Annotated in this window: 44 protein-coding genes and 1 other RNA gene; 34 read left to right on the top strand and 11 right to left on the bottom strand. The window is 59.3% G+C overall.

The window, feature by feature from the left end; translation table 11 throughout:
- The coding region (locus HMPREF2527_RS07880; protein WP_141744464.1) for an S-layer homology domain-containing protein at window positions 1–1,109 on the top strand (1,109 nt) is incomplete at its 5' end.
- A gap of 120 nt (window positions 1,110–1,229) precedes the next feature.
- Here the strand turns inward: HMPREF2527_RS07880 and HMPREF2527_RS07875 are convergent.
- The 4 genes from HMPREF2527_RS07875 to HMPREF2527_RS09795 all read right to left on the bottom strand — a co-directional run bounded on the left by HMPREF2527_RS07875 (window position 1,230) and on the right by HMPREF2527_RS09795 (window position 7,553).
- The gene (locus HMPREF2527_RS07875) at window positions 1,230–1,994 is read right to left on the bottom strand and encodes a PspA/IM30 family protein (RefSeq protein WP_070507597.1); all 765 of its coding nucleotides are present in this window, start codon (window positions 1,992–1,994) and stop codon (window positions 1,230–1,232) included.
- A 264-nt stretch (window positions 1,995–2,258) separates the two neighbouring features.
- Entirely contained in the window at window positions 2,259–4,328 is a 2,070-nt protein-coding gene (locus HMPREF2527_RS07870; protein WP_070507594.1) for a TPM domain-containing protein, read from the bottom strand.
- Between the two features lie 253 nt (window positions 4,329–4,581).
- Window positions 4,582–7,083 carry an atrophin-1 family protein gene (locus tag HMPREF2527_RS07865; protein WP_070507592.1) on the bottom strand — a complete coding sequence of 834 codons (2,502 nt, stop codon included), beginning with the start codon at window positions 7,081–7,083 and terminating at the stop codon, window positions 4,582–4,584.
- Between the two features lie 302 nt (window positions 7,084–7,385).
- Window positions 7,386–7,553, bottom strand: coding sequence for a hypothetical protein (locus HMPREF2527_RS09795; RefSeq protein ID WP_168160863.1), 168 nt, complete (start codon window positions 7,551–7,553; stop codon window positions 7,386–7,388).
- Between the two features lie 376 nt (window positions 7,554–7,929).
- Here HMPREF2527_RS09795 and HMPREF2527_RS07860 point away from each other — a divergent pair, with 376 nt between their 5' ends.
- On the top strand, window positions 7,930–9,258 hold the full coding sequence (locus HMPREF2527_RS07860) for a S1C family serine protease (RefSeq protein WP_070507590.1): 1,329 nt from the start codon (window positions 7,930–7,932) through the stop codon (window positions 9,256–9,258).
- 173 nt (window positions 9,259–9,431) lie between these two features.
- Here HMPREF2527_RS07860 and HMPREF2527_RS07855 read toward each other — a convergent pair whose 3' ends face one another.
- Together HMPREF2527_RS07855 and HMPREF2527_RS07850 are read right to left on the bottom strand one after the other, a co-directional pair.
- Window positions 9,432–10,079, bottom strand: coding sequence for a uracil-DNA glycosylase family protein (locus tag HMPREF2527_RS07855; RefSeq protein ID WP_070507587.1), 648 nt, complete (start codon window positions 10,077–10,079; stop codon window positions 9,432–9,434).
- A gap of 1 nt (window position 10,080) precedes the next feature.
- Entirely contained in the window at window positions 10,081–10,548 is a 468-nt protein-coding gene (locus HMPREF2527_RS07850) for a tRNA (cytidine(34)-2'-O)-methyltransferase (RefSeq protein ID WP_070507585.1), read from the bottom strand.
- Window positions 10,549–10,726: 178 nt separating this feature from the next.
- Here HMPREF2527_RS07850 and HMPREF2527_RS07845 point away from each other — a divergent pair, with 178 nt between their 5' ends.
- From HMPREF2527_RS07845 to secA, 10 genes are all read left to right on the top strand, one after another.
- On the top strand, window positions 10,727–11,974 hold the full coding sequence (locus HMPREF2527_RS07845; protein ID WP_049358408.1) for a cysteine desulfurase family protein: 1,248 nt from the start codon (window positions 10,727–10,729) through the stop codon (window positions 11,972–11,974).
- A 188-nt stretch (window positions 11,975–12,162) separates the two neighbouring features.
- On the top strand, window positions 12,163–13,386 hold the full coding sequence (mnmA, locus tag HMPREF2527_RS07840) for a tRNA 2-thiouridine(34) synthase MnmA (RefSeq protein ID WP_070507583.1): 1,224 nt from the start codon (window positions 12,163–12,165) through the stop codon (window positions 13,384–13,386).
- Between the two features lie 101 nt (window positions 13,387–13,487).
- On the top strand, window positions 13,488–13,877 hold the full coding sequence (locus HMPREF2527_RS07835; RefSeq protein WP_044150288.1) for a chorismate mutase: 390 nt from the start codon (window positions 13,488–13,490) through the stop codon (window positions 13,875–13,877).
- Window positions 13,878–14,027: 150 nt separating this feature from the next.
- Window positions 14,028–15,335: a uroporphyrinogen decarboxylase/cobalamine-independent methonine synthase family protein gene (locus HMPREF2527_RS07830; RefSeq protein ID WP_049349470.1), complete on the top strand. Its 1,308-nt coding sequence runs from the start codon at window positions 14,028–14,030 to the stop codon at window positions 15,333–15,335.
- 55 nt (window positions 15,336–15,390) lie between these two features.
- On the top strand, window positions 15,391–16,092 hold the full coding sequence (gene mtrA, locus HMPREF2527_RS07825; protein WP_080976694.1) for an MtrAB system response regulator MtrA: 702 nt from the start codon (window positions 15,391–15,393) through the stop codon (window positions 16,090–16,092).
- Window positions 16,093–16,126: 34 nt separating this feature from the next.
- On the top strand, window positions 16,127–17,881 hold the full coding sequence (gene mtrB, locus HMPREF2527_RS07820; protein WP_049358412.1) for an MtrAB system histidine kinase MtrB: 1,755 nt from the start codon (window positions 16,127–16,129) through the stop codon (window positions 17,879–17,881).
- Window positions 17,882–18,116: 235 nt separating this feature from the next.
- Entirely contained in the window at window positions 18,117–19,823 is a 1,707-nt protein-coding gene (locus tag HMPREF2527_RS07815; protein WP_070507581.1) for an LpqB family beta-propeller domain-containing protein, read from the top strand.
- A 42-nt stretch (window positions 19,824–19,865) separates the two neighbouring features.
- On the top strand, window positions 19,866–20,792 hold the full coding sequence (locus HMPREF2527_RS07810; protein WP_070507579.1) for a ComF family protein: 927 nt from the start codon (window positions 19,866–19,868) through the stop codon (window positions 20,790–20,792).
- 209 nt (window positions 20,793–21,001) lie between these two features.
- Window positions 21,002–21,643, top strand: coding sequence for a ribosome hibernation-promoting factor, HPF/YfiA family (gene hpf / locus HMPREF2527_RS07805; RefSeq protein ID WP_239665130.1), 642 nt, complete (start codon window positions 21,002–21,004; stop codon window positions 21,641–21,643).
- Window positions 21,644–21,983: 340 nt separating this feature from the next.
- Complete coding sequence (secA, locus tag HMPREF2527_RS07800) at window positions 21,984–24,599, top strand: preprotein translocase subunit SecA (protein ID WP_070507577.1); 2,616 nt, start codon at window positions 21,984–21,986, stop codon at window positions 24,597–24,599.
- A 113-nt stretch (window positions 24,600–24,712) separates the two neighbouring features.
- Here the strand turns inward: secA and HMPREF2527_RS07795 are convergent, their stop codons facing one another.
- Both HMPREF2527_RS07795 and HMPREF2527_RS07790 read right to left on the bottom strand, forming a co-directional pair.
- Window positions 24,713–25,366 (bottom strand): Rv3235 family protein, encoded by a 654-nt coding sequence (locus HMPREF2527_RS07795; RefSeq protein ID WP_070507575.1) that lies wholly within the window; start codon window positions 25,364–25,366, stop codon window positions 24,713–24,715.
- A gap of 109 nt (window positions 25,367–25,475) precedes the next feature.
- On the bottom strand, window positions 25,476–26,408 hold the full coding sequence (locus HMPREF2527_RS07790; protein ID WP_070507664.1) for a LysM peptidoglycan-binding domain-containing protein: 933 nt from the start codon (window positions 26,406–26,408) through the stop codon (window positions 25,476–25,478).
- A 208-nt stretch (window positions 26,409–26,616) separates the two neighbouring features.
- On the opposite strand from HMPREF2527_RS07790, the gene HMPREF2527_RS07785 reads away from it, so the two are divergent.
- Complete coding sequence (locus tag HMPREF2527_RS07785; protein WP_070507572.1) at window positions 26,617–27,285, top strand: histidine kinase; 669 nt, start codon at window positions 26,617–26,619, stop codon at window positions 27,283–27,285.
- A 191-nt stretch (window positions 27,286–27,476) separates the two neighbouring features.
- Here HMPREF2527_RS07785 and HMPREF2527_RS07780 read toward each other — a convergent pair whose 3' ends face one another.
- Window positions 27,477–27,710 (bottom strand): helix-turn-helix domain-containing protein, encoded by a 234-nt coding sequence (locus tag HMPREF2527_RS07780; protein WP_044150292.1) that lies wholly within the window; start codon window positions 27,708–27,710, stop codon window positions 27,477–27,479.
- 363 nt (window positions 27,711–28,073) lie between these two features.
- Between HMPREF2527_RS07780 and HMPREF2527_RS07775 the strand changes: the two genes are divergently transcribed.
- The 3 genes from HMPREF2527_RS07775 to HMPREF2527_RS07765 all read left to right on the top strand — a co-directional run bounded on the left by HMPREF2527_RS07775 (window position 28,074) and on the right by HMPREF2527_RS07765 (window position 32,410).
- Window positions 28,074–28,766: an SAF domain-containing protein gene (locus tag HMPREF2527_RS07775; protein ID WP_012903218.1), complete on the top strand. Its 693-nt coding sequence runs from the start codon at window positions 28,074–28,076 to the stop codon at window positions 28,764–28,766.
- Window positions 28,763–30,454, top strand: coding sequence for a CpaE/TadZ family protein (locus tag HMPREF2527_RS07770; protein WP_070507569.1), 1,692 nt, complete (start codon window positions 28,763–28,765; stop codon window positions 30,452–30,454). The genes HMPREF2527_RS07775 and HMPREF2527_RS07770 overlap by 4 nt, the downstream gene beginning before the upstream one ends.
- Before the next feature lie 381 nt (window positions 30,455–30,835).
- Window positions 30,836–32,410 carry a sensor histidine kinase gene (locus tag HMPREF2527_RS07765; RefSeq protein ID WP_060824551.1) on the top strand — a complete coding sequence of 525 codons (1,575 nt, stop codon included), beginning with the start codon at window positions 30,836–30,838 and terminating at the stop codon, window positions 32,408–32,410.
- Window positions 32,411–32,565: 155 nt separating this feature from the next.
- Here the strand turns inward: HMPREF2527_RS07765 and HMPREF2527_RS07760 are convergent, their stop codons facing one another.
- Complete coding sequence (locus HMPREF2527_RS07760) at window positions 32,566–32,814, bottom strand: WhiB family transcriptional regulator (RefSeq protein ID WP_005505386.1); 249 nt, start codon at window positions 32,812–32,814, stop codon at window positions 32,566–32,568.
- A gap of 461 nt (window positions 32,815–33,275) precedes the next feature.
- On the opposite strand from HMPREF2527_RS07760, the gene HMPREF2527_RS07755 reads away from it, so the two are divergent.
- Window positions 33,276–33,716 carry a hypothetical protein gene (locus HMPREF2527_RS07755; RefSeq protein WP_049362128.1) on the top strand — a complete coding sequence of 147 codons (441 nt, stop codon included), beginning with the start codon at window positions 33,276–33,278 and terminating at the stop codon, window positions 33,714–33,716.
- A 65-nt stretch (window positions 33,717–33,781) separates the two neighbouring features.
- Here HMPREF2527_RS07755 and HMPREF2527_RS07750 read toward each other — a convergent pair whose 3' ends face one another.
- Complete coding sequence (locus tag HMPREF2527_RS07750; protein WP_246824793.1) at window positions 33,782–38,305, bottom strand: FtsK/SpoIIIE domain-containing protein; 4,524 nt, start codon at window positions 38,303–38,305, stop codon at window positions 33,782–33,784.
- A 621-nt stretch (window positions 38,306–38,926) separates the two neighbouring features.
- On the opposite strand from HMPREF2527_RS07750, the gene glf reads away from it, so the two are divergent.
- From glf to HMPREF2527_RS07665, 17 genes are all read left to right on the top strand, one after another.
- On the top strand, window positions 38,927–40,114 hold the full coding sequence (gene glf / locus HMPREF2527_RS07745; protein ID WP_005508581.1) for a UDP-galactopyranose mutase: 1,188 nt from the start codon (window positions 38,927–38,929) through the stop codon (window positions 40,112–40,114).
- A 2-nt stretch (window positions 40,115–40,116) separates the two neighbouring features.
- Window positions 40,117–42,123, top strand: coding sequence for a glycosyltransferase (locus tag HMPREF2527_RS07740; protein ID WP_049356541.1), 2,007 nt, complete (start codon window positions 40,117–40,119; stop codon window positions 42,121–42,123).
- Window positions 42,120–43,001, top strand: a complete 882-nt coding sequence (locus HMPREF2527_RS07735) for an ABC transporter permease (RefSeq protein ID WP_012903227.1) — start codon at window positions 42,120–42,122, stop codon at window positions 42,999–43,001. The genes HMPREF2527_RS07740 and HMPREF2527_RS07735 overlap by 4 nt, the downstream gene beginning before the upstream one ends.
- 4 nt (window positions 43,002–43,005) lie before the next feature.
- Window positions 43,006–43,779, top strand: a complete 774-nt coding sequence (locus HMPREF2527_RS07730) for an ABC transporter ATP-binding protein (protein ID WP_044150294.1) — start codon at window positions 43,006–43,008, stop codon at window positions 43,777–43,779.
- 437 nt (window positions 43,780–44,216) lie between these two features.
- Entirely contained in the window at window positions 44,217–45,479 is a 1,263-nt protein-coding gene (locus HMPREF2527_RS07725) for a TadA family conjugal transfer-associated ATPase (RefSeq protein WP_070507565.1), read from the top strand.
- Window positions 45,479–46,333 (top strand): type II secretion system F family protein, encoded by an 855-nt coding sequence (locus HMPREF2527_RS07720; protein ID WP_070507563.1) that lies wholly within the window; start codon window positions 45,479–45,481, stop codon window positions 46,331–46,333. Before HMPREF2527_RS07725 ends, HMPREF2527_RS07720 begins: the two co-directional genes overlap by 1 nt.
- On the top strand, window positions 46,330–47,262 hold the full coding sequence (locus HMPREF2527_RS07715) for a type II secretion system F family protein (protein WP_070507560.1): 933 nt from the start codon (window positions 46,330–46,332) through the stop codon (window positions 47,260–47,262). The genes HMPREF2527_RS07720 and HMPREF2527_RS07715 overlap by 4 nt, the downstream gene beginning before the upstream one ends.
- A 108-nt stretch (window positions 47,263–47,370) precedes the next feature.
- Window positions 47,371–47,598, top strand: a complete 228-nt coding sequence (locus HMPREF2527_RS07710) for a hypothetical protein (protein ID WP_070507558.1) — start codon at window positions 47,371–47,373, stop codon at window positions 47,596–47,598.
- Window positions 47,598–48,053 carry a TadE family protein gene (locus HMPREF2527_RS07705; protein WP_070507556.1) on the top strand — a complete coding sequence of 152 codons (456 nt, stop codon included), beginning with the start codon at window positions 47,598–47,600 and terminating at the stop codon, window positions 48,051–48,053. Before HMPREF2527_RS07710 ends, HMPREF2527_RS07705 begins: the two co-directional genes overlap by 1 nt.
- Window positions 48,019–48,540, top strand: coding sequence for a pilus assembly protein TadE (locus HMPREF2527_RS07700; RefSeq protein ID WP_083294477.1), 522 nt, complete (start codon window positions 48,019–48,021; stop codon window positions 48,538–48,540). Before HMPREF2527_RS07705 ends, HMPREF2527_RS07700 begins: the two co-directional genes overlap by 35 nt.
- Window positions 48,503–49,048 (top strand): pilus assembly protein TadG-related protein, encoded by a 546-nt coding sequence (locus HMPREF2527_RS07695; RefSeq protein ID WP_083294476.1) that lies wholly within the window; start codon window positions 48,503–48,505, stop codon window positions 49,046–49,048. Before HMPREF2527_RS07700 ends, HMPREF2527_RS07695 begins: the two co-directional genes overlap by 38 nt.
- A gap of 201 nt (window positions 49,049–49,249) precedes the next feature.
- Window positions 49,250–50,377, top strand: a complete 1,128-nt coding sequence (prfB, locus tag HMPREF2527_RS07690; protein ID WP_070507552.1) for a peptide chain release factor 2 — start codon at window positions 49,250–49,252, stop codon at window positions 50,375–50,377.
- 19 nt (window positions 50,378–50,396) lie between these two features.
- Window positions 50,397–50,891, top strand: coding sequence for an SsrA-binding protein SmpB (gene smpB / locus HMPREF2527_RS07685; protein ID WP_070507550.1), 495 nt, complete (start codon window positions 50,397–50,399; stop codon window positions 50,889–50,891).
- Window positions 50,892–51,020: 129 nt separating this feature from the next.
- Window positions 51,021–51,485 carry a DUF4190 domain-containing protein gene (locus HMPREF2527_RS07680; protein WP_049354298.1) on the top strand — a complete coding sequence of 155 codons (465 nt, stop codon included), beginning with the start codon at window positions 51,021–51,023 and terminating at the stop codon, window positions 51,483–51,485.
- 239 nt (window positions 51,486–51,724) lie between these two features.
- A complete protein-coding gene (locus tag HMPREF2527_RS07675; RefSeq protein ID WP_070507548.1) occupies window positions 51,725–52,588 on the top strand; it encodes a DUF4190 domain-containing protein in 864 nt (287 codons plus the stop codon).
- 324 nt (window positions 52,589–52,912) lie between these two features.
- Window positions 52,913–53,285, top strand: a transfer-messenger RNA (tmRNA) gene (gene ssrA, locus HMPREF2527_RS07670).
- Between the two features lie 1,292 nt (window positions 53,286–54,577).
- The gene (locus HMPREF2527_RS07665) at window positions 54,578–55,183 is read left to right on the top strand and encodes a hypothetical protein (protein WP_049358974.1); all 606 of its coding nucleotides are present in this window, start codon (window positions 54,578–54,580) and stop codon (window positions 55,181–55,183) included.
- The last annotated feature ends 68 nt before the right edge of the window (window positions 55,184–55,251 follow it).

The raw sequence follows: 55,251 nt of genomic DNA, 5'->3' as shown, positions 1-55,251 counted from the left end.
CCAAGCCCGTTGGCGTGGTCTTCTACTTCGACGGTGACTACTGGCAGCGTGACGAGTCCAAGGTCTACACCCCCGACGAGGGTATGCTCGCGGCAATGGGCAAAATCGCTAACGCCCGCAACATGGTCTTCGTACCGGTCATCTCCCCGGACACCAACGCATCCGGTGACGGCATCACCTGGTGGGAAGACATGGACGCTAATGGCGAGTTCTTCCGCTCCTTCGCGAAGTCCTTCGTTAGCCAGAACAACCTGGACGCTTCCCAGGTGTGGACCATGGGCTACTCCGGTGGCGCTGAGTTCATCACCTACGAGCTGACCGACCACAACACCTCCTGGCGTAACGGCGGCGGCTCCATCATGGTCGCAGGCGGCGACTCGGACGGCTCCGTGGACGCTGATGCAACCACCAAGGCATCCCCGATGTACTGGTGGGTTGGCGCGAAGGACACCTCCGGTAACACCAACCCCGTCACCTGGAGCGCACGAGGCGCAGTCGAGTCCGGCTACAACGCATACCTGGGCGCTGGCTTCTCCGACGCCCGCGTGAAGCTGATTGACGGCTTCAGCCACCACGACTACGACCTGCCGCACATCCTGGCGTCCTCCCTGGACTTCGCCGGTAAGACCCCCGCACTGGGCTACAGCGACCTGTCCGACTCGAACCCGAACTACAACGAGATTAGCTGGAACTCTGATCACCGCATCATGCTCGGCTTCGCGGACGGCACCTTCCGCCCGAACGCATCGGTCAACCGTGCGCAGCTGGCAACCTACCTGTACCGCGTGGCTGGTCGCCCCGCAGTGAACGCACCGGCTGTTTCGCCGTTCAGCGACGTTCCGGTCAACCACCCCGCGTACAAGGAGATTTTCTGGCTGAGCCAGCAGGGCATCAACGGTAGCGACTTCCGCCCCCTGGAGGCCGTCACCGAGTCCACCATGGCTGAATTCATGTACCGTGCGGCTGGATCCCCGGCACAGGCTCAGGGCGGCTACGCGTCCCAGGCTCTGGCATGGGCTGCCTCCAACGGCATTGGTACCGGATCCACCTCCTCGGCAGCCATCACCCGCTCCGCTATGGCAGGTTACCTGTACATCTACGCGAACTAAAGCTCGCACCCCATAACGCATAAAGATCCGCCCCGTTCCTGAACTCATCAGGAACGGGGCGGATCTTTATAGGTTTAGCTCAAGAAGCTATGCGCTAGACCAGGCTTGAGAATCCCCGGCTTAGAGAGTCTGGGTGGGGGTTTCCACAGCCAGGGGAGCCGGAGCTGCCGGAGCGTTCTTTGCCTTCAGAGCAGCCAGGCGAGCGTCCAGCTCGGTGTCGCGCTCCATCTGGTCCAGGGTGTTGAACTGAGCGTCCAGGGAGGAAGCTGCCAGCTCCTGCTGACCGATGACGCGTGCCTCTTCGCGGCGAACCTTCTCTTCGAAGCGGCTCATCTCGCTGGTCGGGTCCAGAACGTCGAACGCCTTCAGAGCGTCGTTCACCTGGGTCTGAGCTGCTGCAGTCTTCTGACGTGCGGTCAGCTCATCGCGCTTGTACTTGACCTCTTCAAGCTTGGAGCGCATCTTCTCCAGGCCGTCCTTGAGCTGGTTGACAACCTGAGTCTGGGAAGCCAGCTGAGGCTCAACAGCCTGTGCAGCCTTCTCAGCCAGCAGCTGCTTGTTCAGAGCAATCTTCGCGAGGTTATCGAACTTGTCAGCGTTGGCAACATCGCCAGCTGCGCGGAACTCATCAGCCTTGTTAGAAGCTGCCAGAGCCTTGGTGCCCCACTCCTGAGCGGCCTTGACGTCCTCAGCGTGGTCCTTTTCGAGCAGTCGCAGGTTGCCGATGGTCTGTGCTACTGCAGCCTCCGCCTCGCGGATGTTGTTGGTGTAGTCACGAACCATCTGGTCCAGCATCTTCTCCGGGTCCTCAGCTGCATCAATCAGAGCGTTGATGTTTGCCTTAGTGAGCTGTGCAATACGGCCGAAGATGGTCTGCTTAGCCATAATCTCCTACTTTCTGTTCACGGGCTGCGGGGGAGCACTACGCTCCTCGTGAGCCGTGCCCGTATAACTAATTATGTGGCAGATTTCTGGGTGCATGCTGTGAAAATGATGCACGCCTGATTTCTGCAACCTAAACTTTTGGTAAATTACCTCAGGTGTTTTCCGACTGGGGAAGAAAGCGGTGAGGTAAGCTATGCACCCCGCCGGTCAGACTGTAGAAAAACCTACAGAAACCGACCGGCAGGATTTGTAGCGTGGAGGCGGTTAGAAGCTGCCGCCGTCACCGCCGCCGCTACCCCAATCGCCGCCACCGCCGCTGAAGCCGCCGCCCCAGCTACCGCCGCTACTACCGCCACTGCTGTGGCCGCCGCTGCTACCCCAGCTACTGGTGCCGGAGTTAATAGCGGTCATCAGGGCGCCCAGCAGCAGGCCCTTCGCCAGGTCACCACCGAAGCCGCTACCGCCTCGGTCGTTCTGGTTGTTGTAGTAGTTGCCGACCTCGCTCTGCGCGCGGTTCTGTGCGTCAGTAGCCTTCTGGATAGCCATGTTGGCTTCCTTCATGGCGTTCAGCGGATCCGAAGGAGCCAGGCGCTGAGCCTGACCCAGGTGACGCTCCGCCTCAGAAACAGCGGTCAGGGTCATCGGACCCACCGCAGCACGGCGGTTATTGATGTAGCTACGCGCACCGTTCACCGCAGCGTACGCAGAACGCATCGTACGATCCAGGTTCTGCGAAGCCGCACGAGAACGCTCACGGGTAGCACGCATATTCGTCATTGCCTTATCCAGCTCAGCGGAAAGCTGACGCAGCTGGTTCGCCAGAGTCAGCGGGTCATTCGGGCGAGCCGAAGCGCTCTGATTGACCTGGTTGAGCACCGCCTCCATACCGGCAGCGACCGCACCCAAATCATCGCGACGCTGAGATGCAGCCAGGCTCTTCGCCTCAGCCACGTCACGCTGAATGCTCAGCAGGTCGGTGCTCAGACCCAGCTGAGCCTGCTCCAGCTCCTGCGCGCGGGTATTGACCGCAGCGCCCAGCGCCTGAATCTGCGAGGCGGCTTCCTCAGCGGTACGCAGGTGAGCAACCGCCTCCGAACGGGCGGTAGCAACGGTCGCCTGAGCCTTCTCAAGCTCCGCAGCGCACAGCACCATGTTCGAGTCCAACAGGGTGGGGGTCTTCGAAATGGGCTCCAGCGCGCTGGGCAGGTAACGTTCCTTCAACGCGCGGTACTGGGCGGCAATCTCCTCCACCGAGGCGCGCAGCTGCGGCAGACGCTGAGCCAGAGCCTCAATAGCCTGAGGCGCCTCCTGCTCCAGGTTGCGCAGCTGAGCCAGCTTAGCGTCCTGCTCCTGAGCAATACGGGTGACTTCCTGAGAGTTATCAATAATCTCAGTCAACCAGGCACGCTGCTCTGCTTCGGTATCGGGAATGCTGTCGGTCAGAAGCTGCTGACGCTGGAAGGACTTACGCATCAGATCCTCAGCACGCGCAATCTCCTGAGCGAACTCAGCAACCTGCTGATCGCTGTACTGTGCGCGCGCAAAATCCAGTTCCTGCTTCGCGTGGCTCATCGTCGTATCAGCCTGCAGCAGGGCGCTACCGGCGCGGGTGCGCAGCTCCTCCAGCGGAACCTCCGGAATGGGGGAGTAGTTACGAGGTGCACCGTAGGAACGCTGAGGCTGCTGCTGAGCGTTCTTCTTCTTGCGGCGGCGGTACATCGCGTAACCGCCAGCACCCACGGTCGCCGCCGCACCCACACCGAGCACGCCGGTTACAACACCCGAAGAGCTACCGCCCTTCTGAGCCTCGATACCCTCAACTGCGGCAAGAGCCGCACCCGAATAGTCGCTATTCTGCAGCTTCGGCTTAATGTAGTTCTGGTACACCTTCGTCTGCTGGTCACTCGACAGGGTCTTCGTGCTACCCGCCAAGAAATACGCCTGGCGAGACTCGGTAGCAATCACCAGCACCACATCGGCAGAACCCCAATTGTTCTTCGTAGCAAGCGCCTTCGTCCAGCTCGAAGAAGTAGACGGGTTCTCAAACTTATCGATGACCACCACGTGCAAATCCACGTTGTGCTTCTTTGACAGAGCAGAAATCTTAGACTTCAGGGTATCGGTATCACCCAAAGACTTCGTGGAATCGTACACGGTGGTGCCCGTAATCTGCATCGGGTCAGCAGCCTGCGCCGACGTGCTCAAAAATGCAGAACCAGCCGGCAGAACCACCGGGGCACAAGAAAGACCTGCCGCCAGCACTGTGGCGCCCAAGATAGTGCGCAGGCGAGGGTGTGCGGGACGAATCTGACGCGCAAAGGCGTGCTCGGTCATGGTCTTTCCTCCGTTGTCGTGAAGTATGAACAGACCTGCACTTCACGGCGTGCTTGTTCAACGCACACCTTAGTGCTGGTCACATTATTAGTGTAGCGGTGGCATAGCTACACAGACGCACAGATACGAGAATATTGCGCCGCTGTTTGCCGACCGTTTACCGTCTTCCCAGGCTTTATACAGGAAAGCCGGAATATAGGAGAGCCGGGGTCTAGCCTCACGCCAGACCCCGGCCCACCGGCTATTCAGTTAGTTAGCGCCGACGGGCAATCTTCAGATTGCTCATCAGGTGCTCCACTACCTCCGCGGCATCAACATCGTGGATACTCTGCGCCACGCCGTTCACCACCTGAACCCGCGAAGACGAGGCGAACATCCAACCCAAGAACTGCACAGTATTCAGCAGCCTAGAACTGCGTTCTGCCTGCTTTCGCATCTGTGACCACAAAAAGGGCGTAGTCGGCACACCACGGCCCTTATACACCTGGGAATTAGAATGGGCATCCAGAAGCTCAGCGAGCGCCTCAATATTTTCGGTCAGCTCCTTCAAATCCTCATCCCCGGCAGAAGGGCCGACGTAATACCGATCAACCAGGCTCAAAGGCATGTAACCGCTACAGCTACTCACCCACGCCAGCTTCAACCGTAGATTCTGCAGACGAAGCACCTGCCGTAGAAGCCGCGAATGGGTGCGCAGCACTGACAACGGCATGGAAGATAACCTTTTCTCCTCCGAAAGCAGACCCTCGGCACTCTCCCCGGAAAACGCCTTATACGGATCCGAGACGCCCACCAGAAGCACCGGTCCCTCGTAGTGAACGAACGCCAGAACCTCGGGAACACTCGAGAGGGAACGGATGCGCTCGCCAATGGTCGGCAAATCCTCCCCATCCGGGGCGTACTGTTCGCGGCTGAACATCAACGTCTGGATAGGCTGCTCGGCAAGGTCGGGCGAGTCATGAGCAAGCGCTCGCAAATCGGTCACAACCTCCGCCAGAACGCCGTCCTGCTCAACCTGCAGAAGCTCCTGGAGAAGCTCAATGACAGAGCGCGCCTGCAAGCTCAAGACCGCAGCGCAGAACTCCGCATCCTGAAGCTCAAGACGCACCTTCTCCAGGCGCTCTTCCAGCGTGGACTGCACGCCCTTGAGCTCAAACTCGCTCAGCTGTTCCGGACGGAGCATACGGTGCGTACCATCCTCGCCGGGACGGTAGAAAAGCTCGCTAAACTCCAACGTAGACTGCACACCCTTCAACGCCCGCTCTCGCAACTCGGGCAGAACGTCAAAGGCGACTTCGGTCATCTCATTCCAGACCTTGGCCTCATCGATCTTCGAATCCTTACGAGCAGTCTTCTTCCATGTCTCGGCAAGCTGCATAGCGCGGTCAAACTCGCTCAGTTCCACAAAAGCCGCCAGCTTCTGCGCGCTCTCACGCAGATAACGCACCGCGTAGAGACGGTCACTCAAAGAATCCGGGAGAGTATCCTCCAACAGACGCCAACGGAAGGTGCGCTCAAAGCACTCCTCGGTCAGGCTAATGACGGCGGCGCTCAAAGAGAGCGCGTGGTCGCGGGCAAAAGCGAAAGAACCCGGGGTATCCGCCAGACGAGGCAGGGACGTATAGAACTCCAGCGCCCCGCTCAGCTTCAGCCGAGATACCCGGATGGTCTCTTCCAGCTCGGCGGCAAGCACCGCGCGGTCAGCCTGGGCAGTCTCCTTGAAGCTGTGCAGCGGAGACACCTGCGCACGCTCCAGCGTCTGCAGGTTCATGACCGCACGCATGAGATAGTTCTCAAGAATATCGACCTGCTGCAGGCGCGGACGCTGATTCAGCGGAACATGATTCTCCTGCGTACCGACCAGCAGATGCTGCGGCACACCGCTAATCGACGGCAACGCAAAGACTTCATCCTCAGATTTACTGACAGAAAGCACCATGGGGTAGCGGCTGCGCTGTGCGTTCTCTAGAGGGGGAATGAGCTTGAAGTTGGTGCTCAGAGAGAAATGGTCGGAGGGCGCCGGGTTACTCTGCGCCGGGTTACTCTTGGGAGCCTGCTGGGCGGCCTCCTGCTGCGGGCGCTCTTCAGGCTGCGCCGGGGTGTTCTGGGGCATGCTCTGCTGCTCCTGGCTTTCTGCTGATTGGCTTTCTGCTGAATGGTTTTGCGTCGAATGGGTCTGTATCGAAGAACCGGAGATACCACCGGCCTGCATCGGCTCCAACGGCGAAGGTGCAGCCACCGGCTGAGGAGGCTGAGGTGAGGCAGGGTGAGGCGAGGGTGCCTGAGCCTGCTGTGCCTGAGCCTGTTGAGCTTCGACAGCCTGATCCTGCTGGGGGAGCGGGGACTGCGCCTGGGGCGCTGCAGATACCGGGGCCTGCGCGGGGTTCGGTACCTGGTTCTGAACAGGATCCTGCACCGACTGCTGAGCGCTACTGCCGGGCTGTGCCGGCTTCGGCTGGTAGTGCATCGGGTAGCTCACCGCGCCCTGTACTTGCTGATTGGGTGCCTGGTGAGGGGGAACCTGCTGATTCATCGCCTGGTTCTGCTGTTGCTGCTGCTGTTGCAATACCTGCCGCCTAATCTCACGCGCACGACGGCGCGACGGGCTCAACGACGCAAACAACGCTACTACCGCGCAGATGAGTACAAACAAAAGTAGCGCGTACAGGCGGGTTGCGCCGTCCAGCGAAGACGCCACCGCCGGTAGGGTCGGCAGCGCGCCAAGAAGAGCGAAAACAGCAGAAATAATCCTCATGACTTCACCATAACCCAGCTAAATCCCGGGTGCTCGCAACGCCGTTGCCTTACCGCATACTAAAAGGGAAGTAGCCGGGGTACCGGGTGCTCTCCGCCAGTGCTTCCCGCATCCGCCTCACAATTAAAAGACGATGCGGCGTGCGCCCCATGTAGGGGCTCACGCCGCATCAATCATCACTCAACTCATTATCACACCCGGGCCGGTCCTCACACCGACCCTTCGGGACATACTGGGGATTCTCGCCCCTTCCGGTGCAGGGCTCTCATCTCCCGCCCCGGAAAACTATCAAACTCTATACGCTACCTACCGGCAGTCAGTGCGTGGGTAGCCATCTGCTGAGCCAGCTCGGAGGCCTTTTCCGCACGATGACGGCGGTACACCATTCCCGAGCAACACGCCACAATACCCGCACCGATACCGATGGAGCTTGCCAAGATCGCACAGAAAATCAGGGTTCCGATCATCATGGGTTTCTCCTTTGCTTTTATCCTTTGCCTTTGTTCTCGGCTCTATGTGCCTTCAACATTACGGACTGACCCTGTGTTCAAGCTGTGTACCAAGAAGCGTCATGCTGTGTAAACCGTGGAGAAAAACTGGGCGCTTTAAAAGAGAAACCTGAGAGTGAGTAGCGAACAAAGCCCCAAAATAAACTAGCCGCCGGGCAAATCGCCGGGTGCCTCAAGACCGGCTTATCAGCTGCCGATGAAAGGGTACGAGGAAAATTCCCAGGGAACTCCCCGATAACCAACAGCAAAAAGATATAGAACGCCATGAAACACCCTCTACAGTAGAAAGATAGCGTGTGCCCAGGGTGACGCATACGCACGACTTCTAGGAGAACTCATGACTCAGAACAACGGATGGTCCCACGGCGGCAATGATGGCGTCACGGATGCAACCCGTCCCATGCAGAACGTGAACGGACAGGCAGGCTACCAGCCCGCAAACCAGCAGCAGGGTCAGAACGCATACCCGCAGGCATATGCCTCTCCCGGATACACCTACCCCCAGGCAGCTGCCGCGCAGGTTGCGTCGGCGCAGTCTGCACCCCAGGACACCGACCATAACAAGCGTTACGGCGCCGGTGTTGTGCTCACCGCAGCTCTGCTCGCAGCCCTCGTCGGTGGTGGCGTCGGCGCGGGCGTCGGAGGCGGCATCGCAGCATCAAACAACAGCTCCTCCAGCTCCTCCTCCCGCGGCTCCGTGAGCTCCAATATCAGCAACTCCTCCACCGTGGCAGGCGTAGCAGAAACCGCGAAGAAGGTCCTGCCCTCTACCGTGACCATCGTTGCTTCGAACGGCTCCTCCTCCGGCGGCGGTAGTGGCGTTATCCTCGACAAGGAAGGCCACATCCTCACCAACCACCACGTGGTTACCCTCGAATCTTCCAGAGAAGCATCCACCATTGAGGTGCGCCTGAGCGACGGCACCGTACGCACCGCAACCGTAGTGGGCCTGGACTCTGCCGCTGACCTGGCGGTCCTGAAGATTAACCCCTCCGGCCTGGACCTGCAGCCCATCACCTGGGGTGACTCCTCCAAGCTGGTCTCCGGCGAGGCCGTGGTTGCCCTCGGCGCGCCGTATCGCCGTAGCGAATCGGTGACCTCCGGTGTGGTGTCGAACGTCAACCGTGTGCAGCCCGCTGACGCAAAGGGCCAGAACTACATCCCCATGATTCAGGTTGATGTGCCCATCAACCACGGTAACTCCGGTGGCCCGCTGGTGAACCTCAAGGGCGAACTGGTCGGCATCAACGCACAGGGCCAGGCAAGCCAGGACGGTGGCACCGCCGACGGTATGGCGTTCTCCATTACCTCCAACTACGCCAAGCGCATCTCCTCCGAGATCATCGCCAAGGGCAAAGCAACTCACGGCTACCTGGGCGCGAGCGTGAAGAACAGCCCCGCAGACACCGGTTCGGGCTCCTCCAAGCTCATCCCCGGTGGCGTTGAAATTGCCTCGGTGGAGTCTAATAGCCCCGCCGCAAAGGCAGGTCTGCGTGCCGGTGACGTAGTGATTGAAGCCGACGGTCACGCCGTGAACAAGAGCGAAGAGCTCAACGGTACCGTACGTGCCGCAGCGGCAGGCTCTAATCTGAAGCTGAAGGTTAAGCGCGGCTCCTCCACCCAGGACATCACCGTGACCCTGGGCGACGCCGACAGCCAGAAGTAAAACACGTCTTGCCTCTGAGCGCTGAAGGGCACGGCTGAGAAACACCCGCTCAGCTGGGACTGCTTAGTTAGCCTAAACAACGCGCACAATAAAGATGCTCCCACCCCATACTCGGGGTGGGAGCATCTTGCATTAGTAAGACAGAACTATAGTGATACTGCAGAGCGGGCGGGCTAAGCGTCCTTGAGGACCTCTCTCACACGCCTCTGCAAAGCCGGGACAACCTCCTGCTCGAACCACGGGTTCTTCGCCTGCCACCTAAAATTCAGCGGCGAAGGATGCACCAGCGGCAGGAACTTCGGAAGGTAAGACTCCCACGCGCGAACCGTCTCCGTCAGGTTCTTCTGCGCCTTCGGGGCGTGCACACCATCCAGGTAATGCTTCTGAGAGTACGCGCCCACCAGCAGAATCAGCTGAACATCTGGCATGAGCTCCAGTAGCTGCGGATGCCACTTCGGCGCGAAATCCTTACGCGGCGGGTTATCGCCGTGCGCGCCCTTACCGGGGTAGTAGAAATCCATCGGCAGTAGCGAAATCAGCTCGGGGTCGTAGAACTGCTCGTCCGTTACGCCCATCCACTCGCGCAACTTCACACCGCTCGGGTCATTCCACGGGATACGGCTCTCCTGCGCGGCGCGCCCGGGCGCCTGACCAATTACCACGATGCGTGCCTTCGGGGACGCCGAATAGACCGGCTCCCAACCCTGCTCCGTGAACTCCCTATTCTGCGGATCCAGGCGAATCTGTTCAGCCAGGGGAGGGGCTGTCTCCAGAATCTGCTGAACCAGATGCTCCGGCAGATTATGGTGTGTTGCAGCCATGCTAGATGGCGCCTCCCTCAAAACCGTTCTGGCGCCACGCCTCAAAAATCGCAATGGACGCAGAATTAGCCAGGTTCAGCGAACGGCGGCCCGGCTTCATCGGAATCTTCACCCGCTCGCTCACGTGCGGGTCCTGCTGAACCTCAGCGGGCAGACCCACCGACTCCGGACCAAACATGAACACATCACCGGGACGGTACTCAATATCCGCATACGAAGTCGAAGCAGTCGTCGTGAACGCAAAAACACGCTCCGGAGCCAGAGCCTCCCACGCATCCTCAAGGGTCTCATGCACCGTCACCACCGCCAGGTCGTGATAGTCCAGACCCGCGCGGCGCAGATGCGCATCATCAAAGTTAAAGCCCAGCGGTTTCACCAGGTGCAACTCAGCGCCAGTAATCGCCGCCAAACGGATAGCGTTGCCGGTATTGCCGGGAATCTCAGGGGTATAGAAAAGAATCTTGAACACGTTCCTAAGTGTACCGCGCAGCCCCCGACCAGCCCGGAACAGCCCCCGACCAGCATTGAGCGTCCCGAGGAGTAGCGCTCGCCGACCCCGCCGCAGATGAACACGCCTAGAAGAGCGCGGGTAGAGCGCGATAAAATAAACGAGGCGACAAACCGCCGACAACCCAGCAGGAGGAACCATGAGCGCAGAAACCAACCGTCAGAACGGCCGCGTCTACCTCGACCATGCCGCCACCACCGACGTACTGCCCGCCGCCATCGACGCCATGGTCGAACAGATGCGCAACGGCGGCAACCCCTCCTCCCTGCACGCCGTAGGACGCAATGCCCGCGCCACCGTCGAATATGCCCGCGAACGCATCGCCCGCGCCGTCGGAGCCGACCCCGCCGAGGTTATTTTCACCTCCGGTGGCACCGAAGCGGACAACCTCGCCGTCAAGGGCATCTACTGGAAGCGCCGCGAAGAAGACCCGCAGCGCACCCGAATTCTCGTCTCCTCCATCGAGCACCACGCCGTGGAAGAAACCTGCGAATGGCTCGAAAAGGCAGAAGGCGCGCAGATCGAATGGATCCCCGTAGACAAGCACGGTAGCGTCAACCCGCAGACCGTCCGCGAACTCATCGAAAAGAACCCCGAAGACGTTGCGCTCGTGACCGTCATGTGGGCGAACAATGAGGTCGGTACCGTACAGCCCATCCCCGAGATCGCCGCTATCGCCGCCGAATACGGTATTCCCGTGCACTCGGACGCGGTGCAGGCATTCGGCGCAATCCCCATTGACTTCCACGCCAGCGGGGTAGCGACCCTCGCAATCTCCGGCCACAAAATCGGTGGTCCCATGGGCATCGGCGCGCTGGTTGCAACCCGTGCCGTGCAGATGACCCCCGTCCTACACGGAGGCGGCCAGGAACGCTCCGTACGATCCGGCACCATCGACGCACCCGCCATTGCAGGTTTTGCAGAGGCCGCCGTGCACTCGGTTCAGCACCTTGACAAAGAATCCGCCCGCATCGCCGCGCTACGCAACGAACTCGTTGCGGCAATTAGCGCGCTCATCCCGCAGGCGCACCTGAGCGGCGAAAACCCGCTCACCGAAGAGTACCCCGGCCAGAAGCGACTGCCCGGCAACGCCCACTTCACCTTCGAAAACGCAGAAGGTGACACCCTGCTCTTCCTGCTGGACATGCAGGGCATCAGCAGCTCCACCGGCTCCGCCTGCAACGCCGGGGTGACCCGCCCTTCCCACGTGCTCATGGCAATGGGAATGGACGAAGACACCGCCCGCAGCGCCCAGCGCTTCACCCTCGGTCACTCGACCACCGGAGCCGATATTGCGCGCCTCATCGCGGCACTACCCGCCGCCTACGAACAGGCAGCAAAGGCGGGACTGTCCTCGCAGCTGCCGGACGCCTCCCGCTGGTACTAAAAGACAGAAAAAAGGTACCGAACCGCCCTCAGCTTGCAATATCAGCGTTCGCTGAGGGCGGGCTGAGGGTGCACTGCCCAATATCCCGCCGAGCCCCTGCGTACAATGGGTAGCTACAGTAACGAAAAGTCCGCCCACACAAATAAGGCGTACCTTTCTAAAGGCTCAACACAACAGAAGGATAGGCAGTGAAAATTCTTGCAGCTATGAGTGGCGGCGTTGACTCCGCAGTCGCCGCAGCCCGCGCCGTAGAAGCAGGACACGAAGTAGTCGGCGTTCACCTCGCACTATCCCGCATGCCCGGCACCCTGCGCACCGGCTCCCGCGGCTGCTGCACCCTCGAAGACTCCATGGACGCCCGCCGCGTCTGCTCCCAGCTGGGCATCCCCTTCTTCGTCTGGGACTTCTCCGAACGCTTCAAGGAAGACGTCGTCGACGACTTCATCTCCGAATACGAAGCCGGACGAACCCCCAACCCCTGCATGCGCTGCAACGAAAAGATCAAGTTCGCCGCGCTCCTCGAACGCGCCCTCGCACTCGGCTTCGACGCCGTGGTGACCGGCCACTACGCCCGCGTCATCACCACCGAAGACGGCAACCGCGAACTGCACCGCGCCGCCGACTGGGCCAAGGACCAGTCCTACGTGCTCGGTGTGCTCACCCACGAACAGCTCAAGCACGCCTGGTTCCCCCTGGCGGACACCCCCTCCAAGGCACAGGTACGCGCGGAGGCGGCAGAGCGCGGCTTCTCCGTGGCGAAGAAGCCGGACTCCTACGACATCTGCTTCATCCCCGAAGGCGATACCCGCGCCTGGCTGGGCGACCACATCAGGATGCGCCCCGGCCTCATCAAGGACACCCACGGCGAGGTGCTCGGCGAGCACCCCGGCGCGCAGGCATACACCGTAGGCCAGCGCAAGGGCCTGGCACTGGGCCGCCCCGCCGCCGACGGCAAGCCCCGCTTCGTGCTGGAGGTGCGCCCCAAGGAAAACGAAGTTATCGTCGGCTCCCGCGAGCTGCTTGCCGTGCACGAAATCCGCGGTATCCGCGCCACCTGGGCGGGCGTACCCGTAGAACAGGCGGCACGCTTCCTGGAAGAGCCCGCACAGCTGGGCGCTCGTAGCGAAGAGTTCGAGGTGACCGCACAGGTGCGCGCGCACGCTGACCCGGTCCGCGCCAAGGCGTACATGACCTGGGCACCCGACCCCGAAGCTGAAGAAGAAGGCACGCTGCGCCTGGAAACCGTAGTGCGCCTACTGGACCCGCTCTCCGGCGTGGCACCGGGACAGACCATGGTGCTCTACCAAGGCACTCGCGTACTGGGCCAGTCCACGATCGCCCGCGCCTACTCGCTGGACCGCGAAGACATTCAAGAAACCCTGTCTGCTGGCGCCTCCACCAGCGCCGACTAGCCGCACAGAATAGCCGCGTACCCCGCTATTCGCAGCTGTTGCCGCAACAGCCTGCTCGAGCGCAACGCACAGAAGACCACAACCGGACTGAGGAGAGACCGATGACTGCCGAACACACTTCCTGCGAATTTGACCCCCACGCCACCTCCATGGGCGATGAAGTCGCGCCGGAGGTTTACGAGGAGCTCTTCGCCATGCGCCGCTCCATCGACAACTTCGATGCAGCGTTGGTGCACATCCTCGCGGAGCGTTTTCAGGCAACCAAGCGCGTGGGCGTCCTGAAGGCTGAGCACAACCTGCCCGCCGGCGACCCCGGCCGTGAAGAGGCACAGATTGCTCGCCTGCGTGCCATGGCGAAGGAATCCAGCCTGGACCCGGAATTCGCGGAGAAGTTCCTGAACTTCATCATCTCTGAGGTGATTCGCCACCACGTGCGCATCGCGAACGAGCACGCTGACCAGGACGAAGAGACTGAAAAGTCTGAAAGCTAAGACTTTCTAAGATTTCACCCTCTTCGAGATCTCAGCCTCTCCGAAAAGCCCCGCTCTCATCCCTGCTGAGCATCCATCGTGCTGAGCGTCCAGTGGCAGAGCATCGACCCGCCCGCACTTTTCCCTAACCTGTCTTAACCTCACTCGTTTATGCCCCCTCAATCTTCCTCCCGCCAGAATGCCCGCACCGAGCCGGTGCCGGAGCGCCTGCTACTGCCCGGTGAGTACCGTGCCCCCGAAGGCGACGAACTGACCGAGCAGGACCTTGCTACGCTCGCTACTGAGCGTCCGCTGGTGCGCGCTAGCGGTCGGGGTGATTTTCCCGGCGATGATCTGGCTGAGGCGATGTCCCGTGTAGAAGGTGAGCTGGGTTCCCCGCACTTGCCGTTCCTGCCGCATCTGCCGGCGTTGGGCTGGCGGGCTACCCCGCTGGCACGCACCCTGGCGGTGTGCGAGGGACTTGCCTTTGACGGTGTCTCGTTTGGCTGGCGCATGGTGCATAGCGGCGGCAGGGGAGCGCGCGAGTCTGCCTTGGCGAAGGACCGTCTGCTCTCCGATATCAACCTTCTAGCTGACCGTGTGGGCGCGCAGAAGAAGAGGTTCACCTCCGGTGTTGAGGGCTCCGCTGCGGTGTATAAGATTCAGCTGGTTGGTCCGCTGACCCTCGCAGCCAGCATCTACCTACCCGGTGGCGAGCGTGCCATCAGTGATGCAGGGGCGAGCCGTGACCTGCTGGAATCGTTCTTGGAAGGACTGGAGCGTTGGGTGGAGTCTCTGCGTGAGGCTCTGCAGTCTCCCCAAGCGCTGATTGCGGTGCAACTGGACGAGTCGGAGTTTCAGCGTCTGATGGAGGGCTCTATCCCTACGGTGAGTGGCTTCCGTTCGTTGCCTTCGCTGCAACCTCACTACTATCAGCAGGTGTACCGCCGTGTGGCGGAGCGCTTCGCGGAGCTGAACCTGCAGCTCATCCTGGATGTGGACGGCACCGCGCTCAAACCGGTGCAGGAGCTGAAGCTTCTGACTCAGCCCCGTCCTGCCCTTGACGCTTTGGCGCTGTTGAAAGCTATGCAGGTCGAGGGTGCCGCTCCCTGTGCTTTGCTGTTGCATCCTGACCGTGCCCGGTTGAAGGGTCCGGGCATGCTGCAGGTTCCTCCGCTGAGCGATCCTCGTTCCTGGGAACCTGTGGCGCAGCTTTTGGAGGCTCAGGCTCAGCTGTGGCTGCCGGTGGTGACTTCTGCACGGGTTCCTGATCAGGTGCGCCGTCTGTACAGCCTGTGGCGTGAGGTTGGTCTTGAACCGACGCAGTTGAATGCGCTGGGTTTGATGGCTGATGAGCACCCGCAAACGGGTTCGGTGCCTTCTGCACCCACCCCGGGTATGGTGAGTGTGCTGGACGCCACGGCTTCGTTGGCTCGGGTGACAGATTGTGCCCGTGCATTGGCTGAGTGCGCGGTATGATTGGAGAATCAGCATTTTTATGTAAGTATTTACGACTTTTCTTTAGGGAGGTACTGTGAGCGCAAGCGACGCACACACCATTTTGGTGGTTGATGACGATGATGCTCTGGCGGAAATGATTGGCCTCGTGCTCGCGCAAGAGGGCTTTAACGCTGTTTTCTGCGAAAATGGCGGCCGCGCTTTTGAAACTTTTATGCGCTCCACTCCCGATTTGGTGCTTTTGGATTTGATGCTTCCTGGCATGAACGGTATTGAAGTCTGCCAGCAAATTCGCCGCTCTTCTAATGTGCCGATTATTATGTTGACCGCTAAAAGCGACACTGAAGATGTTGTGAAGGGTCTTGAGGCTGGCGCTGATGATTACATTGCTAAGCCTTTTAAGCACGCTGAATTGTTGGCGCGTATTCGCACTCGTTTGCGTCCGCGTGAGAGCCGCCAGCTGGTCGTGTCCATTGGCGATATTGTCATGGATATGGATGGTCGTACCGTCAAGTACCACAGCACTGAGGTTCCCATGACTCCTCTGGAGTTTGACCTGCTGGCTGCGCTGGTGCGTCACCCCGGTCAGGCGTTGAGCCGCCAGGAGTTGCTGGACATGGTCTGGGGCTACACTGATGTGAGCGATTCTCTGGTAAACGTGCATGTCCAGCGTCTGCGCGCTAAGTTTGATGAGCTGGGTGCGGATCGTTTTATTCAGACGGTCCGTGGCGTTGGCTACAAGATTCCGGCCGAGCTGGTGGGATCTTCCGGTAGCTAAGCGGAAGCTATTCATAGGCGAAGGGATAACCTGATTGTCTGTTGCGAAGTCGAGCCATGAGCACGGCGCTTTGACGGCGGAGGCGGTAGCCTCCGCCTCTTCGCGTACCCGCACTTCCAAGCCGCGTAAGGCGAAAAAGCAGAGTAGTAGGAGCCTGATGCAGCGCGCTCAGCGTCTGTGGAAGGAATCTCTGCAGTTCCGTGCTTTGGGCACTGCGGGCATCATGATGTTCCTGAGCTTCTTGATGGTGGGTTGGTCCTTGTCGAGCCAGATTGCGACGAGTCTTTTTGAGAATCAGAAGGGTCAGGCGCTGGCGGAATCGGAGAGTGGTTTCCGTAACGTTCAGAGCGTGCTGGACTCCTCTGAGGCCCGTAGTGACAGCGAAATTCGCCGTAATGTGAGCCGTACCCTGACCGTGCTGGATGCGGGTAGCTCGGGTAAGCGCAATTGGATTCTTGTGCCTTTGGAAGGTCAAGGTAAGCAGGGTTTTATTCCTGAGCAGAGCAGTAATAATTCTTTGAATTCTTCGAGTATTCCGAATGATTTCAAACAAACTGTTCGCGATAAAGATGGTATTTTCTGGCAGACGTCTACGGTGACTACTGTCGAAAATAATCGTGAGCGTACCTATCCGGTGCTTATTGTTGGTACACATATTTCTATTGCACAGAACCCTAATTACGGTTTGTTCCTTGTGTACGATATGACGGATTCTTCCGCCACGATTGCGCATATTAACTTTGTTCTTTTTGGCGGTTTCTGCGCACTGCTTACTGTGGTGCTTTCTGTGGTGTGGATTGTGACTCGTTTTGTGGTCCGCCCGATTACGCAGACCGCTATTACGGCGGAGAAGCTGGCTGCTGGCGATCTGGATCAGCGCGTGTCTGTACACGGTGAGCATCAGGCGGCGCGTCTGGGCTATTCCTTCAACCTGATGGCTGACTCGCTGCAGGAGAAAATTGTTCAGCTGGAGCGCCTGTCGACTCTGCAGCAGCGCTTTGTGTCTGACGTGTCGCATGAGTTGCGTACTCCGCTGTCGACGGTGCGTTTGGGTACGGAACTTCTGTACGATACGCGTGACGAGATGGAGCGCACGCAGAGCCGCACCGTGGAGCTTCTGCACGATCAGGTGGATCGTTTCCAGTCGATGCTTTCTGACCTGCTGGAGATTTCTCGTTTCGATGCAGGTAGCGCAATGCTGACCATCGACACTGAAGACTTCATGCGTGTGCTGTCGAATATTTTGCAGGAGGCTCTGCCGCACCTGGAGCGCACGAATACTAAGCTGAACGTGCATACGAGCCATGAGAGCATCATGGTTGATATGGACCGCGTGCGTATTGAGCGTGTGCTCCGTAACCTGCTGTACAACGCGATTGAGCACGGCGAGTCCCGCCCGATTGACGTGTACGTGGGTGCGAATGCCACGAACCTGGGTGTTGCGGTGCGTGACCACGGTATCGGTCTGTCTGAGGATGAGGCTGTTCAGGTGTTCAACCGTTTCTGGCGTGCTGATACTTCCCGTAAGCGCACCCTGGGCGGTACGGGTCTGGGTCTGTCGATTGCTGCTGAGGATGTGCGTCTGCACGGCGGCACGATTGAGGCGTGGGGCGAGAAGGGCCGCGGTGCCTGCTTCACGATGAACCTGCCGCTGATTCACGGTGCGCCTTTGGGCGAGTCGCCGGTTTTGGTGACGGGTGAGCCTGAGGTGAGTGCGCATCGTTCGGCGACCGCGAAGGATACGCTGCCCAATATTGCTCCTCGTGCGAACCTTGAGGGCGAGCTCTAAGGGGTTCAAACGGGGAGAGGCTTTAGGCTTCTGTCATATATCGGTGCGTTGGTGTTGCTCGGCTGTATTTACGCTTATCCTTGCGTATTTGCACTGTTCACCCAGTACAATCAATGCAGATATGTTTTCACGGTGTTGCTATTTCGCCGTGGTTATCTTTTCACCGTGTTGCGGTGGCCTGCAACGGTAGTTGGTGATTGTTTGTCTTTGTTCGTAGAGGAAGGTTAAGACCTCCATGGCTCATAGGGCTATTGTTTCTCGACGCGCCGCGCTGTCTTGGGGTGCGGTGTCTTTGGCGACGCTCGTGAGCTCTTGCGCGGGTCTTCCCTCGAACGATCGAGTGACTCAGCACAGCAGCGGTCTGGACGTGAAGAGCGTTAACACTTCTCCGGCGCGTGCGCCGGGACCGCTGGCGGGTGCTACCCCCGAGGCGATTATTGAGGGCTTCGTGCGTGCTGGTGTGGACAGCATTGAGAATTATGCTGTGGCGCGCCAGTATTTGAGCTCTTCTTTTGCGCGCCGTTGGAATCCTATGGGTACGACTCGCGTGTACCGTAATACGGTGCAGCCTCGCAGTGACGATAGTGGAGCTGCCGAGGGTACGTATCATGTGCGTTTCCAGCAGACGGCGACTGTGAATAGTCAAGGTATTACGAGCACATTCCCGGAGGCTCAGACTGAGACTCAGGATTTCACCATGGTTATGGAAGATAACCAGTGGCGTATTAGCTCCTGCCCGGATGGTCTGTGGCTGGATGGTGCCGAGTTTGAGCGCGTGTTTAGCCCGTGCCGCCTGTACTTCTACGATCGTGCGTTCCGTTATGCTGTGCCGGATATTCGTTGGTTCCCGCATACGGATCGCTATTTTGAGTTGCTGGTGCGTACGCTGATGGCTGGCCCGGCGTCCTACCTGAAGGACGTCGCGTTCTCGGCGTTGAACGAGTCGATGAGCCTTGAGACGGCAACTATGAGCGATAACCAGGATGTGCTGGTTCGCCTCTCGGGTGAGCACCTGGACGATAACCGTTTGGCGCGTGTGCGTGAGCAGATTATGCACGGCTTGGAGAACTTCTCGGGTCTGGGCAAGACTGAGGTTTTCTATAACGGCACTCTGATTCCTGAGAACGCGCCGAGCGGCTTTTCTGCGGTGAAGCTGAACCCGGGTGTTCCTGCCCGCACGGTTGCTATTAATTCGAACGGCCAGATGGTGGCGCGTGATGACTATATGAGCAATGCGGGTGAACAATTGCTTCTGCGTGGTGTGACCCAGTTGAGTTCCCCGGCGATGGGCTATTCGGCGGATGTTTACGCCTGCTTGGCGAACGATGCCGCGAGCCTGTACACGGTGTATCAGGGTACTGCCCGCCGCGTGTGGCAGAGTACCGCTCTGACTGCTCCCAGTTTTGATGCGTATGGCTGGGTGTGGGCAGCCGATGGTGAGGGTATTGTTCGTGCCTTCAAACCGGATTCTGAGGATGCAACCGAGCGTGAGCGCGGTGTTGATATTGGTCTATCCTGGCAGCGTAATTTGAGCTTTACGAGCGTGAACGTTTCGCACGATGGTGCCCGCATGGCGATTGTGGCCTCTACTGAGGGTGCGTCGGCTGTGATTATTTCCGGTATTGTGCGTGATGATGCCGGTAAGCCTCTGCGTCTGACGGAGATGGTGCGTCTGAGCTCTTCTGTGACTCCGCGTAATGCCCGTTGGGCTGGCGACCAGAGCGTCGTGGTGGTGAACGTGAAGAATGGTGAGTCTGAGGTGATTTCCCTCAGCGGTGAAGAGACGAAGCTGGACCGTCTGGATGGTGTGATGACCATTTCGACGGCGGATAATACGTCGAATATTATTGCTCACCGTTCTGACGGTTCGTGCTACCTGATGGAGGAGCGCGGCTGGATCCGCCTGGACACGACCCTGCACGAGATTAGTTACGCCGGTTAGCCCCTGTAGCGGGGAGCGGCGCGCGCGGAAAGGTTGTTTTTGGTGAGTTCAGTACAGCGTGGTTTGAACGAGCCCGTGAATGGGTCCTGGAGCAAGTCTCTGACCGGGCTTGCGGGCGCTCTCAAGAGCGCCAGCGGGGCTTTGGGCGAGGTATTGATGCCGCGTACTTGCCCGTGCTGTGCGGTGCCGGTCGCCTATGGGGCAGGCTCGCCACTGTGTGAGGCTTGCTTGCCGCAGTTGCGTTCGGCGTTGGCTAAGGTGGAGCGAGTATATGCTCTGCAACCTCTTGATGGCGCGGCTGCTCCCGAGGTGCGTGCGGCATCCCGTTATGAGGGGATCATGCCGCGTGCCCTGTTGGCGTTGAAGAATGCGGGCCGTACCGACCTGCTGCCCCTGTTGGGAGAGGGTTTGGCGCGTAGCGTGTACGAGCTTCTTCGGGCGCATCGGGTTGAGCTTCAGAGCGTACCGGGGTCTTCTATCTCTTCTGTGGGCACCTCCGCCGCACCGGTTGAGGTTCTGCTGATTCCGGCGCCGTCCTCTGCCCAGAGCGTGCGCCGCCGCGGCTATGCGCCGGCGAATCTTTTGGTGCAGGAGGCGGCGCGTCAGCTTAATAAGCGTCTGCCTGCCTCGGTGCGGGTGCGCGCTGTGGACGTTATCGGGTACGTTCCTCGCGGTCGGCGGGGGAGCGGCGCCTCCCTATCTTCTCGTGTGGGTGCTTTTCTCCTTAGCGCCTCTGAGACAAAGAATGAGCAGAAGAGCCTGGGCGCTGTGGGGCGTGCCGAGCGGATGCACGGTGCCTTGCGCGTCATGGAGCCTGCCCTGTGCACGGGTCGGGTGAGCGTTATTTGTGATGATGTGGTGACCACCGGTGCGACCGCCTCTGAGATGGTGCGTGTGCTACAGGAATCCGGTTCGCGGGTGCTGGGCGTGTGTGCTGTGGCGGCGGTACCGAAAAAGGCTCAGACATAGCGTTTCTTGTAGTTAGTTGCAAGAGATACACGATTTTTGGCGAATAAAGTTCGCAGACGGACGAATAGCTATTATTTAGGCTAAATATTTGTCATATCTAGTGATATGAAACATGTTTCGTACTAGAATATAGACAAGGGAACGGCATTGGAGTCGAACCCCCGTACCGGGTCCAGCCGGACGCGGTATAAGCCCCCAACCTGGAGGGAATGATCGTGGAAGTCAACATCTACGGCCGCAATATCAAGGTCACCGAACGCCTGGAAGAGTACGTGAGCGAGAAGGTTCAGAAGTTCGCTCAGCTCGGCGATAACGTGAAGGACATCGACGTCAAGTTCAGCAAGGACGGTCACCTGGGTGGCGAGTCCATCCGCGTTGAGATTACCGTTGTTGGTACTGGTCCTGTCCTCCGTTCCGAAGCCCAGGGTCACGACAAGTTCGCGGTCTTCGATGAAACCTACGGCAAGCTCCTGGAGCGTCTGCGCCGTGCACGTGACCGCCGCAAGCTGCACAAGCGCGGTGGCAAGCACCCCGTCTCCGTGGCGGACGCTACCGGATCGATTCCCGTGGTTACCGAAGCAATTACCGAGATTCTGCTGCCGGATGTTCCGGTTGAAGAAGCAGCATTCGATAACAGCGAGGTCACCCTCGCCGACGAAGCCGCATCTCCCATCGAGATTCGCCACAAGAGCTTCAAGGGCGAGCGTCTGACTCCCGCAGAAGCTGTTGACCGTATGGAACTGGTCGGCCACGACTTCTACCTGTACATTGACAGCGAGACCGGCGCACCGGCTGCGGCATACCGCCGTAAGGGCTGGAGCTACGGCATCATTACTCTGGACAACGAGTAAAAACTAACGTACCTGCTGGATGCTGAGGCGTAAGGCTCTTTAGGGGTCGTACTCAGCGAGTAGGCTCAAGACCCGGGCGGTCTGGGAATACACACCGTGTTTCTCCAGGCCCCCGGGTTTTTCTTTGCCCTCCACACATCTGTTCCTTTAGACGGATGGATCGGCTCTGCCTCAACCGGAGGGTGAAAGATTCGAGTGTCACCAAATGTCACCTCGTGGGCGCAGAGCGTAAAAAAGAGCTCGGACGGGCGAATTAGGCGGCTCTGCCATACAATATGTAGGAAGGCCTCACAGCGCGCACTTGGTGAGGGTACCGAAACAAGCAAGGAGTAGAAGCTCAGTGGCATCTTTCTTGGAGAAAATCCTCCGAACCGGCGATAAGAGGGTTCTGCGACAGCTCGAAGCGTACACTAAGGCGGTGAACTCGCTCGAGGACAGCTTCGCATCGATGACCGATGAGGAACTGCGAGCAGAGACCGACAAGTTCCGCGAGCGCGTCAAGGACGGCGAATCCCTCGACATTATGCTGCCGGAGGCCTTTGCGGTGGTCCGTGAAGCATCCAAGCGTACCCTGGGCAAGCGCCACTACGACGTGCAGCTCATGGGTGGTGCAGCGCTGCACCTGGGCAACATTGCCGAAATGAAGACCGGTGAGGGTAAGACCCTCGTTGCGACCCTGCCCGCGTACCTGAACGCGCTCAGCGGCAAGGGCGTGCACATTGTGACCGTGAACGACTACCTGGCTGAGTACCAGGCGAACCTCATGGGTCGCGTGTTCCGCTTCCTCGGCATGGAGTGCGGCGTGATTCTGTCATCCATGGAGCCTGACGAGCGTCGTAAGCAGTACGCCGCAGACATCACTTACGGTACGAACAACGAGTTCGGCTTCGACTACCTGCGTGACAACATGGCGTGGACCGTGGAGGAGCAGGTTCAGCGCGGCCACAACTTCGCCATTATCGATGAGGTGGACTCCATCCTGATTGATGAGGCACGTACCCCTCTGATCATTTCCGGCCCCGCAGCCGGTGAGGCGAACCGCTGGTACGCAGAGTTCGCGCGCATTGCTGCGACCCTGCTTAAGCGCGGTGAAGACTACGAAGTAGACGAGAAGAAGCGCACCGTCGGCATCCTTGAACCCGGCATTGACAAGGTGGAAGACCACCTGGGTGTGAAGAACCTCTACGAATCCAAGAACACCCCGCTCATTGGCTTCCTGAACAACTCCATTAAGGCGAAGGAGCTGTTCACCAACAACAAGGACTACGTGGTCATTGACGGCGAGGTCCTGATTGTTGACGAGCACACCGGTCGTATTCTGCCGGGCCGCCGCTACAATGACGGCATCCACCAGGCGATTGAGGCGAAGGAAGGCGTCGAAATCAAGCCTGAGAACCAGACCATGGCGACCGTGACTCTGCAGAACTACTTCCGCATGTACGACAAGCTGTCCGGTATGACCGGTACCGCGGAAACCGAAGCGGCAGAGTTCATGAACACCTATGAGCTCGGCGTGGTGCCCATCCCCACCAACAAGGGTGTGCAGCGCATCGACAACCCCGATAAGGTGTACCGCGACGAAATCGCCAAGTTCAAGGCGGTCGTCAAGGACATTAAGGAACGCCACGAAAAGGGCCAGCCGATTCTGGTCGGTACCGCAAGCGTGGAGAACTCCGAATACCTTTCCCGCCAGCTGGCGAAGGAAGGCGTGCGCCACGAGGTGCTGAACGCAAAGAACAACGAGCGTGAAGCAGCTATTGTTGCGCAGGCGGGCCGTAAGGGCGCCGTCACCGTGGCAACCAACATGGCTGGTCGTGGTACCGACATTATGCTCGGCGGTAACCCCGAATTTGAGGCCGTCGAAAAGATGCGTGAGCTCGGCCTGGACCCGAACAGCAACTCCGAGGCGTACGAGGCACGCTGGCCCGAGGTTCTGAAGGCCTGCGAAGACGCCGCAGCAGAAGAGCACAAGGAAGTCACCGAGCTCGGTGGCCTGTACGTGCTCGGCACTGAGCGTCACGAGTCCCGCCGTATCGACAACCAGCTGCGCGGTCGTTCCGGCCGTCAGGGCGACCCGGGCGAGTCCCGCTTCTACCTGTCGCTGACCGACGAACTGATGCGCCTGTTCAACACCGGCATGGCAACCCGCCTCATGGCGGCAGCTCCCGAGGACTCCGCGCTGGACTCCAAGATCGTTAGCCGCGCTATCGCTACCGCACAGGCAAACGTTGAGGGCCGTAACGCCGAGCAGCGTAAGAACGTGCTCAAGTATGACGACGTGCTCAACCGCCAGCGCGAAGCAATCTACAAGGACCGCGGCCGCATCCTGCACGGTGACGACCTGAAGGACCAGATTTCCGGCTTCGTGGACGAGGTGCTGACCACCATCATCGACGCGCGCGTCGCTGAAGGCCACGCCGAGGACTGGGACTTCGACGAGCTCTGGAGCGCCCTCAAGCAGGTGTACCCCATCTCCATCACCGTGGACGACCTCGCTGAAGACGCTGGAGACCGCACCAAGATTACTCGCGACCAGATCGTGAAGGAAGTCCTGGCGGACGCACACCTCATCTACGATGAGCGTGAAAAGAGCGTCGGCGAAGAGAGCATGCGCGAAATCGAACGCCGTGTCATGCTGTCCGTCATCGGCGAGCGCTGGCCCGAGCACCTGTACGAGATGGAATACCTCAAGGAAGGTATCGGTCTGCGTGCGATGGCTCAGCGTGACCCGCTGGTCGAGTACCAGCGTGAAGGCTACGACATGTACCAGTCGATGCTCGGCGCGATCCGTGAAGAGACCGTGACCTACCTGTTCAACCTTGACCTGTCCAAGCAGCGCACTCAGGCTTCTGCCGTGCGCCTGGCTGAGCCTTCGCGCCCGAAGTTCCTGCAGTACTCCGCCCCGGATGAGGACGGCCACGAGCAGGTTCACGTGGAACGCTCGAAGGACAAGTAGCCTCAGCGTAAAAGCTGAAATGCTATAGACCTAGCAGAGAGGGTGCGAATCCAACACTGGATTCGCACCCTCTCTGTTTGTCTGTGTGTTTTGTAGGGGAAGCCGGGGAAGCCTTAGTCTTCGTCCAAGCGGCTCTGCGGCTGCTCAATTGCGGTAATCAGCCACATGCCGTGAATCAGGCGCATCTGCATGGTCACCACGCGCACCTTATCCGCACAACGCAGTAGCGCCACCACCTCGTAGAGCTCCTCGTGTACCTTCTGCGCTCGCACCCGCAACAGAACCGGCGGAAGGGTCAACAGCATCTCCTTGCGCACCTGACGCGGGTTCTTCGGGAAGAATGGCAACAGACGGTGGAAACAATCCGCTGATACCCACTGCGCCAGCTGCTGACGCGAACGACGAGCCGACATAATCTCCAGGTAAGCAATAGCCACACCCGCGCAACGGCCCTCCAGCTGGCGAGCTAGCGCATCCGCCGGACGCAGCGGGCGGCCCCTCTTCACTACCTTCGGGCGCTGAGCCGAATGCTGCTCATAACGCGGCAGAGGAAGCAGCGAATAAACCGAGGGACTGTTGCGCCTCTGCACCAGAGTCATCGTGCCCTGCCCCTGCTCGGGGAGCGGAGCCACCTGCTCGGCAGCCACCGGCTGGGAGGCGCGTGCCGCCTGACGCTTCGAGTACGGGCTGGCAGACTGGTTGTCGCGGGAGGCAGGCTGATGCGGCGGGGTCCACGGGGAACGGGGGAGAAGGTTGGAGAAGCTCATGACGGCTCCTTTCGGTGCAGAGGCTTTCGGTGTAGGGGTATGTGAGGTGAGTTGAGCGAACGAAAGACTGTTGGGATGAGGTGGAATGGGGTGGAAGACGCGGGTGAGGTTAGTGAACGGGCTGTTCGGGGATCTGTAGAACCTGCCCCTCGTAGAGCAGCTCAGCGTTCTGACCCAGAGCGTCCTTGTTCGCCTCGTAAATGTCGAGGGTGTAGTCGTAAATGGTGGAGGCGTCGGTGCCTTCGCCCAGCTGGTCGGCGGCAATCGACCAGAGCGTATCGCCCGCCTGAACCGTGTAAGAGTAGGTGCCCGCCTCGGTGCGGGGAGGAGAAAAGAAAGGGCTACGGTCCTGCAAGTAGCCTGCCGCCTCCGAAGGCTCGGGAGCCAGGGGAATATTGGGAACCTCAGCAGAAAGGGTCAGGGGAGTAGCGGACTGATTCGGGGCGGTATCGGAGAGAACCGCATCTGAGCTGGCGTCTGCCGCCGCGGTAATCGATGAATCTGCTGCCATAACTGCTGAAATGGTTGTCTGCGGTATGCCCTCCGCGCCGTTCAGCCCCGCGTTGCTGGGCGTAGCCACCGTAGCTTGCGCGGGAGCCAGAACCGCCCCCACTCCGAGCGCCGTGCCGCCGAGCGTCAGAACGATGCGGCGCATAAAACGCGGACGGAAAATCGCCGGAACCTGCAGCACAGCGCGGTCAGCGTTGCGGCTCGAAACTCGCAGGGAACGAGCGTAGAAGAGCGCGTAGATAAAACTGATGAACCACCAGGCGGTAATGAGGATTGCCGCCGCGCCAGCGCAGAGCAACGAAGCGTCAGCAAGAGGGTGCGCCGAGGGGATGCGGTGCAGGTTCACGCTCAACGCGCCCAGGACCGCCGCGGAAAGCAGGGGAGGGGCGATGAAGAGCAGAGCGTCCTGGTAGTTAGCCTTGGTGCTGGTTTCATGACCTGCGTCAGCGCCAGATGCCAGAGGAGTAACGGACGCAAGGGGATGCGAAGCGAAGGCTGCGGGGGTTGAACCCGGCGTGGAAAGATGGTCCACAATGACCTCCAAATGGTGTGTTTGATGTGTTTTGATGTTGCTTCATTTATACAGGAAGTCGTGTTAAAAATGAAGCAAAACGCATCAAAATGTATAAAAAACATGTAATTTGGTGGAATTTGCTTCAAAAATTAGGCTCAAGAATCATTGCCCGACCAGAAAAACACCCCGGTTCGTATCCGCATCCATCCTCAGGTAGGGTCATAGCATGAGCATGGAAAAGTTCCTACGAGACATTGAGGCGCGCCTCGCCTCCGAACGCGCCTGGGATATGGAACAAGACGCCCGCCAAGTCGCCCGCGTCCACTATTCAACCATCACCCTCGACGACCGCCTCCTCGCACAAGTTGGCGGCCCCATCCGTATCTGCGCCACCGACATGCAAACCTACGAAGGTAAGCTCGAAATGGTCGGCGAAGAATGGGTCAGCATCGAAGCGCGCGGCGAGAACATCATCATCCCCTTGCGCGGAATGCTTTGGTGGGAAGGCGGCATAGCTCCCGGACGCGCTGATGTTCGCCCCGAACGCTACCGCATGAAAATCCAGCTCGCCCTGCGCTCCCTCGCCATGGCACGCGAGCCCGTCCGCCTCTCCCTCGAAGGCGGCACCGTCAGTTACGATGGCGTGATTGAGCGAGTTGGCGCCGACTTCCTCGAATTGCGCCTGCTCAACGGTGGACAGTACCCGCGCATCCACGAACGCGACCAGTACGCGCGTGCAGCCTACGGTGCGCAGGGAGCCTACGAGCAGGGCGGTTACGGGCATGGTGGTTACGGGCAGGGCGCCTCCGGCTACTCCCGTGCACCTCGCGGCGCTGGCGTGCGCACCATTCCGCTGGCTCGTATTAGCGCAGTTATCGCCCGTATCTCACGCTAAAAGCACGGGGTAAATAGTGGGCAGTTCAATTTGTGGGAACGCCCATAAAAACGCCTCGACAAGTATAAATTCCCTTATAAAAGCAACAATAAACACAAAAAGGTCCGCCCCTCTCCATTGAAATCTCAATGAGAGGAGCGGACCTTTCTAAAACCACTCGAGCGTTGCGCCCGCGAGGTGCATGTCGAATGCTACTCAGCCTTAGCCTTTGCAGTGAGCTTGCCGGAAGCAATCGCCTCCAGAGTCTGCTCGTGGCGCTCAGTAATGTACTCTTCAAAACGAGAGCGTTCAATGCGCCACTGGTTACGTCCACCAATCTGAATGGCGGGAAGTTCGCCGCTACGCACCAGAGCACGCACCTGCGAAAGCGAAACCTGCAGCTCCTCGGCAACGTCGCTCAGAGTGAGGAAACGAGGTGCAGTCATCGAATTATTCCTTTCCGTGAGTGAAATCCTGGGCCCCTTAGCCACCGTTAGCGGCCTTATACATAGAGTCCATACGGAACATCTATTGAGTACTTTCAGTATATGTCATCACCATGAAATTTGCGCACAAAAAGCCTTATATGAGCTGAAAAGTTATCTAATTACCCATTCAAAAGGGGCAAGACTCAAAAATATTTCATAAACGCGACTCTTGTTGAGAGCGAGTACTAAATGAAATATGCTGTTAGGGTTAGTGCCAGAATCCAGTCAAAGCACTATCGAAAACACACCACTCGCTCATCGGTCAGTTGAACAACACCCGGAATCACCGCCGGCTTCCGCACCGAAAGGCACAACCACATCATGCGCATACGACAGAACGCGACGAAGCGTTCCACCCTCACCGAGCCCCACGCCAGGCGCCTCAAAAGGCCCACCGTCAAGGACTGGCGATTCATCCTCGGTGTACTTCTCGTGCTCGTCTCCATCACTGGCGTGCAGCTCTACGTGCAAGCCAACAACAGCAAAACCGAGTACTACACCGCCAAAAGCGAGATTCGCCTCGGCGAGAAGATCACCGAAGACAAACTAGCCCGAGTCGAAGCGAACATCGACTCCGCCAACGATAAGTACTTTACCCGCGCCGACGCCGCCCAGATGAACGGCAAAATCGCGATTCAGCGCATCCCCGCCGGTAACCTCATCAGCAAGGAATCCGTAGGCACCGAAACCTCCCCGGGCCGCCGTCTCGCCACCGTCAGCATTGACCGTGCGGCAGCCTCCGCGCTGAAGGCGGGCGAGCGCGTGGACGTGTGGACCTCCGGCCCGCGCAACCCCGACACCAAGAGCGATAACCGCACTGAAAACGGCGCCCGCGCCATCGTCACCAACGCTGAAATCGTTGCTGTAACGGTCGACGAAGGCGTGCTTGGCGCCAACGGCAAGGCAACCGTGCAGCTGTGGGTCAAGGAAGAAGCCCTCGCCGCCCTGGTCAAGGAAAGCAATAGCGACTCCAAGATCAGCCTCATCCCCGGCACCTACGGGGAGGGCCAGTGAACATCCCTGTCATCCTCTACGGCGATGACGGCTCGCTCCTGAACCGCATCGAATCTCAGCGCGGCCGCGTCTCCGTGGCGCGCACCGTGCAGGACTTCAGCGAAGCCGTGGGCATGGCACATACAGGCATCGCCCGCGTACTGCTCTGCGTCCACGTGCCCGCCGAAATGAGCGCCTCCACCGTGGACGCGCTCGCCGCCTCCGAAGTGCTCCTGGCGGTTATCGCCCCGGACAACCTGCCGCTGCCTACGCAGGCGCACCGCATCCGCCCCGAAGCAGCCCTCGAAGAAATCCTGGGTTCGCTCGAACAGGCGGTGGATGCGGCACTCGCCCGCCCCGCGGTAGGCTACGGCATTCCCGCACAGACCCCGAATCAGGCTCCCGCGCAGGCGGTGCATCAGCCGGAGGCGCACGCCGCCTACGGTCAGGACGCAGGCTACGGATACGATGCAGGGTACGGCTACGACAGCGCGTACGGTGGCTACGGTTACGATAACGGAGCTGCTGGCCATGGGGCGGGCGGCTACGGCTACGACCCCGCCGCGGGCGCTGCTATAAACGCCGGCGCGCCCTACGGTGCTGACTACGGAAGCTACGGGATCGACCCCGCGGTGCCCGCCGGAAACGCGCCCGGTGCACCCGGCACACCCAGCGCGCATGACCCGGCGGAAGCCTCCTCCGTCGTGCCCAGCAACGAGGAATCCGTGCTCAGCCAGGCCGCCGCCATCGTCGACTCTTTCGCACCCGGCAACGACTACGCCCTGCATGTGCAGAACGAGAACAACGACGGCACTCTGCCGCAACACCCCGACATTAACCAGGACCCCGCCGCGCCTTCCCGCTACCAGCCGGGCCACCGCCTCGGCACAATTGTGACCGTCTGGGGCACTCACGGCGCGCCCGGTCGAAGCACCATCGCCTTCAACCTTGCCGCCCTCGCGGCGCAGCAGGGGCAGCAGGTCTGCCTCATCGATGCAGACACCTACGCGCCCAGCCTGGATGCGCTCATGGCGCTCGAGGACACCGGCTCCGGTCTGGCAATTCTCTGCTCGGACGCCGACCGCGCCCAGCTCGACGAGAAGAAAGCCGGAGCCATCATGGAGCGCGTGCCCCTCAAAAACGGCACCTTCGACTTCTTGAGCGGCATCACTTCCTCCTCGCGTTGGCCCGAGGTGCGCGCCCGCGCCTTCGCCGAAGTACTCGAATGGCTCAAACACCGCTACGACCTGGTCATCTGCGATGTTGCCGCCCCCATCGAGGTCGACGAGGAACTGACCTTTGACGGCCCGGCACCGCGCCGTAACGCCGCGACCCTCACCGCGCTCGCCTGCGCCGACCGCGTAATTGCGCTCGGTGAAGCGGACGTCATCGGCCTGCCGCGCCTGATTAACCTTGCCCGCGAGGTGCAGTCGCGACCGGATCTTTTCGCCCCCGAAACGGATGTGCAGTACTGGCTCAACCGCAGCCGCCGCGAAGCCGCCGGATTCAACCCCGAGGCGAAGATGCGCGATAACTGGGCACGCTACCTGTCGGTTCCGCTCACAGGCGTGATCCCGTACGAGCGTAAGGTCATGGACCGTTTGCGCCGTAACGGTGAAGCGCTGCTGGAGGTCGCACCCCGCCACGCGGTCGTGCAGTCCTTGGAAGCGATGCTTGAAGGTATGTACGCGGTACGCGCCGGCGCATAGCGTCAACCTCAGCGCCCGACATCAAGCCGGGTGCATAGCGTCAAGCCCGGCGCGTAGCGTGAGGCCAGAGCGCTAACATTATTGTCTGCCAGAAATGGACACAAGAAGACCCGACCTGCCGGTATACGGTCCCGACATTGGGAGCGCCGGCAGGTCGGGTTTTCTGCACCTCAAGCATAGTGAGGGCGGGGGAGTAGCACGAATATTTCATCTCAAAATTGAGGGTTTCATCTCATCTCACAGCGTCATATTTGGGAATAAAAGCCTGCTTCAAGAAATGCTCTGTAAACTATTCCACGTATTGCCGTTTGAATGGGAATTGCGGCGAGCAAACCGTAAAATAGTTGAACCTACCCGAACTCATGGGAAGCACGCAAACATATGTCTTTTACTGAAGCGACTCTGAGCGCCTACGACTTCGGTCCTGGCGATACTGAACGTATTCACCTCATCAAGGGTGAATGGCAGATCATCTCCGATATTGCCCAGAGCGACCTGGTTTTATGGTTCCCCACCGACTACATTGTTGCCGACGGCAGCTCCCCGGATGCCGTATCCGGCCCCAGCGCAACCAGTAGTTTCCGTGCCATCGCTCACGTGCGCCCTTCCAACGTTCGAACCCTCTTCCACCGCGACATCATTCAGCGCGAGATGGACGAGGGAATCCGCGACGAGGCATACCGCGTCTGGATTGACCAGAACATCAGCACCTACACCGATGAGGGAAGCGGTGAAGGCGTCGGTGCTCGACCGCGTGTACACGTGACTTTTGTGCCCATTGTGCGCAATAACCGCACCATCGCACTGCTGACCAGCCATAAGATTGCCACCCCCAATGGTTACCCCTCCATCAGCGACGAGGTCTACGAATTCGCCGCTGACACCATGCTCTCCATGGTGCACTCCGGCCTGTGGCCCGACCCCCTCGCTCAGGGCAACAACACCCAGGGCAACCCCCGCGTGATTGATGGCATTATTGTGCTCGACCGCTCCGGCCGTGTGGTCGTCGCTTCCCCGAACGCGAACTCCATGTACAACCGCATGGGCATGACCGGCTACCTCGAAAAGCAAAACCTTGCCGACGTCACCCGTGCGATGCTTCCTGCCGGTGAACAGGCAGACGAAACCCTGCAGCTGGTCCTTGCCGGTCGTAGCGACCTGCGCACCGAATTGGTTATTGCCCGTGCTCGCGTGACCATGCGATCCATCCCGCTGCTGGTGCAGAGGCGCGCCCGCATCGAGCGTGAGGGCGCCGTGATTCTCTGCCGTGACGTGACCGAGTTGCGCCGCCGCGAGCTGGAGCTCATGACCAAGGACGCGACCATCCGCGAAATTCACCACCGCGTGAAGAACAACCTGCAGACCGTGTCCGCTCTACTGCGCCTGCAGTCACGCCGTATGACCACTGATGAGGCACGTCAGGGCCTGGAGCAGGCGATGCGTCGCGTGGCAACGATTGCTACCGTGCACGAGGCGCTTTCGCAGGGTCTGACTCAGAACGTCGACTTTGACGAGCTAATTGAGCGTCAGTTCCACCTTGCCGCTGAGCTTGCTTCCCCCGGTCAGCACGTGTCTACCAAGCTGATTGGTTCCTTTGGATCTTTGCCGAGCCAGTTCGCCACCCCTCTGGCACTGGTTATCAACGAGGTTGTCGCGAACGCTGTGGAGCACGGCCTGGACGGCGAGACCGGCACCGTGACCCTTGAGGGTATTCGCGGCATCAACGATGAGGGTGAGAACATCCTCACCGTCGTGATTACTGATGACGGTAAGGGCATGGGCGATAAGAAGATTGAAGAGTCCGGCCCGAACGCCTACCGCCCGGTGACCGGTAAGGAAGGCCTGGGCATGCAGATTGTGCGTACCCTGGTGGCAAGCGAGCTGAACGGCTCAATCCGCTGGGAGGCTAACGAACCGACCGGTACCCGCGTGGTCATCACCGCGGTGCTCGTCTAAGCCCCTTCTCGTATGACATATAGAACTGCCGCCGCCCCGAGTACGGGGTGGTGGCAGTTTGCTGTCTAGATAGGTTCTGTATATGACAAAAGCGTGGTGCAGTGACTTTATATCACTGCACCACGCTTTTGATGCCCTATTGAATACTCCGGAAGTTAGGATGCACGGCGGGCACGAGCTGCGCGACGCTTCATCGCACGACGCTCGTCTTCACTGGTGCCACCCCATACGCCGGAGTCCTGGCCGGTCTCGATGGCCCACTTCAGGCAGACGTCTACAACCTCGCAAGAGCGGCAGACAGTCTTAGCCTCTTCAATTTGCAACAGGGCAGGTCCGGTGTTTCCTACGGGGAAGAACAGCTCCGGATCCTTGTCCAAACAAGCTGCACGACTACGCCAATCCACGGTGGACCTCCTTCATGATTTACGGTCTCACGCGGTGGCAAGACACATCTATTTTCCTGTGCGCGTGTCAAATACATCCGCTGACGGGATGCTCACCCAGCGTTAGGGTGAAAATTGACTTATCAACTTTCGCATGTTGGAGCGGATGTGACAAGTACTTTTCTCTAAAAACTTCAGTATTACACTGAGGCATCTATCACTTAGGCAAACCTTTGTCTAATTGAGAGGGTGGGGAATCGCATGCTGACACACATAGTCTGCACCCCGTCTCATGGGCGAGACGTGGGCGGTTGGGTGAGCGGCACCTCAGGCATAATATAAAGCGGTACCTACCCCTGAAATACCGCACCGACGACGAGGCGGTGAACCCAAAACAGGGGAGCGCCCACCCGCTAACGCACCAGCGCATCAGGCCGAATACACCCCGGTCTGCCGCCGACACTACCCATGAGGAGCCCACCGTGACGTCACGCCCGTTCAACGTCATCTACGCATTCGTTCTGACCGAAACCTTCGCGGCATACATTCTGATTCGCGGTATCCTTTACCCCTTTATCGTCAGCGGAATGTCCACCGCTCAGGCGATTGTGGGCGGTGTGCTCCAGGTGCTCATTGCCGCGGGCATGACCTACTTTGGCCTGCGTTTCTACCGCGGCCGCTTCGGTTCGCGCCTGCCCATGATTCTGATTACCCTCTGCACCCTGTGGGTCACCGCAAGCACCCTCGTCATGAACGTGAGTGCTTACGGCCTGAATATCGGCCAGTCCATCACGATTGCGGGTGTTATTGGTGCGGCGACTGCCTTCATCTTCGTGCTCATGCCCAGCAGCCGCCGCTATATTGAGGCGGTCACTGAGGAGTCGGGCGAAGAAGCGGAGAAGTACAGCCGCCGACGCCGCTAAACCCCTAGAGCGTAAACCCCTAACGCCGCTAAACCCTAGATAGCTCGGCGCTAGAGTGCTCAGCTTTAGACCGCTACCGGCACCTTCTGCGTAGCTGTTACAGCCTGTGCAGCCGTGCTCAGCGCCAGGGGAACCTGCGCCGCGCACACGGAGGCGCCATCGACCACCACGATGCGACCGGCGGGCTGCTCGCCCTGCGTGAATCGATCCAGCGGCAGCGCGGTCACCGTGCACATGTCAGCATCCGCTAGGGATGCGGGTGCGAGCAGAAGCGCACGCGAGCATCCCATGAGCGCAGCCAGCAGCGGTGAGGAGGCGCGCCTCGGCCACGGCGTGTAGGCGACCAGCATCGCGCGGAACTCACCGCGACGCTCCAGAAGTAGCTGCTGAACGGCGGGCTGCAGGTACTGTAGGTCGTCAATGAGCACGAGCGTCTGCGCGGGGTTCTTCACCGAGTCCAGGAGTGCACGGGTACGCTCCACGCTCGGTGGTTCACCCGACGCTCCGCCATCACCCGAGGTGCCGCCAGAACCCTCAAGGATGAGGGTTTCGAGCTGCGGGTTGAGCTGAGCAATGCTTTCCAGCAGGGTGCTTTTACCCGCCGACCGGGAACCCTGCACCGGAACTACCGCGCCAGCCGGGGCACTCAACCACACCGGCATCTGCCGGCGATCAAACGCGACCAAGAGCTTAGCGACCTGCGGATTGCACGCGGCGTGGGCGGCGGTCACGTACTCGGTCGAGGGCATGCGATAGTACTCGGGGAACTGCCGCAGAAGAGTGCCGGGGTGAGTGCCTGACCCGCTAGAAGCGCTCGCAGCGTTACCCCGTAGAACCTGAACCAGCTCCTGGAAACCCGCAACGCAGGGCGAAAGAATCGACGCGCTCAGCGGCTGATCACCAATCAACTCCTCGTTAATGGCACCCTCCACGCAATAGTGGCTCTGCGCCGGGGTCGGGTAGTCCTTGCTCGTTGAACGCATCAGGTCAGCGTCCAGGAAGCGGCGGCTCAACAGAGTGGAATGCGCCGCAGCGGCGAAACGACCGCGCGGGTTCAACGCGGAGGTGAACACCACCGAATAGCCGCGACGGCACCCCTGCGAGAGCAGGTCATAGAGCAGGTTCTCCGTATCGGGTTGGCGAACCAGCGCCTCCAGCCAACTGTCCAGACCGTCCACGACAATGAGCGGGCGGGTGGAAGCCTCGGTACCCCACAGGTTCGGGGTGCGCAGCTCCTCCAAGCAGAACCGCAGATGCGAAAGCTCCTGTGCACCCACGAGCGACTCAAAGGCACCGGCGTAGGGTTCCAGATCGCGGTAGAGCGCACCGTCAGAGGTCAGCAGAACAACCGGCGTGCGGGCGGCGAATGCCTGAGCTAAAAGCCCGTAAAGCATCGGGGCTCGTTCGGCGCTCTGCGCCAGCAATGCCAGCGTCTGCTGACCCGACCAGCTGATCGGGCGGCGCACACCGTAGCGGGCAATCTCCAGCTCACCCAATAGATACCCTTCGGAGGCAACGCCAGAGTCTGCAGGCTCCTGCGGGGTAGCCGCCGGGTCAGTGCCGTACGCTACCGGTTTGCTAACCGGCGCCTCCACCACGGGCAGCGGGGTGTTCTCGGGAAGCTCCGGCGGAATCGGGCAGTACTCATCCTGAACCGTTGCATTCTTCTGAAGACTCCTCGGCGCGTACTCGCGTTCATAGAGCGCACGAATCTGCTGCGCCGAACGAATCAGCAGCTCATCCTCATTACCGCCGCCCTTCTGAACGGCAGAAGCGGCAGTCAGCTCACGCCAGCCGCCCTCCTCAAGACCCAACACCTGCACCGGACGGGCATCGCTGCTCGAGGGGACCGCATCCACCAGCGGGGCGCGGAACGGCAGGGAACGACCATCCGGCAGGCGCACATACCCGGCACCCGGATGCGCCGCCGAAATATACGCCGCAGACTCATGCTCCAGCAGGTTATAGGAATCCTGAGCGCTCGCCACGCGCAGGCAAATGCTCGTGGCAATATTGGCGCGAATATCCTGCGAAATAGCACCCTGCGGACGCTGAGTCGCCAACACCAGATGCAGACCCAGCGAGCGACCAATCGTGGCGATGCGCATCAGCTCAGCCATAGCATCCGGCATGGAATCGATGAGCATGCGGAACTCATCCACCACAATCAGCAGCTCGGGGTAGCGCGGAGTCGTGCCCGCCGCCTGGCAGGACGCCAAGTAGTCGCGGTAGGAGTTCACGCCGAGTGCCTGCAGATCCACCTCGCGGCGGTGAATATCGGCGCGCAAAAATTCGAGCGCACGCTCCACCGCCGACACATCAAAATTACTCAACACGCTGAGTGCATGCGGCAGCTGAGCCAGAGGACCCAAACCAGCAGAGCCCTTGAAATCCACCAGAATCAGGCCCAGACGCTCGGGCGGGTAACGTAGCGCAGCGCTGAGTACCAGCGAACGCAGCAGCTGCGATTTGCCAGCACCGGTCGTGCCACCGAGCAACCAGTGCGGACCGTGCTCAGATAAACCAATATTCAGCGAACCGCCCGAAGAAACACCCAGGTAGCAGCGAATATCGGAGGCGTAACGCTGAGCGGACCAGCGCTGCAGAACAGACTCCACCGCCATGTCATCGGCGCGGTTCTGCTGCTGAAGAGATGAGAACAGATGCGCCGACTGGTGCACCTGCCCCTCACTGAGCGCGCCCTGCTCCTGCTCGCACCCGGCGCGGTACAGGTTCTCAAGAGCGGTACAGAACGCCTCGAGGCTGAGCCCATCGGCGTGCTGGCACAGACCCTCACACGCCAGAGGATGCACCTGGTAGACACCCTCGGTGGGCTGCACCGGAGGCATCGCATAGCCCTGCGCGCGGTAACGGATGCTTTGACGGTGGCTACCCTCACTCGCGCACTCAACCCAGGCGGCACCAAAAAGCGCACCGGGTGCATGTGCGGAATTATCACCCTCAGCACTGCCCAGCACGCAGAGCGCAGGGGCGTTCATCTTCTGCTCACGCGGGGAGGAGAGCGCGCGGGATTGCGAACCCTCAGCGATAGCACCGGAGGTTAGTGCGGTCAGCAGGGGAGCGTAAACCGCGCTCGCATGCTGCGGCATGAGAATCAGCGGCGGAACCGAGGAAGAAAGCTCCGACTGCAAGCTGCTCTGCAGAGCCTGCAGATACTTCTCCTGCTGCGTACCCGGCAGACAATGCACACTCACGCCCGGCACCACAGCCAGAGTTTGTAGCAGGGCGTTCATACGTTTCTGCGCACTATTGTGAGCTTCGGCCAGCAGAACGTGCACCGAACCCGGATAGCCCGCCACCAGCTGCACCAGGTAGGCGCGCAGATGCGCCTCCTCCAACTTAAGGTAGTGACCGAGAACCGGGGTGGGCAGCGGTAGATAGTGGGGTGCATCCTGCTTCTCCAGAGCGCCCAGCGGGAGGTTGCGGCCGCGCAGGTAAGGTTGGCGGGGACCGCACCCGAGCACGATAGCCGGGTAGTCATGCAGGGCAGAGGGACCCGAAATCGCCAGGTCGCCCGCAGTCGGCAGGGTGAGGGCACGTTCCTTTTCCTGCTCAGCCGCCTGATGAGTTTGCTGCGATGCGGCACGGTTCTCCGCCCGACCGCCAAAGAAATGCAGAAGCATCAGCAACGAAGACGCCGCAGACATCAGCAGAAGGAACCACATGCCGGTCACCAGCGCAATAATCAGGCCCACCACAATCGGAAGGCACACGCTCAACAGAATCTGCTTGAGCTTACGCGGCGCGGGAGGGTTCACCACCACCGGCTCAAAGGGGTTGCCGGCGTCGCCCAGGGGAGCAAGCGTCTGCGCGGGTTCGCCACTGGAAGAGCCAGAAGAAGAACCGAGAGAAGAACCGGGGGGAGCGGTGGCGCTCGCCTTCTTAGTGGTGTGTTCGCGGTCGGCGCTGGGTGAGGTGAGCATGCAGAGTGAGGAGCCGAGGCGGAAAGGCTCGTCCCAGCGCAGGATGCGCGGCTCGGCGCCCTGCGCCTTCATACTGCCATGTGCCTTCTCGCTGCCCTCGCTTGCGGCGGGGCGTTTCTCGATCCAGCGGATGCCGGAGCTATCGGCGTAGAAGCTGCCGTGCACCGGCTTGAGGAAGGGGTCCTGCAGGTGAATGTGGTGCGGCTGTTCTCCTCCACGGGCAGGTAGTGCCGCCCTGCCGAGGCTGGTGCGGCCGCGGCTGATGGGGAAGGTTGCGCCCGCTTCGGGTCCGCGCAGAATGTGCAGGAGGCTGACGGCGGGCGCGTTCAGCGATTGAGAATCTTGGGGCTGAGAATTTAGGGGCTGAGATTCGTTCGGAATGTGGATATTTAGCGCATCCGAGGTGTTGAGGGGGTCCTTATCATGCGCGGGGCGTAGCTGGAACGTTGTATCCTGCGCCTGAGCGTGCGCGCCGGGTGCAGGGTGTTGCAGAGCTTGGTTGAGTGCCTGCTCTAGAGCCTGCTGGTGTGCGCTACCGGGGCGCAGCTGTATTCCGGTGGGTGCCGCCTCGCCGTCGAGTCGGAGTACGCGGGGGTAGGGGAGCGCGTTGGTGGTGTTGTGGTGGTCGAGAAAGAAGAGAGTCATACCCTCAGAAAACATTAAAAAGCATTAAAGCTCAATGAATTACCTGTATATAAACTAAGACGTTCGTATTTTTTGAATTTTTCGCCCCATTTTTCAAAAAGCTGTGGATAAACCGCCCCAATCACCTCTCGCGTGCACCGGCGCGCATCCCCAAATATGCCGGCAGGGGTGCTTTCTTGTAGCGCGTGAGAGCACTTAAAATGCCCGCTTCGACCTGTCCCTTGTATCTGCGGCTCTATGCGACGGCTAATTATCGCAGTAAATAGAGCGGGGTGAATATTTACCCGTAAATAAAATTCCTTCACCGTGAGCGGGCCGTAAAAATACACAGAAGAAAGAACTGTCTCAGACCCGCTTGACCTCGGGGTTCGCGAAGAATATTCACACAGAGAAAGAGTGTGCGAACAATAGTCCAAAAGCCCCTAAAAGCACGTCATAAGTATGCGTAGTGCTTGATAAACAGGTATCTTAGATTATGACTATATCCATCACGGGAGGGGCTTTTTGTACCCACCCGTGCGGATTGCGGCGCGACTGAGAACCCTCGGATGTGTCCAATCTGGTAGGTGAATACCGCCCTCGCAGAAGCGGCGGTGCGCCGTGATAATACAGGAGAAAACATTGACCGCTGACCTCGTAGTAGTCGGTTCGGGCCTCTTTGGTCTGACCATCGCAGAACAGGCTGCCACTGAGCTGGGCCTGAAGGTTGCCCTGCTGGACCGCCGTTCCCACATCGGTGGTAACGCATACAGCGAGAAGGAGAAGCAGACCGGTATTGAGGTGCACCGCTACGGTGCGCACCTGTTCCACACCTCCAACGAGCGTGTCTGGGAGTACGTGAACCGTTTTACCGAGTTCACCAACTACGTACACCGCGTGTACACCCGCCACAACGGCATCGTCTACCCCATGCCGATTAACCTGGGTACCATCAACCAGTTCTTCAACGCAGCTTACTCTCCCGCAGAGGCAAAGGCGCTCATCGCTGAGCAGGCTGGCGAGCTGGCTGGTACCGACCCGCAGAACCTGAATGACAAGGGTATCTCCCTGATTGGTCGCCCCCTGTACGAGGCGTTCATCAAGCACTACACCGCTAAGCAGTGGCAGACCCCGCCGGAAGAGCTGCCCGCATCCATCATTTCCCGTCTGCCGGTTCGCTACAACTATGACAACCGCTACTTCAACGACAAGTACGAGGGTCTGCCCGTTGACGGCTACGCAGCATGGCTGGAGCGTATGGCGGCGCACCCGAACATTGAGGTGCACCTGAACACTGACTTCTTCGAGCCCGGTCACCAGTACTCTCGCGAGAACGTCCTGGGTCAGATTCCCGTGGTCTACACCGGCCCGGTTGACCGCTACTTCGACTACGCTGAGGGCGACCTGTCCTGGCGTACCATCGACCTGGAAGAAGAAGTCCTGCCGATTGAGGACTTCCAGGGCTGCTCCGTGATGAACTACCCCGATGCTGATGTTCCCTTCACCCGCATCCACGAGTTCCGTCACTTCCACCCCGAGCGTGACTACACCAAGGACGCAACCGTCATCATGCGCGAGTACTCTCGCTTCGCGAACAAGGGCGACGAGCCGTACTACCCGGTCAACACCTCCGTGGATCGTGAGAAGCTGCTGGCGTACCGCGACCTGGCTAAGGGCGAGAACAACGTGCTGTTCGGTGGCCGCCTGGGTACCTACAAGTACCTGGATATGCACATGGCTATCGGCGCTGCACTGTCCATGTTCGACAACAAGATCCGCCCGCACTTCGCTAACGGTGCGAAGATCGAGTCCGGTGGTGTTGACGCATAACCATGGCTGATAAGACTTTGAAGAACCTGCAGCGGGTTATTTTCCCGAGCGCGGTTGAGACTGACGTCGTGCCCCTGTACGTGGACGCGAGTGTCGCAACCGGCGTTCAGCTGCCCACCCGTATTGACGGCGACGCTTCCACCTCCATTGCGGAGGCGATGAACACCTCCGGTCAGTCTGTATCGAACGCTAGCGCGAACCGTGATGCCGCTAACAGCCTGAACAGCCGCCGCTCCATCACCGTGAACGCGGGCCAGAGCCTGTCTTTCGGTACGTACTTCAACGCGTTCCCCGCCTCGTACTGGCGCCGCTGGACTGACCTGCAGAAGGTCGTGCTGAGCGTTCAGACTCGCGGCGAGGGCATGGTCATTGTGTACAAGTCCAACGGCCGTGGCGTGATTCAGCGCGTGGATGCGAAGCTGCTCTCCGGCGAGGAAACCAACACCTTCACGCTGCCCCTGGCACCGTTCGGTGACGGCGGCTGGTACTGGTTCGACCTGGCAGGCACCACCGACCTTGAGCTGGTTGAGGCGAACTGGCTGGGCGACATTGAGCCCCGCGCAGACGTGAAGGCTGGTCAGGCGACCGTGCAGATTACCACCATGAACAAGGTGGAGTACTGCATCAATAACATTCGTGCTCTGGGTGAGAGCCCCGAGATTTTCGATGCTGTGCACGAGTTCCTGATTGTGGACCAGGGTACCCAGAAGGTGCAGGACCACGAGGACTTCGAAGAGGTCGTCAAGCCCCTCTCCGGTAAGTTCCGCATTATCAACCAGGGCAACCTGGGTGGTTCCGGTGGCTTCTCGCGCGGCATGTTCGAGGCTGTCAACAACGGTTCCGATTACGTGCTGCTGCTCGATGACGACGTTATCGTTGAGCCCGAGTCGATTCTGCGTATGGTGACCTTCGCGAACTACTGCAAGGAACCCACCATCGTGGGTGCGCACATGTTCGACATGTTCGACCGTTCGGTTCTGCACGCGTTCGGTGAGGTTGTTGACCCGTGGCGTAACTTCTACGCTAAGCCGCACGATGACATGGCGATGGGCCACAACCTGGGTCACCACAACCTGCGTAACACCCCGTGGCTGCACCGCCGCGTGGACGTGGACTACAACGGCTGGTGGATGTGCCTCATCCCGACCACCGTCATCAAGGAAATCGGTCTGTCCCTGCCTCTGTTCCTGAAGTGGGATGACGCTGAGTACGGTCTGCGCGCTAAGGCCGCGGGCTTCGCTACCGTGTCCTTCCCCGGTGCGGGCGTGTGGCACGTGTCCTGGACCGATAAGGATGACTCCGTCGGCTGGCAGGCGTACTACCACGAGCGCAACCGCCTCATTACGGCGCTGCTGCACTCGCCCTTCGATAAGGGTGGCCGCGTGCTGCTGGAGTCCCTGTTCTTGGACGTCAAGCACACCCTGTCCATGCAGTACTACACCGAGGCTGGCCGCCTGATGGCGCTGGAGGATCTGCTCTCCGGCCCCGAGCACCTGCACCCCTCGCTCTCGCAGCGTCTGCCGGTGATTCGTGCGATGGCTAAGGAGTACCCGGAGTCTCAGGTGAAGCCGAACGTGGATGATTTCCCGGCTATCCAGACGAAGAAGCCTCCGTTCCGTGGCCGCCGCGCCTTTGCGTCCCCCGGTTACAAGAAGCTTGCTTCCTGGACCGCGAAGACTGTTGCTCGTCAGCTGCTCAAGCCGGTGAGTGAAGAGGCGAAGGCTCACCCGCAGATTCAGCTGAACTACGGTGAGACCAACTGGTGGACCCTGTCGAAGTTCGATTCGGCTCTGGCGACTAACGCTGAGGGTACCGGTCTGTTCTGGTACCGCCGCGATCCCGAGCAGCTCAAGTCGAAGCTGGCTCAGGCCGCTAAGCTGCACGTTCAGCTGGTGACCGGTTGGGATAAGCTGCGTGAGCAGTACCGTTCGAAGGCTGCTGAGGTTGCCTCCTACGATGCGTGGGCTAAGACCTTCGCTGAGCATACGGATTCTGAGCTGACCCGATGAACGATCTGAAGTCTGTTCCCCTGAAGGCGCCCGGCCGTGGGCGCGGCATCCTGGATGCGGTGAAGAACCGCTACCTGCTTCGACTGCTGGTCGATAAGGAAATCCAGGTCCGCTACCGCGGCTCGGTGCTGGGCATTTTGTGGTCGTACATTAAGCCGGGTGTGCAGTTCCTGGTGTTCTACATTGCCATGGGTATGTTCCTTGGCTTGGAACGCGGTATGCACAACTATGCGGTGTACCTGTTCTCGGGCATGATTGCCATTAACTTCTTCTCGGAGGGTTTTGGTAATGGTGCTCGCGCCATGGTGGTTAACAGCGCGCTGATTCGTAAGATTTACCTGCCGCGTGAGCTGTTCTCGCTGTCGACGGTGTGGGTGGCTCTGGTGCATTTTGTGCCTCAGATTGCTGTGATGCTGCTGGCCTGCTTCTTGGTGGGTTGGTCCCCGACCTTCCTGGCGTTTGGGTCGATTCTGGCGGGCATGCTGATTGTGATGATGCTGTCCTATGGTCTGGGTTTGATTTTCGGTGTGGCGAACGTGTTCTTCCGCGATTCGGAGAACATTGTGGACATGCTGCTGATGGTGGCTACCTGGTTCTCGCCGGTGCTGTACTCCTGGACCATGGTGCGTGACACTCTCTATCCGTGGGTGTTCAACGTGTTCATGCTTAATCCGCTGACCGTTGCGGTGGAGCTGTTCCACTATGGCTTCTGGCATCCGACGCTCCGTCCTGAGGATTTGGCGCTTCCTGCTTCGCAGGTGGTTCCGCATCTTTTCAGCTTCTGGACTCCGATTGCCCTTGGTATTTCTCTGCTGACCGTTTTGATTGGTGATTTGCTCTTCCGTAAGTTTGAGGGCAACTTCGCCCAGGAGCTCTGATTCTGTGGATATTAAGAAGCTTGAGTTCCCGCCGGTGAGCCCGGACGCTCCCGTGGTGATTCACGTGGAGAATTTGGTGAAGCGCTTCGTTCTGCGCCACACCCGTTCGATGAAGGAAGCTTTTGTGTGGCTGATTAAGGGCCGCAAGGGTGATCTTTCGGAGAAGTTCAATGCGCTCAACGGCGTGAGCCTGGACATTCGTCAGGGTGAGCGTGTGGCTCTTCTGGGTCTGAACGGCTCGGGTAAGTCCACGCTGCTGAAGATGATTTCTGGCGTGATGCGCGCCGATGAGGGTGAGGTTCTCACTCGCGGCAATATTGCGGGTCTGATTGAGGTGGGCGCTGGTTTCCACCCGGATCTGACTGGCCGCGATAACGTGTACCTCAACGGCGCGATCTTGGGTATGTCCAAGGAGGAGATTGAGGCTTCCTTCGATTCGATTGTGGATTTCGCTGAGATTCACGACTTTATCGATACCGAGGTGAAGTTCTACTCTTCGGGTATGTACCTGCGTCTGGCGTTCTCGGTTGCGGTTCATACGAACCCGGATATCTTCCTGGTGGATGAGATTCTTGCGGTGGGCGATGAGCCGTTCCAGAAGAAGTGTATTGCGAAGATTCAGGAGCTGTGCTCTGCCGGTAAGACTCTTGCCGTGGTGAGCCATGACCTGGATTTGGTTTCTAAGATTTGTGACCGCGGCGTGGTGCTGGAGCACGGTAACCTGCGTTTTGACGGTCCGATTAAGGAAGCTGTGAAGGTGATTCGTGGTGGCGACTAGCCGCTAGGTGATTGCTTGTGATGGGGCGTGTATTCCCGATGGGGGAGTGCACGCCCCTTTACTGTGCCCGAAAGTTGTTGCTTCGGGATGGGGTGCGATGCTGCAAGATGGCGGCTGCGAGTGTTTTAAGACGAAATGTTACGTGTGCACCAAGTGCAACATGGCTGCGGTGGGCGGTAAGGGGTTCGAGGGGTGCGCGTGCAGCTGTTCTGCAAGTCACAGCTGACTAGGCGTTTTGAATGTTGGTGCACGTTGGGTAACAATATGTGCAATTCCATGCATCAAAAATACTCAAATACTATACTCGTAAATATTAAGGGGCGTTTTATTACATTTTGATAAATTTGATGCGCTGAGGGTAGGGTGATGGTGGCATTGATGTATCAATGCTTCACCGTATTCCACACAACCACACCACACAGCATCGGATCATTTCAATGGAGAACACCGTACTGGATACCCGGGCGGAGCATCTAACTCTGCTCGAGGAGAATATCCGTGAGGCAATGCGTCACCGCAGCCTGGACCCGCACGAGGACCAGCACGCGGTGCGCGGGCTCATTGACGAGCACCTGAACGATTATGAGCAGCGACGCACCCGCATTTCCCTGCCGGATTTGGGTGACCGTGAATCCGTGATTCAGCGCCTGCACGATGAAATCTGCGGCTTCGGCGTGATTCAGCCGTTCCTCGATGATGAGAGCGTTGAAGAAATCTGGATCAACTCTCCCGACGAAATCTTTATCGCCCGCAATGGCGAAAGCGAATTGACCGGTCTGCACCTGAGCACTGAGGCAATCAATAGTCTGCTGGAGCGTATGCTCAAGCCTTCCGGTCGTCGAGTGGACCTTTCCTCCCCGTTCGTTGATGCATCCCTGCCGGACGGCTCCCGCTTGCACGCGGTGATTCCGGATATTACCCGCAAGCACACGAGCATTAACATCCGTAAGTTCGTGGTGCGTGCCCGCCGCTTGCCCGACCTGGTGCGCATGAACTCGCTGAGCGCCGGCGCTGCGTCCCTGCTGCACGCGGCGGTGGAGAGCGGCATGAACATCCTCGTCTCGGGTGCGACCCAGGCGGGTAAGACCACGATGCTGAACTGCCTGTCCGCGTCCATTCCTCCGCGTGAGCGCGTGATTACTTGCGAAGAAATTTTTGAGCTCGCGGTTCCGCTGCGCGATGTGGTGGGTTTGCAGTGCCGCCAGCCGAACCTTGAGGGTACCGGTGCGATTGAGCTGCGCCGCCTGGTCAAGGAGGCTCTGCGTATGCGCCCGGACCGCATCCTCATTGGTGAGGTTCGTGAGGCGGAATCCCTGGATATGCTCATTGCGCTCAACGCGGGCCTGCCGGGCATGTGCACGATTCACGCGAATTCGGCGCGTGATGCGGTGACTAAGATTTGTACCCTGCCGCTGTTGGCGGGCGAGAATATTTCCTCGGCGTTCGTGGTGCCGACCGTGGCGTCCTGCTTTGACATTGTGGTGCATTGCGGTCGTGATTCGCGCGGTCAGCGTCAGGTCGAAGAGATTAGCATGCTGGGTGGCCGCGTTGAGGACGGCGTAATTGAAATGTCCCCGCTGTTTGTGCGCCGTGACGGCCGGATGGTGTGCGTGGCGTTGGAGTTGCCGAACCCGGACCGTTGGGTTCGTGCCGGTCACCGCCCCGAGCAGGTGCTGGCTGCGGCGAAGGCGGGTCAGTGATGCCTCTGTTTCTGAGCCTGATTTTGGGGTTGGGCGTCTGCCTGATTTACCTTTCCTGCTTTCCTGATAGTGGCAAGCCGCCGAAGCCGAGTAATGATCCGGCGCTGGTGATTGCTCTTCGTAAGGCGGGCATGCATTCGTTGACGCCTCGCACGTTCATGTGGGTGAGCGTTGCCAGCGGTGTGACTGCCTCGGTGTTGTTGCTGATGGTCACTCAGCTTCTGCCGTTGGGTCTGCTGGGCCTGATTGGTGGTTTTGTGGCGCCTCGCGTGGTCGTGAATCATCGTGCCCGCGCGGCGGATGCCCGTATTTGGCAGCTGTGGCCGGATGCTGTGGACCACCTGCGTTCTGCGATTCGCGCGGGTCTGTCCCTGCCGGAGGCGCTGATTCAGCTCTCGTACCGCGGCCCGGAAGAGCTGCGTGATGCCTTTGCCCATTTCTCGCGTGATTACCGTGCGTCGGGTGAGTTCGTGCCGTCGCTGAACCGTTTGAAGGAGTATCTCTCTGACCCGGTGGCGGACACCATTATTGAGGCGTTGAAAATTGCCCGCGAGGTGGGTGGTTCGGACCTGGGTAAGCTGCTGGGTACGCTGAGTGATTTTCTGCGTGAGAATGCGCGTACCCGTTCGGAGCTTCTGGCGCGTCAGTCGTGGACTGTGAATGCGGCTCGCCTTTCCTGCGTGGCGCCCTGGTTTGTGTTGTGCCTGATGGCGACTCAGCCTGCCGCGCGCATGGTGTATAACTCGTTTGCCGGTGCGATGCTGATGATTGCCGGTGCCGCTATTTCTTTGGCGGCGTATCGTCTGATGCTGCGTATTGGTGAGTTGCCGCGTGAACGGAGGGTTTTCGGATGAATCTGCCTCTGATTTTTGGTCTGCTGCTGGCGACCGGCGTGGGTCTGATTCTCTCATCGGTGCTGAATACTCGCAGTATTTCGTTCTCTGATCGTGTGGCGTCGCAGCTGCGCGGTGAGACTCTACGTGAGTCGCTTTTGAAGGAGCAGGAGCGCCGCGAGCCGAGCCTGTTGGAGGCGATTTCGGCGTTCTGCGCGCCGCTTCTGCGTTCGTTGTCTTCGTCGCTGAGCGGCTCGTCGTTGAGTGATAGTTCGGTGCAGGAGCGTCTGCGTCGTGCTGGCTCTTCGCAGAGTATGAGCGCGTTTCGTGCCGAGCAGCTGCTGTGGGCTCTTGCGGGTGTGACCGTCATGAGTGCCTTGACCGTCATTGGCGTGGTGCAGGAGCGTTTCTCCATCTTGGTGGCTCTTGTGCTGGTGCTGGTGAGCGGTTTGAGCGGCTTTCTGGCGCGTGACTGGTGGCTGGGTGAGGCGGTGACTAAGCGTGAGAAGCAGCTGGTTGCTGAGTTCCCGGCGCTGGCGGAGATGATGGCTCTGTCGGTGACGGCGGGCGAGTCGGCGCTGGCGGCTTTGGAGCGTATCTGTTTGACCTCTCGCGGCGAGTTGGCTCGTGAGTTTTCTGAGATTTTGGCGCAGACCCGCACCGGTGTTTCGTTGCTGAGCGCGCTGCAGGAGTTCGCGGAGCGTACTCGCGTTCCGGCGTTGAGCCGCTTCGTTGAGGGTATTGCTGTTGCGATTGAGCGCGGCACCCCTCTGGCTGATGTGTTGCGTGCGCAGGCTCAGGATGTGCGCGATAACGCTAAGCGTGAGCTGATGGAAACAGCCGGTAAGAAGGAGATTGCGATGCTCGCTCCGGTGGTGTTTTTCATTCTGCCGCTGACCGTAATTTTTGCGGTCTTCCCGGGCCTGTCGCTCATGCGTTTGAACTTTTAGATTTTGCGGCAGGTACACACCGTACCGGTCGCACCGCGGTGGGCTGGGCTGATTGCCCGGTGCGCCGCACCAACCACACACTACACCCTTTGATAGAAGGAGAAAATCATGTTCCGTCGTTTCCGCACCGCCCTCACCGTGCTGATCGCCCTGGCTATCGCATCCGTGCTGGCTCTGCGCCTGAAGAACAAGCAGGATGACCCCGAGCGCGGCGACGTGCCCGGCTGGGTCATGATCACCATGATGAGCGCCGTGCTGGTTGCCGCTATCTTGGCGATTGCTCAGCCCGCTCTGACCAAGATGTTCAACGACGCGATTGCTCTGGTTCACCAGTAATGCGTAAGCCCCGCATCGCTTCTGAGCTGACTGCCGCTGAGCTATCCTCCGCGGAATATTCTGCGGAGGAGAGCGAGCGCGGTGACGCCAGCACGGAATTCGTCATGGTCGGTGCGCTGCTGGTGTTGCTGACCATGGCGATTCTGCAGGTTTCTTTCGCCCTGTATGCACGAACCATGTTGGTGGATGCTGCGGCGGCTGGGGCACGTTACGGTACGATGCGTGACCGCACTCCGCAGGAAGGCATGGAGCGTACCCGTCAGCTGATTGAAGGGGTTCTTCCGTCTTCGTATGCTGAGAATATTTCGTACCGTCAGAGTAGTGATTCTACGGGTGTGCGCACTTTGGAGGTGACGGTGAAGTCGCCGTTGCCGGTGCTGGGCCCGTGGGGTTTTCCGGATTCTATTGAGGTGAAGGGGCATGCGATTTATGCGGAGCATCGTTCCGGTGATTAGTGGCTTTTCGCTTCGGCAGCGGGTGAAGGAACGCCTGAAGAGCCGCTCTGATCGGCCTCTTTCTAACCAGCACACCCCTGAAGAGGGTAGCGCCATTGTGGAGTTCCTGGGTTTGGGCATTACCTTGCTCATCCCGGTGCTCTACGGCATTCTGACGATTTTTAGCTTGCAGTCTTCGGTGATGGCGGCTCATGCGGCGAGCGCCCAGGTGGTGCTGTATGTGCAGGAGCAGCCGCAGGACTCGTCGGTTGGCCCGGATTTGGCTCAGCGTCTGGCGGTGCATGCTGCCGCGGATTACGGGGTTGAGCCCTCCGATGTGAGCGTGTCGTTGAGCTGTGCGTCGGGGGAGTGCGTCTCGGGTACGAAGGCGTACGCCACGGTGACGGTTCAGGCGCGTTTGCCGCTGCTGCCTTCGTTTATGGGTGGCGGCGTGATTCCGGTGAGTTCTCATGCGACGAGTTGGGGGTCTGGTCATGCTGATTCCTAATGGTTTGCTGGCTCGTGCCAACATGAAGATTCGTGCCCGTGCGCAGAGCCGGGCGCTCGCCTCAGGCCGCCTCGCCGCTGACCCGGTCGCCTCAGACCCGGAAGAGGGCAGTATTGCCCCGCTGATTGTGGGCATGCTGGCGTTGCTTCTGCTCATCGGTTCGGTGACGGTGGCGATTACGGGCGCGTATCTGCAGACTCAGCATCTGCAGGATATGGCGGACGCTCAGGCGAACTCGATTACCCGCACGATCCGCACTCCGGAGGAGGCGAACGGTTCGGCGGCGTGGGAGTATGCGAGCGCGTATCTGGCTGAGGTTCAGCCGGGGCAGGATTTTCATGCGTTGCGTCTGGAGAATGTGTCCGTGGATTCTGATCACAGTGTGCACGTGTACCTGTCGGCTCGTATTCGTCCGCCGCTGCTGTCGATTCTGGTGCCTGATGGTATTGAGGTGACCGCTCATGGTTCGTCGCGTTTGAAGACGAGTCAGGGCCCGTCCAGCGACTAGGGGCGTTGTGAGCCCCCATAGACTGCGAGGGCGCATCCGCAAGGTAGTGTAACGGCTAGCGGATGCGCCCTCGTTTTATGCCCTTTTTATGTCTTCGTTGCGCGGGTTCTTCCCTCTACCTGCCTCATCCTTCTGCGCTGTGGGCTGTTGCGGGCTGTAACGGCGGGACTTTCTGGCCGTTTCGCGATAGTGTTAAAAGCTATGGCATCCTTCGACTTTTCTGCTGAGATTAAAGAGCTTCGCGCTATCTTTGCCTCGATTGCCGCAGTGAGCGACATCGAGGGGATTGAGCGCGCCATTGAGGAGCTGTCCGAACAGGCCGCCGCCCCCGACCTCTGGGATGATGTTGAGCATGCCCAGAAGGTGACGAGTGCCCTCTCCTATAAGCAGTCGGAGCTGAATCGTCTGCGCTCGCTGTCTTCTCGCATTGACGATGTTGAGGTGATGGTGGAGCTTGCCGAAGCGGAGGATGAGGAGACTGCCGCCGAGCTGCTCGCTGATGCTGAACGCGAGTGCGGTGAGATCCGCGCCAAGCTGGAGGAGCTTGAGGTGCTGGTGTTGCTCTCGGGCGAGTACGATCAGCGTGAGGCTGTGGTGACGATCCGTTCGGGCGCCGGCGGCGTGGATGCTGCTGATTTCGCGGAGATGCTGCTGCGCATGTACCTGCGGTGGGCGGAGAAGAACGGCTACCCGACGAAGGTTCTGGACACCTCCTACGCTGAGGAGGCGGGCCTGAAGTCGGTGACCTTCGAGGTGAACGCGCCGTACGCTTTTGGCCGCCTGTCGGTGGAGGCGGGTACTCACCGCCTGGTGCGTATTTCGCCGTTTGATAATCAGGGCCGCCGCCAGACCTCGTTCGCGGCGGTTGAGGTAATTCCTCTGATTGAGCAGACGGATGCTATTGAGATTCCTGAGTCTGAGATTAAGGTGGATGTGTTCCGCTCCTCGGGCCCGGGTGGTCAGTCGGTGAATACGACGGATTCGGCGGTGCGTATGACTCACTTGCCGACCGGTATTGTGGTGTCGATGCAGAATGAGAAGTCGCAGTTGCAGAACCGTGCGGCGGCTTTGCGTGTGCTGCAGTCTCGCCTGTTGCTGTTGCGTAAGGAGCAGGAGGACGCGAAGAAGAAGGAGCTTGCCGGTGATATTAAGGCAAGCTGGGGCGATCAGATGCGCTCCTATGTTCTGCATCCGTACCAGATGGTGAAGGATCTGCGTACCGGCTATGAGGAGGGTAATACCTCTAATGTTTTGGATGGCGGTTTGAACGCCTTTATTGATGCTGGTATTCGCTGGCGTGCTTCGGGGCGCGCGGCTGAAGAGAGCTAAGACGTATAAGGATTGAGTGATGGCTCAGAAAAAGAAGAAAGACGCGAAGAAGGACCCGAATAACGCGATTATTGCCCAGAATAAGAAGGCTCGCCACAACTACAACATTGTGGATACCTATGAGGCGGGTATTGTTCTGCTGGGTACTGAGGTGAAGTCTCTGCGTGATGGTGGGGCGTCCATTGTGGATGGTTTCTGCCAGGTGACCGATAACGAGTTGTGGCTCGAGGGTATTCATATTGCGGAGTATGGTTACGGTACGTGGACGAACCATGCGGCTCGTCGTCGCCGTAAGCTGCTGCTGCATCGTTCTGAGATTAATAAGTTGGCGCAGAAGCTGAAGGAGACCGGTTACACGGTGGTTCCGTTGAAGATGTACTTCTCGAATGGTCGTGTGAAGGTTGAGATTGCTTTGGCGACCGGTAAGCGTGAGTACGATAAGCGTCAGGCTTTGCGTGAGCGTCAGGATGACCTGGAGGCGCGCCGCGCGATGCGTTACCGCAACCTCGGCTAGGGCTGAGGCAACGGCGGGATGCACGGCTGCTCCAGGAACTTGCCGGTAGGGGCGGGGCGCGGTTCCTCACGTATAATGGTTAAAAATTCGTGGCGTACCGCGAGCACCATTCATTCTTTGAGGAGACATATGTCTGAGAACCCGAACTACCAGCAGAACCCGGGCGAGTTCATTCCCGCACCGCAGCAGGCACCCGCATACAACATGCAGGGCGGCTACCCCGGCTACCAGCCGACTCCGAGCTCGGCTCTGGCGATTGCTTCGCTGATTCTGGGTATTATTGGTCTGCTCTCTGGCTGGCTGATTTTCGGTGGCGCGCTGGGTCTGGTCGGCGTGATTCTGGGTATTGTTGCCCTGGTGAAGGTAAAGAACGGCACTGCCTCCGGTAAGGGCATGGCGATTGGTGGTATTGTCACCGGTGCGCTGGGCATGATTGTTGCTGTTGTTGTGCTGGTTCTGGGCTTGATTGGCATTGGCATGCTCAGCGAGTGCGCTGAGAATGCGGTGCAGGATTCGAGCGGTAACTATGTGTGCACCGTTCATGGTGAAACCATGACGATGAGCCCTAAGGAATATGAAGCTGTCCGCCGCTAAGCCGCGTTGAGCATATAGAGATGTGAAGGGACCGAATAGTGTTGAACTATTCGGTCCCTTGTTCTTTCTCGGCGCTGATTCTGCCCGATTGGTGGATTCTGGGCGCTGAATCTGAAATCTTGAACTTCACAGATGACCCAAATGACAGCTTATTTATATAATGGAACCGAACTCAGCGCGCAATGGTGCGTTGGGCGAGTATAAATTGTTCGCTGCAACTGTGAAGGAAAGAACGACGGATGTCTGAGAATAACTACGGAAACAACCAGGGGAACGCGCAGAACCCCTACGCTGCTCAGCAGCCTAATTCTTCCGCCCAGGGCTCGTACGGTCAGGATTATGGCCAGGCTCCTTCGGCTCAGAACACTTACGGCCAGGACTACGGTCAGAGCGCATCCGCTCAGAACAGCTACGGCCAGGCGCAGCAGAACTCGGGCCAGCAGTCTTCGGCTCAGCAGAGCCAGTACGGCCAGTTTGGTGCGCAGCCCTCTTCGCAGAATGCTTACGGCCAGAACGCTGCCCAGGGTGCTTCGGCACAGAACACCTACGGCCAGCAGCAGTACGGCTACGGTCAGGACGCTTCCTACCAGGCGCAGCCCGCTCAGCAGAATCAGTACGGTTACGGCCAGGACGCCTCCTACCAGGCGCAGCCCGCTGACTACAACTACCAGCAGAACTCTTACCAGCAGCAGCCTCAGCAGGATGCTTACGGTTACGGTCAGCCCGCAGGTTACCCGTATGCGGCTCCCGTGACGAAGAAGGCTCCCGGCATGGCGCTGGCGGCGATGATTCTCGGTATTGCGGCTGTGCTGACCGGTTTCTTCGTGTTTGGCGCTCTGCTGGGTATTGCCGCAATCATTCTGGGTGTGCTGTCCCTGAAGAAGGTCAAGGAAGCTGGTGCAGGTAAGGCATTCGCGCTGACCGGTATTATCACCGGTGCGGTGTCTGTCCTGATTTCGATTTGCATGCTTTTCGTATTCATTTCTTTCTATCAGACCACTCAGAAGTGCCTTGAGGTTGGTACCGAGGACGGTCACGGTAACGTGGTCTGCCAGATTGGTGACAACCCGAACAACCGCATGACTGTTTCTGCGCGCCACTAAGGTTTGACCGCCTAGCACGGTACACGAACGGGGTGAGGCTCCCAGAATATCTGGGGTGCCTCACACCCCGTTTGCTGTGCCCGTCGTTGAGCCGGGTGTGTGCGGTGGAGGAGCGCTCGCCGGGTTCTCTGCAGGTGTTCTCTGTAAGTATCCGCCGGCTGTGTTCTCTGTCAGTGAGAGCGTCGTGTGTGCGGGGTGGGGGACTTGCACACCGTTAAACACCTCCGATATACTGAATCTCTACCGTGTTTGAATGGCACCGCGGCATCAAGGTATGTTGAGGAAAACTTTCAGAAGACGGTGGGCTTTTTGATAAAAGCATAGGGGGATGATCGGTTTCGACGATGTGAGTTGAGATGGGTGAAGCGTGCCGAGGATGCAGGGTTATCTCGTTAACGCCCTCTGCAAAAAATTAAGTGCAGAATCTAAGCGCACTGACTTCGCACTCGCTGCCTAAGCGCGAGTTGCCGTCTGTCGGCCTGAGCATGCCTTTGGCTCAGTTACCGGCATCGACTTAAAAGGCCACTGCTGCTAGCCCTTGTTGCGGGGGTTAGCGGGACTTTTACGTGACTAGGTTCGTCGGTATATGTGTTTATGCAAGTACCGGAGCCGAAAAGTAGCGTTCGCATAAACTGCGCACGGAGAAGCCCCGTTGACGCCACATCGGACCGGGGTTCGATTCCCCGCATCTCCACGATCTCCCAGCCGTCCGCTATCCCGTATGGGGTGCGGCGGTGATTATCGGTTCCAATCCAGAGGAAGAACCGCGGTAGGTTTCTACCACCCGGCAGGACGCCCCACGGCGTCACCTGCCGGGTATTTTTATGCCCAATTGTCGGTCTGTTCTGGGGTGTACCGGAGTGCCCGTGGGTTGGGCGTCAAAAAGTTTGGGCTAACGTCAAAAAGTATGGGCTGGCGTCGAAAGGTTTAGACGGACAACATCTTCATCCGCACCGACCCTGCCGGGACCATCAAACCCGACAAAGAAAAATCCACCGAGAAGATCGACGGCGTGGTGGCCACCATCATGGGCCTCGACCGCGCGATTAAATGCGGCAGCGGACCCGACACTGAGAGCGTGCATGACAGAAGAAGCATATTTTTCATGTAATGTAAATTTACGTGTTACATCTGGCGAGACTCTCTGATAGACTGCTGAGTAGTGATGTAAGATACATCACTATGTGACGTGGGAATGCAATCACAACCGCAATTTCTGCTTGGAATTGGGGGCTAGCTGCTTCCACGATTGCAAGAGCTTTAGGGCCAGCATTTGTTGGTGGTTTTGGAAAAGCCCTTGGAGGTCCGGCAGCAATTGCCGCTGCGCTAGCTGTTGCAGCAGTGTCCTGCACTCTCACTCTTTAACCTGGGAGAGGTCCAATGCGTACGAAGAATATATTTACACTAGGATTTTTTCTCACTATTGTTCCGGTGTTCTGGGTGATTATCTCATTTGCCAGAGACGGGGAGTTCTTTAATCCAGTATCAATTCTAAGTGCAATTTTAGGAGGTCTTTTGGTCACTTTTGCAGCCAGAAGGACGCTTGAGAGTGATTCAAAGTTCCCTAAGGGACCCCCTAAAGGACCTAGTGTGTAAAACATCGCTTAGAAGTTTCTAAGAGGAAGAACCGCGGTAGGTTTCTACCACCCGGCAGGACGCCCCACGGCGTCACCTGCCGGGTATTTTTATGCCCAATTGGTCGGTCCTGTATTGTCGGTCCTGTGCTGAGGTGCACCGGCGTGCCCGAGGGTGCTCAGGTGACCGCATTGTAATGAGAACGCCATCAGAGAAGACGAAAACGCACCCTATGGCGTAGTATCGAAGGGTAGATATCGTTGTTCGGTGTTGATTGTTCATTCAATCTCACCGGCAACATTCGAGAGCAACCACAGAGCCACCAAACGAGCCACAGAATAGCCGGTCATAGGGACGCCGCCGCTACGACGCGGCAGCTACACAGCCGCTATGACGACCACTCAAGGACACACCATGGAAAACCAGATTCCCGCCCCCTCCTTCCCGGAGCAGAACAACGCAAACTCCCCGCAGCCGGTACCTGCAGGCGTAGCACCCGGTGCTCCCCTCGGCGCTGCACCCGCCGGCCCCGCCCTGGGCATGGCACCCGCTAACGTGCGCGACCGCGACGACAGCTACCAGCGCATCCCGGACATCTACCGGGTACCGGCTGAGCACCGCCGCCCCTACGGCGAGACCACCGGCGACTTCCGCGGCCCCGGCTACTTCTACTCCATCGGCGCGTTCGGTGCCTCCCTGGGTGCCCTGGCGCTGACCCTCTACGCGTGGGTTCAGGTCGCGGCACTCCACGCTGAGGCAAGGACCAGCTCCGGCGGTTACAGCTCCTCTGCTTATAGCTCCAATCTGAGCCTGAGCCCCAACATCATGGTGATTGCTCTGCTGCTCGTGGGCCTAATCCCGGTGGGTGTCTCGATCTGGCTTGCCATCTACTCGGCGAAGGTGAACGCCGGTCACACCACCAAGTACACCTCGAAGATGACAACCTTCAACATTCTGGCGTACATCATCTCGGGTCTGAGCCTGCTGGGTCTGCTCGGCACCCTCACGATGCTGTCCTAAAACAGGCAACGCTTGCTCTCATAGCGATAATAGCGAGGCGGCGGCTTTCCACTATCGGAAAGCCGCCG

This window comes from Rothia sp. HMSC071B01 (genome assembly GCF_001808945.1).
In the GTDB taxonomy this organism is placed as follows: Bacteria; Actinomycetota; Actinomycetes; order Actinomycetales; family Micrococcaceae; genus Rothia.
The sequence above is the reverse complement of the archived record's forward strand: the minus strand, read 5'-3'. Positions and strand labels throughout refer to the sequence as shown.

What these genes read in the sequence shown, in the direction of transcription:
- HMPREF2527_RS07875 (WP_070507597.1), bottom strand. Translation starts at nt 1,994, where the DNA reads ATGGCTAAGCAGACCATCTTCGGCCGTATTGCACAGCTCACTAAGGCA.
- HMPREF2527_RS07870 (WP_070507594.1), bottom strand. Translation starts at nt 4,328, where the DNA reads ATGACCGAGCACGCCTTTGCGCGTCAGATTCGTCCCGCACACCCTCGC.
- HMPREF2527_RS07865 (WP_070507592.1), bottom strand. Translation starts at nt 7,083, where the DNA reads ATGAGGATTATTTCTGCTGTTTTCGCTCTTCTTGGCGCGCTGCCGACC.
- HMPREF2527_RS09795 (WP_168160863.1), bottom strand. Translation starts at nt 7,553, where the DNA reads ATGATGATCGGAACCCTGATTTTCTGTGCGATCTTGGCAAGCTCCATC.
- HMPREF2527_RS07860 (WP_070507590.1), top strand. Translation starts at nt 7,930, where the DNA reads ATGACTCAGAACAACGGATGGTCCCACGGCGGCAATGATGGCGTCACG.
- HMPREF2527_RS07855 (WP_070507587.1), bottom strand. Translation starts at nt 10,079, where the DNA reads ATGGCTGCAACACACCATAATCTGCCGGAGCATCTGGTTCAGCAGATT.
- HMPREF2527_RS07845 (WP_049358408.1), top strand. Translation starts at nt 10,727, where the DNA reads ATGAGCGCAGAAACCAACCGTCAGAACGGCCGCGTCTACCTCGACCAT.
- HMPREF2527_RS07835 (WP_044150288.1), top strand. Translation starts at nt 13,488, where the DNA reads ATGACTGCCGAACACACTTCCTGCGAATTTGACCCCCACGCCACCTCC.
- HMPREF2527_RS07830 (WP_049349470.1), top strand. Translation starts at nt 14,028, where the DNA reads ATGCCCCCTCAATCTTCCTCCCGCCAGAATGCCCGCACCGAGCCGGTG.
- HMPREF2527_RS07815 (WP_070507581.1), top strand. Translation starts at nt 18,117, where the DNA reads ATGGCTCATAGGGCTATTGTTTCTCGACGCGCCGCGCTGTCTTGGGGT.
- hpf (WP_239665130.1), top strand. Translation starts at nt 21,002, where the DNA reads ATGATCGTGGAAGTCAACATCTACGGCCGCAATATCAAGGTCACCGAA.
- HMPREF2527_RS07795 (WP_070507575.1), bottom strand. Translation starts at nt 25,366, where the DNA reads ATGAGCTTCTCCAACCTTCTCCCCCGTTCCCCGTGGACCCCGCCGCAT.
- HMPREF2527_RS07785 (WP_070507572.1), top strand. Translation starts at nt 26,617, where the DNA reads ATGAGCATGGAAAAGTTCCTACGAGACATTGAGGCGCGCCTCGCCTCC.
- HMPREF2527_RS07780 (WP_044150292.1), bottom strand. Translation starts at nt 27,710, where the DNA reads ATGACTGCACCTCGTTTCCTCACTCTGAGCGACGTTGCCGAGGAGCTG.
- HMPREF2527_RS07775 (WP_012903218.1), top strand. Translation starts at nt 28,074, where the DNA reads ATGCGCATACGACAGAACGCGACGAAGCGTTCCACCCTCACCGAGCCC.
- HMPREF2527_RS07765 (WP_060824551.1), top strand. Translation starts at nt 30,836, where the DNA reads ATGTCTTTTACTGAAGCGACTCTGAGCGCCTACGACTTCGGTCCTGGC.
- HMPREF2527_RS07750 (WP_246824793.1), bottom strand. Translation starts at nt 38,305, where the DNA reads ATGACTCTCTTCTTTCTCGACCACCACAACACCACCAACGCGCTCCCC.
- HMPREF2527_RS07740 (WP_049356541.1), top strand. Translation starts at nt 40,117, where the DNA reads ATGGCTGATAAGACTTTGAAGAACCTGCAGCGGGTTATTTTCCCGAGC.
- HMPREF2527_RS07735 (WP_012903227.1), top strand. Translation starts at nt 42,120, where the DNA reads ATGAACGATCTGAAGTCTGTTCCCCTGAAGGCGCCCGGCCGTGGGCGC.
- HMPREF2527_RS07725 (WP_070507565.1), top strand. Translation starts at nt 44,217, where the DNA reads ATGGAGAACACCGTACTGGATACCCGGGCGGAGCATCTAACTCTGCTC.
- HMPREF2527_RS07720 (WP_070507563.1), top strand. Translation starts at nt 45,479, where the DNA reads ATGCCTCTGTTTCTGAGCCTGATTTTGGGGTTGGGCGTCTGCCTGATT.
- HMPREF2527_RS07715 (WP_070507560.1), top strand. Translation starts at nt 46,330, where the DNA reads ATGAATCTGCCTCTGATTTTTGGTCTGCTGCTGGCGACCGGCGTGGGT.
- HMPREF2527_RS07710 (WP_070507558.1), top strand. Translation starts at nt 47,371, where the DNA reads ATGTTCCGTCGTTTCCGCACCGCCCTCACCGTGCTGATCGCCCTGGCT.
- HMPREF2527_RS07705 (WP_070507556.1), top strand. Translation starts at nt 47,598, where the DNA reads ATGCGTAAGCCCCGCATCGCTTCTGAGCTGACTGCCGCTGAGCTATCC.
- HMPREF2527_RS07700 (WP_083294477.1), top strand. Translation starts at nt 48,019, where the DNA reads ATGCGATTTATGCGGAGCATCGTTCCGGTGATTAGTGGCTTTTCGCTT.
- HMPREF2527_RS07695 (WP_083294476.1), top strand. Translation starts at nt 48,503, where the DNA reads ATGCGACGAGTTGGGGGTCTGGTCATGCTGATTCCTAATGGTTTGCTG.
- prfB (WP_070507552.1), top strand. Translation starts at nt 49,250, where the DNA reads ATGGCATCCTTCGACTTTTCTGCTGAGATTAAAGAGCTTCGCGCTATC.
- smpB (WP_070507550.1), top strand. Translation starts at nt 50,397, where the DNA reads ATGGCTCAGAAAAAGAAGAAAGACGCGAAGAAGGACCCGAATAACGCG.
- HMPREF2527_RS07680 (WP_049354298.1), top strand. Translation starts at nt 51,021, where the DNA reads ATGTCTGAGAACCCGAACTACCAGCAGAACCCGGGCGAGTTCATTCCC.
- HMPREF2527_RS07675 (WP_070507548.1), top strand. Translation starts at nt 51,725, where the DNA reads ATGTCTGAGAATAACTACGGAAACAACCAGGGGAACGCGCAGAACCCC.
- HMPREF2527_RS07665 (WP_049358974.1), top strand. Translation starts at nt 54,578, where the DNA reads ATGGAAAACCAGATTCCCGCCCCCTCCTTCCCGGAGCAGAACAACGCA.